31 protein-coding genes are annotated in these 55,292 nt (G+C 45.0%); 9 read left to right on the forward strand and 22 right to left on the reverse strand.

All coding sequences use genetic code 11. The annotated features are described in order from the left end of the window. Positions 1 to 253 precede the first annotated feature (253 nt). From GXO74_09785 to GXO74_09800, 4 genes are all read right to left on the reverse strand, one after another. The gene (locus tag GXO74_09785) at positions 254 to 994 is read right to left on the reverse strand and encodes an MBL fold metallo-hydrolase (GenBank protein NOZ61957.1); all 741 of its coding nucleotides are present in this window, start codon (positions 992 to 994) and stop codon (positions 254 to 256) included. A 139-nt stretch (positions 995 to 1,133) separates the two neighbouring features. Continuing rightward, positions 1,134 to 2,645 carry a capsule assembly Wzi family protein gene (locus tag GXO74_09790; GenBank protein NOZ61958.1) on the reverse strand — a complete coding sequence of 504 codons (1,512 nt, stop codon included), beginning with the start codon at positions 2,643 to 2,645 and terminating at the stop codon, positions 1,134 to 1,136. A 24-nt stretch (positions 2,646 to 2,669) separates the two neighbouring features. After that, on the reverse strand, positions 2,670 to 4,793 hold the full coding sequence (locus GXO74_09795) for a hypothetical protein (protein NOZ61959.1): 2,124 nt from the start codon (positions 4,791 to 4,793) through the stop codon (positions 2,670 to 2,672). A gap of 682 nt (positions 4,794 to 5,475) precedes the next feature. Then, a complete protein-coding gene (locus GXO74_09800; GenBank protein ID NOZ61960.1) occupies positions 5,476 to 5,703 on the reverse strand; it encodes a hypothetical protein in 228 nt (75 codons plus the stop codon). A gap of 155 nt (positions 5,704 to 5,858) precedes the next feature. Here GXO74_09800 and GXO74_09805 point away from each other — a divergent pair, with 155 nt between their 5' ends. Continuing rightward, complete coding sequence (locus GXO74_09805; protein ID NOZ61961.1) at positions 5,859 to 8,675, forward strand: T9SS type A sorting domain-containing protein; 2,817 nt, start codon at positions 5,859 to 5,861, stop codon at positions 8,673 to 8,675. Positions 8,676 to 8,731: 56 nt separating this feature from the next. Here the strand turns inward: GXO74_09805 and GXO74_09810 are convergent, their stop codons facing one another. Then, positions 8,732 to 10,576 (reverse strand): thioredoxin fold domain-containing protein, encoded by a 1,845-nt coding sequence (locus tag GXO74_09810; protein NOZ61962.1) that lies wholly within the window; start codon positions 10,574 to 10,576, stop codon positions 8,732 to 8,734. A gap of 161 nt (positions 10,577 to 10,737) precedes the next feature. Here GXO74_09810 and GXO74_09815 point away from each other — a divergent pair, with 161 nt between their 5' ends. Continuing rightward, positions 10,738 to 11,733, forward strand: a complete 996-nt coding sequence (locus GXO74_09815) for an asparaginase (GenBank protein NOZ61963.1) — start codon at positions 10,738 to 10,740, stop codon at positions 11,731 to 11,733. 66 nt (positions 11,734 to 11,799) lie between these two features. Here the strand turns inward: GXO74_09815 and GXO74_09820 are convergent, their stop codons facing one another. Then, positions 11,800 to 12,000, reverse strand: a complete 201-nt coding sequence (locus tag GXO74_09820) for a cold-shock protein (GenBank protein ID NOZ61964.1) — start codon at positions 11,998 to 12,000, stop codon at positions 11,800 to 11,802. 391 nt (positions 12,001 to 12,391) lie between these two features. On the opposite strand from GXO74_09820, the gene GXO74_09825 reads away from it, so the two are divergent. Genes GXO74_09825 through lpxK form a run of 4 tightly spaced genes read left to right on the forward strand, consistent with a single transcriptional unit; the run spans position 12,392 to position 16,277 of the window. Then, positions 12,392 to 13,396: a Gfo/Idh/MocA family oxidoreductase gene (locus GXO74_09825; protein ID NOZ61965.1), complete on the forward strand. Its 1,005-nt coding sequence runs from the start codon at positions 12,392 to 12,394 to the stop codon at positions 13,394 to 13,396. Between the two features lie 17 nt (positions 13,397 to 13,413). Continuing rightward, entirely contained in the window at positions 13,414 to 14,577 is a 1,164-nt protein-coding gene (lpxB, locus tag GXO74_09830; protein ID NOZ61966.1) for a lipid-A-disaccharide synthase, read from the forward strand. Continuing rightward, entirely contained in the window at positions 14,567 to 15,232 is a 666-nt protein-coding gene (locus GXO74_09835; protein NOZ61967.1) for a lysophospholipid acyltransferase family protein, read from the forward strand. The genes lpxB and GXO74_09835 overlap by 11 nt, the downstream gene beginning before the upstream one ends. Then, positions 15,213 to 16,277, forward strand: coding sequence for a tetraacyldisaccharide 4'-kinase (gene lpxK / locus GXO74_09840; protein NOZ61968.1), 1,065 nt, complete (start codon positions 15,213 to 15,215; stop codon positions 16,275 to 16,277). Before GXO74_09835 ends, lpxK begins: the two co-directional genes overlap by 20 nt. 32 nt (positions 16,278 to 16,309) lie before the next feature. Here the strand turns inward: lpxK and GXO74_09845 are convergent, their stop codons facing one another. The 7 genes from GXO74_09845 to GXO74_09875 form a co-directional block, all read right to left on the reverse strand. Further along, entirely contained in the window at positions 16,310 to 16,654 is a 345-nt protein-coding gene (locus tag GXO74_09845; protein NOZ61969.1) for a hypothetical protein, read from the reverse strand. A 246-nt stretch (positions 16,655 to 16,900) separates the two neighbouring features. Then, positions 16,901 to 18,964, reverse strand: coding sequence for a T9SS type A sorting domain-containing protein (locus GXO74_09850; protein ID NOZ61970.1), 2,064 nt, complete (start codon positions 18,962 to 18,964; stop codon positions 16,901 to 16,903). Between the two features lie 114 nt (positions 18,965 to 19,078). Continuing rightward, complete coding sequence (locus tag GXO74_09855; protein ID NOZ61971.1) at positions 19,079 to 20,737, reverse strand: T9SS type A sorting domain-containing protein; 1,659 nt, start codon at positions 20,735 to 20,737, stop codon at positions 19,079 to 19,081. 31 nt (positions 20,738 to 20,768) lie between these two features. Then, positions 20,769 to 23,876, reverse strand: a complete 3,108-nt coding sequence (locus tag GXO74_09860) for a S8 family serine peptidase (GenBank protein NOZ61972.1) — start codon at positions 23,874 to 23,876, stop codon at positions 20,769 to 20,771. Between the two features lie 152 nt (positions 23,877 to 24,028). Then, positions 24,029 to 26,956, reverse strand: a complete 2,928-nt coding sequence (locus GXO74_09865) for a T9SS type A sorting domain-containing protein (protein ID NOZ61973.1) — start codon at positions 26,954 to 26,956, stop codon at positions 24,029 to 24,031. 564 nt (positions 26,957 to 27,520) lie between these two features. Further along, a complete protein-coding gene (locus GXO74_09870; protein NOZ61974.1) occupies positions 27,521 to 31,804 on the reverse strand; it encodes a T9SS type A sorting domain-containing protein in 4,284 nt (1,427 codons plus the stop codon). Positions 31,805 to 31,952: 148 nt separating this feature from the next. After that, positions 31,953 to 36,629 carry a T9SS type A sorting domain-containing protein gene (locus GXO74_09875; protein ID NOZ61975.1) on the reverse strand — a complete coding sequence of 1,559 codons (4,677 nt, stop codon included), beginning with the start codon at positions 36,627 to 36,629 and terminating at the stop codon, positions 31,953 to 31,955. A 740-nt stretch (positions 36,630 to 37,369) separates the two neighbouring features. On the opposite strand from GXO74_09875, the gene GXO74_09880 reads away from it, so the two are divergent. The 3 genes from GXO74_09880 to GXO74_09890 all read left to right on the forward strand — a co-directional run bounded on the left by GXO74_09880 (position 37,370) and on the right by GXO74_09890 (position 40,690). Then, on the forward strand, positions 37,370 to 38,587 hold the full coding sequence (locus GXO74_09880; GenBank protein NOZ61976.1) for an HpcH/HpaI aldolase/citrate lyase family protein: 1,218 nt from the start codon (positions 37,370 to 37,372) through the stop codon (positions 38,585 to 38,587). A gap of 1 nt (position 38,588) precedes the next feature. Continuing rightward, positions 38,589 to 40,148, forward strand: coding sequence for a citrate lyase subunit alpha (gene citF / locus GXO74_09885; protein NOZ61977.1), 1,560 nt, complete (start codon positions 38,589 to 38,591; stop codon positions 40,146 to 40,148). Positions 40,149 to 40,420: 272 nt separating this feature from the next. After that, positions 40,421 to 40,690, forward strand: a complete 270-nt coding sequence (locus GXO74_09890) for a hypothetical protein (GenBank protein NOZ61978.1) — start codon at positions 40,421 to 40,423, stop codon at positions 40,688 to 40,690. A gap of 105 nt (positions 40,691 to 40,795) precedes the next feature. On the opposite strand, the gene GXO74_09895 is transcribed toward GXO74_09890, so the two are convergent. The 9 genes from GXO74_09895 to GXO74_09935 form a co-directional block, all read right to left on the reverse strand. Continuing rightward, positions 40,796 to 41,488 carry a PrsW family intramembrane metalloprotease gene (locus GXO74_09895; GenBank protein ID NOZ61979.1) on the reverse strand — a complete coding sequence of 231 codons (693 nt, stop codon included), beginning with the start codon at positions 41,486 to 41,488 and terminating at the stop codon, positions 40,796 to 40,798. An 83-nt stretch (positions 41,489 to 41,571) separates the two neighbouring features. After that, positions 41,572 to 42,135 carry a dTDP-4-dehydrorhamnose 3,5-epimerase gene (gene rfbC, locus GXO74_09900; protein NOZ61980.1) on the reverse strand — a complete coding sequence of 188 codons (564 nt, stop codon included), beginning with the start codon at positions 42,133 to 42,135 and terminating at the stop codon, positions 41,572 to 41,574. 311 nt (positions 42,136 to 42,446) lie between these two features. Then, a complete protein-coding gene (locus tag GXO74_09905) occupies positions 42,447 to 42,668 on the reverse strand; it encodes a DUF2905 domain-containing protein (protein NOZ61981.1) in 222 nt (73 codons plus the stop codon). 10 nt (positions 42,669 to 42,678) lie between these two features. After that, a complete protein-coding gene (locus GXO74_09910) occupies positions 42,679 to 43,422 on the reverse strand; it encodes a glutamine amidotransferase (protein ID NOZ61982.1) in 744 nt (247 codons plus the stop codon). Positions 43,423 to 43,694: 272 nt separating this feature from the next. After that, positions 43,695 to 44,147 (reverse strand): large conductance mechanosensitive channel protein MscL, encoded by a 453-nt coding sequence (gene mscL, locus GXO74_09915; GenBank protein ID NOZ61983.1) that lies wholly within the window; start codon positions 44,145 to 44,147, stop codon positions 43,695 to 43,697. A 94-nt stretch (positions 44,148 to 44,241) separates the two neighbouring features. Further along, positions 44,242 to 44,565: a hypothetical protein gene (locus GXO74_09920; protein NOZ61984.1), complete on the reverse strand. Its 324-nt coding sequence runs from the start codon at positions 44,563 to 44,565 to the stop codon at positions 44,242 to 44,244. Between the two features lie 324 nt (positions 44,566 to 44,889). Further along, positions 44,890 to 48,435, reverse strand: coding sequence for a T9SS type A sorting domain-containing protein (locus tag GXO74_09925; protein NOZ61985.1), 3,546 nt, complete (start codon positions 48,433 to 48,435; stop codon positions 44,890 to 44,892). Positions 48,436 to 48,650: 215 nt separating this feature from the next. Then, positions 48,651 to 51,098 carry a T9SS type A sorting domain-containing protein gene (locus GXO74_09930; protein NOZ61986.1) on the reverse strand — a complete coding sequence of 816 codons (2,448 nt, stop codon included), beginning with the start codon at positions 51,096 to 51,098 and terminating at the stop codon, positions 48,651 to 48,653. Positions 51,099 to 51,930: 832 nt separating this feature from the next. Then, positions 51,931 to 55,292 (reverse strand): T9SS type A sorting domain-containing protein (locus tag GXO74_09935; GenBank protein ID NOZ61987.1); only part of this gene is annotated, 3,362 nt, incomplete at its 5' end.

The raw sequence follows: 55,292 nt of genomic DNA on the forward strand, positions 1-55,292 counted from the left end.
TTTCTTTCAATACAAGTTCTGTGGTAAGTTTCTGTCTTTTTTTATTTATTTTTTGTTTCCTTATGTGTTTTTCAAATTACAATGTTCCTGGTGACGAGTTTTGCGTTTGCTGTTTTTGAAAATTGACTCAAGAATGAACTAAATTTCTAAAATGGACTATTTCAAAACTGCTGATGCGAGTGCTATTTAGTAGCTTTGTCATATCCGCACCCGAATGAATTCAGATGCTAATACAATTGCACTAAATAAAAAACTACCGCAAATCTCTAATTCTCACTTCGATCTCTTTCTCATTTTTGAGCAGATCGACTAATTTCTGCGGATCGGTGTCGCCGTAATGATAGGGATACAAAATTTTCGGGCGAAAAGCTTTTGCCGCATCGGCAACCATTTCCGGCGTCATCGTGTACGGCAAATTCATCGGCAGAAACGCGATGTCGATATTTTTCAAGTTCTTCATCTCTGGCGTGTTCTCTGTATCTCCGGCGATGTAAACACGTTTGTCGCCAAAAGTGATGATGTAACCGTTGCCGCGACCTCTGGGATGAAACGGCTTGCCATCGCGGCGTTTGTGTTTGATATTGTACGCCGGCACAGCCTCGATTTTCCAGCCCAGAACAGTCTTCACGTCGCCGTTCTTCATGAAGATGGCTTTGCGTTTGCACTTTTCCGCGCAGGGACGCGTCATGACGATGACGGTGTTTTTCTTCCAAATATTTTTTATTGCCACCGGATCGAGATGGTCGTAATGTTCGTGAGTGAGCAAAATCAAATCTGCCGCCGGCATTTTTGAGTAATCCGCTTCTTTCATCACCGGATCCACGTGAATCACTTTCCCCTGAAACTGAAACATCAGACTCGCATGACCAACGGCAGTGATTAACAGCGGGCCTTGCGAGGTAGCAATGGTGTCCGTGCGAAAAGTTTTCTGCGCAAAAGCGGAGTTGAAAGAAAGAAAAAATACGCCGACAAAAAACAGAGTTATTTTTCTCATAACAACACCCCTTCTTTTATTGTAAATCAAAAATTTGACCGCTATAATGTAATACTGCGAACCCGAAATGTCAAGTATTTTGTAAAAAAGATTTGTTCAAATCAAAAATTGGAATTTGAACTGAACGAAAATTTGGGATTTAATCGAACGGAAGCGGCTGAATAAACAAATAGGAAAAACCAAATTTGAAAATTAGATTTGATTTGTCAGACGTTCGGTTGGAGTAATGGTTGGGGTCTTTGCGGTAAATCAAGTCAGCGGAAAAAATTAGCGATGGATTGAAAAAATAATCAATTGTGAATTGTTCAATAAAATTATTTTTAACCGGCGTAATGGGAAATTTTTCCTTGATCATTAAAAATACATCTTGCAGAGAAACATCTCCGTACCTGCCCCAAATTATTTTATTGTGCAAGTAAAGCGGGAATTTTCCCCAATAGCCGAATTCAAATTTAAGCTCCTCGCAGCCGGCGCAGGGATAGCCCAAGCCCAGACCGCGGTAATGATAATTCTCCCAAGTCGTTTTCGATTGATAAGTTCGATTCCAGACGCGATTGTAGGTCAGATTGAAATTTGTCCCTCTGAAAATCAGATCTCCTGCCCGCAGAGAAATCAGACCAGCAAATCTGTCCGGGTACTGTGCGCGATCATTTATGCCAGGCTCGTTATTGACAATGATGTCGTCAATTAAAAATTGACCGTAAACCGTCCATTTTTTCGCAGGTTTGTAAAATAGATCCACAGCCCAGAAGCCGTCCATTTGTCGGCGGTCGTTACGTTGCACCGGGTAGTAGAAATTTGCCGGATTCATGAAAGAAAACTCAAAATCTCTGCCCGGACCGCCGTAAGTTGCCATTTCAGTGAATCCGATTTGGAAATTCGGTCTGATCATTAAATCCAGTCGATGCCCGACTAAAAACTTGCGGCAATTTGGGATCAAACTGTCCGGTTTTTCGAAACTGGCGCCGGTCAAATCTTCGAGTTGGGCGAAAATCATGGAAAAGCGAAATGTTTTCGCCGTGTACTGAAAAAGGGCGTGATCGTAGCTGTAGGGATTGTCGGAAAGAATGAGACTGTAATCATTCACCGGCCCCCAGTTGCGCTTGGTTCTGCCGATGAAAAAATTGAAGCGATTGAAATTTAAATTCAGGTAGGCTTCGTTGATTCTACCGTAGAGCCAGTTTTCGGATTCCGACAGATCTCCGGCGAAATGGGGATCGCGTTTGTAATTTTGATCGAATGTAGTGAGATTCCCGATGGTAAAATTTTTGGAATGATAAAAAAATCCGCCCTCGGCACGAGTGCGATTGAGGAAAACTTCATCGCGTTTCAGATGATCACTGGCGCGAAGGATGAATTTGCTGCCCGAATTTCCCAGCCATCTCTTCCAGCGAACGTGAAAATAGTCTGCCCCAGTTTCCTGAACTTTTTCCGAAAAAATTTGAGAAAAAGTGTACGGCTGCTGCAGAACAAAATCCGGCGTAAAACTCCCGCGGTTGATTTCATAATCCAAAAAGTGATAGATGAAATCATCCAGCGGGAAATAACTGCCATTGGACTGAGCAAAAGCGGGAATGGCAAGCCATAAAAAAAGCATCTGCAAAAGCAGCAGACACTTTTTTGCTTTTTTCAAAAGAGTCAGATTTTTCAAAAAATTTATCGCCATAAATTCAACTTACAAACTACGCGCTTTTTTGAACAAAATATTAAACACCGCTTTGGTAAAATATTTAACGTCTGTGACGAACGGCTGTTTCATTTTTTGTGCCAGATATTCGCGCTCCGAGGCAACAATTTCATCAAAATTTTTCGGCAAATCCGCGTAATACGGGGGAAACAGACCGGGTTTGAATTTCACCCGCAGATTTTTCAAATCATCGGGATAAAGGTTAAAGTACTGCTCGCTCAAAGCACGCACGCCAACCAACGCCAAATCGCCCCGAATAAAATTTACCAATTGCGGCAATTCATCCAGCCAAAAGCGACGCAAGACTTTTCCCCATTCAGTCACGCGAAAGTCTTGCTTAAATTTACCGTTTTCCTGAAGATTATTTTTCTGAAAAACATATTCCTGTAAAAATTCAGAGTACGGGTGCATGGTGCGAAATTTTCGAATGTACACCGGTTCGCCATTGAGTCCCACGCGGTTCAGCTTAATCACTGGCCCATACGACGGATCCCGAACCAAAGAAGGATTTTTGTTGCATTGAACGATAAAGTAAAGTCTGGTGTTAATTTCTCTCGTCGCAATAATTTTGAATCCGCAAAAACTCAGTCGGCCCAGGGTCTCCGCTTTTGACAAAACCCTATTTTTACCTTTAGTCAGGAAAAAGTACAACTTTTTGAAAACAGGTAATTTAGGAATGATGCGCCGCACGATAAAATCAATCGGATAAATCACCCGAGCGAACAAAATCGGAAATTTTTTAAAAATACTTTTCCGATGCGTCTCAATTGTGTCCACAACGCCGACGAAAAAACCGCCGTTGTAAATTTTCCGGTGCACCGCGAGAAAATATTTATTGAGATAACGGAAATCATTCACCCGATGCAAATTAATAATCAAGTCCAGCGTTTGATTCTCCAATACCTCAATGTTATAAGCAGTGTGAGTGTTCAAGACTTTTAACGAATTGGCGTCAATATTCTCCAACGGGACGTGAGCCTCGATGAATCTAAATAGCTGTCGATGCTCTTTCAAATAGTAACGGCGCAATTTCTCTGTTGCCGGAAGACCTATGCGATTTTTGGATTTGGTCGTTTCGCTCAAAGACAGAGCCGGCGGTTCCTGCCCGGCGAAGATCACCTCTTTCACCTCGCTGATCGTATGCACATCATTGACGCGCTGAAGTTCCGACCAATCAAGATAATAGAGAAAATAAAATGCCAGCTCCGCGCCAAACCAGAAGACAAATGTTCCAAAAATCTGTATCCTTGACAAATAAAAAAGATGAAACGCGTAAACAGTAATCGCGGTCAGAGAAAAAATCATGAAGAACGACTTGATGTACGGCGCAATCGCATAATAAATGTTCTGATGATTTCGGACTTCAAATTTGCCAGTAAAAATGCCCGTCAAAAACCACAGACCATAGCTCAACCAGAGAAGATTTTGATACTCAGGTAAAAGTCCTAAAACCCCTCGTTTGTAATAATGAAACGCAAAAAAAGAAATGGTCAACATTATAAAATCAGCAAGAAACAGGAAGTAAGAAAAATGGTGCTGCTTGACAAGATTCGTCGGGAAGTGCAAACGCGGTTCCGGCATACGTCTTTTTGTCACAACTGAATAAATAGTAAATGCGAACGTTTCAGACAGAAAAAGAACAGATACCGTCCCAAATGTCTGAACTCGCGACAAATCATGAAGACCGCCGAGCACCATCAAACTGGCGAGCAGAAACAACACCGCCACATTGGATTTTAACAATGACGAAATTCCCGTATGATAGGAACGATAGGTCTCTCTCTCGAATTTCTGAAATAAAAGGGAGACAACAAACCACACGCCGGAGAGAAGCAAAAAAAACGACACATACCGATCGGACACCATAAAGGAATTTTGTCTAAAAAAATTCAACAGTAAAACGGAAAAAATAACTAATCCGAAGTTAAGAAAAAAAGCAGCTATCCGAAATAGTTTGCGTTTCGATTCATAATTCTGTCTCAGGTCATATTCTTCATAAAATTTTTTCTTGCTCTCATTATAGCTACCGGGAGCCTGATAAACCGCGCTTTCCGTTGCAACGTTCGGATAGATGCGTTTCCGGGTTACTTGGGATGTCTGGTGTGGGTCCACGGCCAAATTCCTTTCTTGAAGTTTTTCTCAACTAGAGACAGACCAATTCAATTTTTTGAATATGGACATTTGATGTATGACCCCCCAGGTGAAAATATTTTGTTAAATTGGTAAATTTTCCTTGGTGCCGAAGCTGAGCAAAAAGTTGTTAAAAAAATCACTACCATCTCTTAATGTCAGACATTAATGAAGTCGTCTTTATTTACAAGCATTGCATATCTGTGACATTTTAAAAATCAATAATTTAAATCGGTCAATGATTAGCAAATTTTATACCAAAATCAAAATCGCTTTTTTGATTTTCTCCCGATGAATATAATTCATTGTAATTATTTACTTTGAAAGGTTAACTTATTGTTATTTTAGAGGTTAAGTTTTACGCCGGAAATTTAGTGTTCAGTTTTGAGGTACATATTTAAAAATCAGTGGCTAAAAACAGATCACCTTGTGGCAGAAATGATACACTACCGTCTCAAAAGTGTAACATTATGCGTCACTTTGATAAGTTTTCTCGAATTTCCTACATATTGTCGTTTTGAAAAAAATAGATTTGCCCGATAAATTTGAGCAGGATTTCAGATGGCAGTGATGGGTGAGCGGTTAGTGGAATCCAGGATTAATGATTGACGATTTTCGATTGCGGATTGACGATTACGACTTGCCACATTAAAAGTCACAGATATTACATAAAATTTGCCTTTCTCCTCAATTTTTGAAAAAATCTCTTGACAAATATCCATTTTTTTGGTAATTTTGACATAGAATCTACTACTACATCGGTAAAATTAGCGCACTCTGCTTTCTGATTTTTTTTCAACTTTTGCCGTTTTTCTTTTGGCAAATCAAATGAAATATGACAATCCGAATAAGGTCTCCATTTTATTGCAAAACATTTCAGTTCTTTTTCCATTTTTGCCCAACAACAGCATTCTCAACAATCTATCCGGAGCAAGCATGAGACGTGCGAATCGGAAATCTCTCAAGATCGTTTTTACCAAAGCAGAGATTTTTAGATAATAATCAATCAAAAAATTCTTTGTTAAAAAAAAGAGGGAGGGTATTGCCATGAAAAAAATTTCTCTGTTCGTACTGACGGCGTCCGTCATTATTTTTCTGTTTATTCCTTTGCGCGCGAAAGCTCAACAAGACAAAGGAAGTTCGCTTTTTAAAAAAATTCGCGAAAAACAGAGCGTCAGCAAAACCTTCATCCCGATGGGCAAAAAACGGCTTTCGGAAAACGTGAAACAGAGAATCTTCAACAAAATGGCTGAACAAAGGATGGCAATCAGAAGAATGCAACCGGCGGAAAAACACTATTCCAAAATCAAAAAAAATTTTAACCCAAATCAAAAAGCCTTGGGCAGCGGCGTCATTTCCGGCTTTGTTTTTGAACAGGACGGAGTAACGCCTATTCAGCATCAGGTTACGATCGAAGTTTTTGACGATGCGGTGAGTTATGCCGGGATTGATTTTGTCGACGATTACGACAACTACTACGAAATAACGGATTTGGAAACTGGCGATTATTACGTTTGGGCGGTTTCTGGCAATTACATCGATGAATTTTATGACAACGCAGCCAACTTTTCGGATGCTTCGCTGGTTCACGTTCAGAACGGTCAGGTGACGGCAAACATTAATTTCAGCCTTCAGCCCAATACCGTAGGGGTTGGCGCGATTTCAGGTAATGTGACAGCTCCCAACGGCTTACCGGAATCCAACTGCATTATCGAAATTTATGGCGAAAATCAGAATTATCAAGGGTCCGAATCTGTAAACGCTAACGGAGACTACCTTCTTTCAAGTTTGGCTGCCGGAAATTATAAATTACTTTTGCGATACTACGGAGACCAAAATTACGCCAGCGAATGGTACGAGAATGCCTCCAACTTTTCTGACGCCACTTTCATTTCAGTGACAGAGGGTGATACGATAAAACATGTTGACTTCGTACTTGACTGGGGCGGCTGCATCGCCGGGAAGATTGTTAGGCCGGATGGGTCTCCTTTGGAACAATACGATTATGTAAATTTAACTGTATATGATCTGGATTACAATTGGGTAAACTCTTTTCCCGTAGATGAATCAGGTAATTTCAATATTTCACAACTTCAAACAGGCTCATACAAGTTGCAATTTGAGTACGACGGAATGAATAATTTCTTTGGCGGCTGGTACCTGGAGGCAAATAATTTTGAATCAGCGACTCCGATAAATGTTACTGCTGGCGATACGGTCAAAAATATTATTTTTACATTAAGAGAAGCCGGAGCAATCTCCGGCAGAGTGACCGGGCCTAACGGCGCGCCAATTGAGTGGGAAGTTGAAATTACCGCTTATGACCAAACAAACGAGGAAGTGGGTTTTTCGCAGAGCGAAGAAAATGGTTTTTATTCCATTAGCAGCCTTCCCAGCGGCAAATATAAATTATTTGCAGAATATACATCCATGTACGCCGCTAACATCATTCAAACGCCCGCCAGCGAATGGTTCGATGGCGTTTATGATGAAACTTTAGCCGCCTGGGTGGACGTCACTGCCGGCGATACCACTAAAAATATCGATTTCACTCTTGAAGCCGGCGGTGTGATCAAAGGAAATGTTTACTCGCCGGAAAATGCTTTGCTTGATTATAGCGGCACAGTAACTGCTTACGACTCAACCGGCAAATTGATCAGGCAAGGAATTAACGCCAATCTGGGAATGTATATGGTCGCCGGATTACCGACCGGATCATATAAACTATATTTCATCTATAATGGCGAGCAAAATTATCTGAACGAATGGTACGATGGAAAATCAAATTTTCTCGCCGGCGATGACGTTAATGTTATTGCCGGACATTGGACCTCGGGAATTGACTTCACTCTGGACTATGTCAGTGGCTTTAAGGGGATGATCAAGGATGCCTCGGGCAATGCACTCACTGGAGAGACGCACTATGTGCTCGTTTATCTGATAGATCCACAGACCGAAGAGTTTGCGGAAGGAGATGTCGCCAATGAATTAGGCGGATACAATTTTAAATTACACGGAGTCAGCTACAAAATTGCCGCTTGTTCAGGATACGGAAACTGGATGAGTGAAGACGATTCTCTTTCGCTCACTTTTTATGGGCAAGGTCATAGCTTGAATGACCCGAATACCGAAACAGTCGCCATCATCCCTGATTCCATAATTGGACTCGACGACATTACGATGCAAAAAGCAACCGGTTCAATTTCCGGAAAGGTTTTTGTCCCAATAACCGATGAACTGATGACTGAAGGCATCTACTACATCTTTGCCTTTGACGAAGACGGATGTCTGGCAAAATTTTCTGCTTTTGAAGATGAATCAGGACCTATCAATGGCTCCTACGCAGTAAAAGGTTTACGGCCCGGTAACTACTATTTATTAGCGCTGGCGCAATCACAGAATTTCGGCGTAACCATTTGGGCGACGGCGCAATGGTATGGTGATATTTTCTGGAATGGTTCGATCGAATTTCTTTCACCCAAAATGGAGATTCCGCAGGGCGCTGTGCCCATTACTGTCGGAACTGGCGATACGCCTAATATTGATTTTCATTTATCCATGCCAACAGATGTTCCCTCAAAGTCACAGCCACAAGTGGCAAAGCAATATCGTCTGAGACAAAACTACCCCAATCCATTCAATCCGGAAACTACAATTCAATATGAGATTCCCAAAGCGACTCACGTTGAATTGTCCATTTACAACTTATTGGGGCAAATGATTCAGACATTGGTTGACAAAAAACAATCGGCCGGAAGCTACAAATTGCGCTGGAATGCCAGCAATTTGCCGTCGGGAATTTATTTCTATCACTTGAAAACAAAGGATTTCGTCAAAACGCGCAAGTGCTTATTTTTGAAATAAAGGCCCAAAGTGTACTCCATCTTTAAGGTGGAGTACACTTTATAAACTACGCTTGTTTACTTCGTTCCTTTTTCCATCATTTTCAAAAATTTATCTGCCCCCACAAAACCGATTGCGCGCAAATCCTTCACTTCATTTCCGTTTTTGTCAATGAAAATAAACGTCGGCATGCCGGTGACGCCCCAGTGAGCCTTGAATTTCTTCACTGTTTCATTCGGTTTGGTGCAGTCGATTTTTATCATGGTAAATTCTTTAGCTTTTTCAATGACTTTTTTATCGGAAAAAGTCTTTCTATCCATTTCTTTGCAGGGTGCACACCAGTCAGCGTAAAAGTCAAGAAAAACCGGTTTCCCGGGAGCAGCCAGTTGCTCCACAGTTCCCTGCTCGTAATGAATCCAGTTTATACCAGCTTTTTTCTCTGTCAGACTGCTATTGACCAGAAAAATACCAAGAAGAATCACTAAAATCCCGAAAATTCCTCTGCCAATCTTAAAATTCTTCGTGTAGCCAGGCGCATGATCCAGAAATCCTAACAGCAAACCGCCAAAAATTGCCAGCAAACCGAAAAAGAAGTTGCTCATGTTCGGCACATGTTTCGCCTGCGGCAAAAAGAAATACAGCGCCACGCCTACAAGCAACACGCCGAATAGCTTCCTGATCCAGACCATCCACATGCCGGATTGTGGGAGTTTATTCAACAAACCGGAAAATGTCGCCAAGAACAAATACGGCACACCAAGACCAAGTCCCATCACAAAAAATAGCAATGTGCCTTTGGCGACAATGCCCAATTTTGCCACGAGACCAACGAGTCCGATAATAATTCCGGCAGCGCACGGCGCAATCACTACACCAACGGTCAGACCCATCACGAGCGCTCCGATATTTCCCTCGCGCGATTTTCCCAGCGACGACGACAGCCAGGCAGGAATGGTAATTTCAAACGCGCCAAACATGCTCGCCGCCATCGCTAAAATGATCACTGTTACCGCAATGACAAACCAGGAACTTTGAAACAAAAATCCCCATTGCTTGCCGGCAAGCCCGGAAATCAGACCCAAAGCGGCAAAAACAAGGGCAATTCCCACCACGTAAAACAGCGCCATCACAAACGCGGAACCTTTTGAGCGGCCGCTTTGGCCGCCGAAATAGCCGACAGTCAAAGGAATGACCGGGTAAACGCACGGCGTCAGATTAATCGCCAGCCCGAAAATGAAAAAAGCGAGTATCGCATACGGCAGACCTTTTTCCAGCACACGTTTTGCGCGCAACTCATCTGAAGTGAATTCGACCGCTTGTTCCGGCTGCTCTTGTTTCACAATTTCACCGGCGACGATCGACGCGTTTGATGCTTGCTCCCCGGGTGTTGCTGCCACTGCTTTTACTTCAGCGGCTGCCCCTTTTTTTTCTGCAACGAAAATCGGAACCGCAAAATTCAATGTTTGGGGAGCGAAACAATTCACGTCATTGCACGCTTGAAAACTGAAACTTCCCTTGATAATTTGTTTCCCGATAGTGACTGCCTGCGTGATTTCAGCCGATGTTTTTACGGTAATTTTTCCCTCGTAAACTGAAAGCGGTTCTTCTGAAAAAGAAAACTTTGCTTCTTTCGCCTTCGGATATTTGGTCTCCCCGAAATTCACTCCTGCGATTGGCTCAAACTTAACCACGGTAGGAATGAGGTACTCTTCGGTAGGCTTGTTGGAATTGATGTGAAATTCCGGCTCAATAGTCGCGACAACCTCGATGGCAGTCGCACTTGCCGGGAAAACGGTGTCCGGCACTGCCTTCGCAGTAACAGTAACAATTTTTACGTCAAAAGGATTTTGAGCAATTAAATTATTCTCTCCGACGAATAACAACAACAGAATCAGTCCAGTTACAAAAAATTTACTTTTCATGAGCCTCTCCGTCCTATTTACTACTTGATTTTGATGATTATTTTACTCATATTTATTCTTGCAGTTCCTTGCGGTGGATTTAGATGCTGACTATTTTAGCGAGATTCGCTGCTCAAGCGATTTCTGTTTTGTCAACAAAACAATTGAAATGGGAATAAGCCATGCCTCGAAAAAAATTACTATTGATCACAACTGGCGGCACCATCGCCATGAAAAGAGACACTCATTCGCAAATCATCGCTCCGGCAGCCAGCGGAGAAGAACTGTTAGCGTCAGTGCCGGGGATCAAAAAATACGCGGACATCGAACTGATCGAATTTTCCAACATTGACAGCTCAGAAATGACGCCACAGATGATGTTTGAGCTGTCTCAGCTCATTCGAAAACAGGTCGCACGGCGAAAGATTGACGGCATCGTGATTACTCACGGCACGGATACGCTGGAAGAAACCGCCTACATGATCGATTTGCTCACTGACTCGCCGCGACCTGTCGTGCTAACCGCTGCCATGCGCAGTTTTGACGATCCAGGAACCGACGTCCCGACAAATTTGTACGCCGCCGTAAAAGTTGCCTGCGCTGATGTTTGTCACGGAGTCGGAACTGTCGTCGTGATGAACGATGAAATTCACGCCGCCCGGGAAGTGCGAAAAACTTACACCAGCAATGTTGCAACGTTAGAATCTCCCGGTTATGGGCCTTTGGGGATCGTTGACGAGGACAATGTGATTATTTACCGCAAATCCCTGACAAAGGAATTTTTGCCTGCCGCTAAAATCGAGTTGCAGGTTCTTTTGCTGAAAATGTCCGCTGGCGACGATGGTTCACTGATTAAATTTGCCGTAGAAAACGGCGCGAAAGGTCTTGTCATCGAAGGCCTGGGTAGAGGAAATTTGCCCACGCTGGCGGCGGAAGAAACAATCCGCGCCATCAGATCGAATATTCCGGTAGTTTTGACGTCGCGCTGTTTCAAGGGACGCGTGCTTGGTATTTACGGCGGCAGCGGCGGCGGGAAAAAATTGCACGCTGCCGGGATTATTTACGGCGGCGATCTTTCCGGGCAAAAGGCGCGGATTAAATTGATGGTCGCGCTTGGCTTTGCTTCCGAGCGCGGCGAAATTAAAAAAATTTTTGAACAACGAATGTACAGAGAATAAGGCTAAATCAAATATAAAAAAGCCCCGATGAAAAAAATCACCGGGGCGACAATTCATCACCGAGCATTAGAGTTTGCGTACATTTATCGCTTGTAAACCTTTTGCGGTCTGTTCCGTTTCAAACTCAACCTTATCGCCTTCTTCCAAAGATCGAAATCCTTCCCCGACGATGCCTTTATAGTGCACAAACACATCATCACCCTGTTCGCGAGTGATAAATCCGTAGCCCTTAGAGCCATTGAACCATTTGACAGTTCCAGTTTCCATCGAAAAATCCTTTCTAAAAAAGCTAAAACTTACCCTGTTACCGACTCTGCGCTATTATTCAGCCTTCCCTCCAAAAAAAAATCGCATTGAACGGCAGATACACTGAGCCATTCGCAGCGAAGTCATTTTTTTTTGAGGCATTTGATAATTAAAATTCATAATAGCAAAACAGAGATACAGCAATCAGAAACAATTAATTAACATTGAAATATATGATAATTCAAAATAAAATGCAACAACTTTTTTGATTTTTTTCAATATTTTTGATTTTGGGGAATTGTCGCAGTGATCTCGGGTGATCTTAAAAAGCGACAGAGTTTCAGGCAAAAAAGGCGTTGATTCTCAATTTAATTTTTCGTACATTTAGCTCGCAAAAATTTGGAGGATAAGAGTGGATAAAATAAAAATTGGAATTTTGGGCGTCGGTCATCTGGGACGGTTTCACACACAAAATTATCTCTCGATCCCGGAAGCTGAAATTGTCGGAATTTATGATGCTGATTTCGCGCGCAGTCAGGCTGTCGCTTCCGAATTGAATGTACCTGTTTACAAAAATTTAGTCGATTTATTGGATAAAATCGAAGCTGCCAGCGTTGTCGTGACAACGTCAGCTCATCACCAAATAGCAACAGCCTGTCTGGAAAACGGAATTCACTGTCTGGTGGAAAAACCAATTACCAGCACGCTGGTTGAAGCGGATGAACTCATCGAATTGGCAGGGGAGAAAAATTTAATTTTGCAAGTGGGTCACATTGAGCGATTTAATCCGGCGCTTATGGCGTTGAACGGATTTGAATTATCCCCTATGTTCATCGAAAGCCACCGCTTAGCGTCGTTCAATCCACGCGGTACCGACGTGGCGGTTGTGCTGGATTTGATGATCCATGACATTGATATTATTTTGCATTTGGTGAAAAGTCCGGTCACGGAAATCGACGCTAGCGGTGTCGCGGTGATTACGCGCGCGGTTGACATTGCCAATGCCAGAATAAAATTTGCTAACGGCTGTGTCGCCAATGTGACCGCCAGCCGCATTTCACAAAAAGCCATGCGCAAAATGCGGCTATTTCAAAAGAATTGCTACATTGGCGTTGATTTTTTACAAAAATATTCCGAACTGTACCAGTTAGTGGACGCGAACGATTTTCAACCGCAAACCAATCAAATTCCTATCGAGTTCGGGCAAGTGAATCAATTTCAAACGCCGAAAAAAATTGTTTATGAGCGACGGCAGGTTGAAGAAGCCAATGCGTTAAAAATGGAATTGGAATCTTTTTTGCACGCCGTTCGCAGTGGAGAAAAACCGGCGGTGAGCGGAGAAGACGGCAGAGAAGCCCTGCGCGTGGCGATCGAAATCACCGGACTGATCGAAAAACAAGTTAAAAAGCTAATCTAAAAAGCTACGGTTAGACAATGGCGCCAAAAATAATGATTATTGCCGGCGAGGCATCCGGCGACTTGCATGGCTCGGGCCTGGTCAGAGAAATAAAATCAGCGATTGCGGAAGTTGACATTTTCGGAATTGGCGGCAATGGCATGAAATCCTTCGGCATGGAGTTGATTCACCATATCAATGAAATGAGCGTGCTGGGATTCTGGGACGTGATCAAACGATTTCGTTTTTTCAAAAAAGTCCATGATGAATTAGTTGAATTGATGGACTCGAACCGGCCTGACTTGTTGGTGCTGATTGATTACCCAGGACTCAATTTGAAACTTGCCCGGGCGGCGCACCAGCGGAAAATTCCCGTTTTGTATTACATCGCGCCGCAAGTCTGGGCCTGGGGCGCCGGACGCATGAAAAAGATGGCGGAAACCGTGACTAAAATGGCGGTCATTATCCCTTTTGAAGAAAAAATGTACCGCGCCGCCGGCATTGACGCTAAATTTGTCGGACATCCGCTATTGGAAGTGATTTCTGCTCAAATGAGCAAAAATGAGTTTTTTAAACAAAACCATCTTAATCCCCAAAAGAAGACAGTCGGTCTTCTGCCAGGTAGCCGCCCCCTTGAAGTGAAGCGATTGCTCTCGACAATGGCAGAAAGCACGTCTTCGTTGCGGGAAAAACATCCCGAAATTCAGATTTTAGTGAGTCAAACAACTTCAGTGGATAGCGCCATTTACGACGAGATTCTGCGCAGCCACCCGGATTTTAGACGAATTAAAAATCAGACCTACGAGATCATGAGCCACAGCGATTTACTCGTTGTTGCCTCCGGAACTGCGACACTGGAGTCTGCACTGTTCGAGAAGCCGCTCATCGTCGTTTATAAGGTCGATCCGCTTTCTTATTTTTTGGGAAAGACTTTAGTAAAAATAGATTCCATCGGCCTGGTCAACGTCATCGCTGAGAAAAAAATAGCTCCGGAATTCATTCAATATAATTTTTCAAAGGAGAAATTGATTCCCGAAATGGAAGATTTATTATTTAATGAAGTTAGGCGCGAAAAAATGATCAAAGAATTGAAAATTATCAGAGAAAAATTAGGCTCTCAAGGCGCATCAAAAATAACAGCGGAAATGGTTTTGAGCTTAATTGATCGCCATTCCAATCATGAGATAGCCCATGCTCGATAAAAAAACCAAAAAAAAGATCACTTTATTTCTTGCGATAAAGTTTGGCTGGCTGCTGGTGTTTGCGCTTGGCAAGTCGCTTTTCATCAAAGAAAAAGGCAGGCATTATCTGAAAAAATTGCAGCGGGAAAAGGCAAAATATATTTTCGTTCTCTGGCATGGTAGAATCATTGTTCCCATTTTTGTTCATCGCGGCGCGGGAATCACGCCGATGGTCAGTCAGCATAGCGACGGGGAGATGATCGCGCAAACAATGGAGAGATTGGGCTACCACACGGTGCGCGGCTCCAGTACACGCGGCGGTAAAGAAGCGTTTCACGAAATGGTCGCTCGCATCAATCGCGGATCTGTCGGCGCCATGATTCCAGACGGGCCTCGCGGACCAAGTCAGCAATTTAAACCAGGTACGATTTACATTGCCCAACAGGCTGACGCCTACCTGGTTCCTGTTTGTTTTTCCGCCAATCGCAAAATTGAATTCAGAAGCTGGGACAAATTCACCATGCCGTTGCCCTTTTCGAAAAACATTCTACTCTACGGCAAGCCCTTAAAAATTCCCCGAGAGGCGTCCCCCCGCCAATTGGCAAAATTGCGCAATGTTATTGAAAAGCGAATGATTGACCTGGAAAAAGAAGCCGATGACTATTTTCGAAAATAAAATTGTGCGAACATTCCTGTTCCCTTTGTCCCCTCTGTATGGCACTGTCATGCGCCTGCGCAATTTTTGTTACGACGCCGGCGTTTTTACGATCCATCGACTTCCGCGAACGAAAGTCATCAGTGTGGGCAATGTATCAGTTGGCGGAACCGGCAAGACGCCTTTTTGCATTTTCCTCGCCAAAGAATTGCAAAAAATGAAGTTGCGCGTCGCGATTCTCAGCCGCGGCTATCAGCGAAAATCGCGGGGCACGGTTGTCGTGTCCGACGGGGAAAAATTATTGGCTCACGTCGCCGCCGCCGGAGACGAACCATATTTGCTAGCGTATAATTTACCGGGCGTCCCGGTCGTCTGTGAATCAAATCGCTACCAGGGCGGCTTGTTCATTGAAAAAAATTTTCACCCTGACGTAATCATCCTGGATGATGGGTTTCAACACCGACGTTTGCATCGAGACCTTGACATCCTTCTCATTGACGCAACGCGTTTCCGCAAAGGACAAACAACTCTTCCCACCGGATATCTGCGTGAGCCGCTTTCCGGCCTTAAGCGGGCAAATTTGATTTGCCTGAGTCGCGTCGATCAAGGAAATGACCTTGAGCAGATATTTAAGGCAATAAAAGATTTTTCATCAGAACCAATCGTGACGGGCAGTCACAAACCTCGAAAGCTAATTCGCGCCGGCTCAGGTCCGGGGGAAGAGGTTTCTTTTTCTCTAATGAAAAACAAGCGCGTCTTTCTTTTTTCCGGCATTGCCAATCCCCGCTCGTTTGAGAAAACCATTCGTTCCGTAGGCATGATTGTCGGCGAGCATCTCGTTTTTCCTGATCATCACAACTACAGCGCCCATGAAATCGAACGAATCAAATTTCTTGCGACACAAGCCGATTGCGAAACAATCATAACGACTGAAAAAGATTTCACTCGATTGCGTCCATTTTCAGAAAATCTGCCGAAAGATTTACATTATCTGCAAATTGAATTTGAAATTTTACAAGGGAAGGATATACTGGCGAAACTGATTGACAGTTTTAAACAAGCCTGAAACATTCCTTACAAATCTTGAGCGGACAAGCATTAGTGAACAAATTTGAATAAAATAGTCAGCAAAATAATAATTCCAAACCCGATATTCATAAAGGTAAACATCATATTAAAACGTTTATTCATGTCTTCAAAACGTTTATCCATGTAACGCTGCATATCTTCAAAACGCTTATCAATAGCCTTAAATCCTTCTTTCATTGTCTCGGCGAGAAGGCGGATGTCACTCTTTTGTTCGATCATATTCTGATCGTAAGAGCCTTTGTCGACAATATTTGCCGTCAGCAGTTTAACGTAGCGATGGAGCGATTTTTTGTCCTTGACTTCAAATGCTCCCTCGAGCTCACGTTCCAAAAGTTCCGCTAAATCTTTCATCATTGACACACACTCTCTTTTGTGAAAATCTTTCTTTTAACATGAATGACAATAAAAAGATAACATTTTTTTGCTGAAATGTCAATAAATTTTTTGACCTGACTGTTTTGTCCTCTTTTGAGCTGCGACGACCACTGATTTTATTGACAACAAAACTTTCGTAAAAATCAGAAGTTGTTGATGAAAGAGTCTCACTCCCTTCTAACAGAAATGAGACTCTTTTCCTTAAAAATGATTAATCAAAAAATGCTATTTCAACAACAACATTTTTCGAGATGCAATGAATTCCCCGGCTTTTAACTGACAGATATAAACTCCAGTCACCACTTCATTGCCAAGCGCATCGCGGCCTTTCCATTTCAGGCGATAACTTCCGGCAGGCTGCTGCCCGGAAAATAGCGTTTTGATTTTTTGACCCTGCAAGTTAAAAATCGTCACTTCAACAGCGGCATTTTCCGGAAGTTGGTAGGAGATTTCGGTTTCGGGATTGAAAGGGTTGGGGTAATTTTGATCCAGATGAAACGTGGTCGGTGCAACAGCATTGTTTTGCTCTGATGTAACTTCTGCATTCACCACGCGATCGTCGAGGATCAATTGCTGAAATTGTACGCCGAGATTTGCCTTGCTAACATCATTTTTCTTTTTGAAAATTAGATTCAATTCAAGCGTTCTGCCAGATAAAGTTTTTGTGTTAGCAAAAGCAACGCTCAAATCGTCGTTTCGATTTTTTGCAGCAAAAATGACATTTTCTTCTGCTAATCCTACCGAAACAAACTCAAATCCACCGGAATTGAATTGCAAGTCTATTTTCCCGGAAATCGCATTTCCGGAAATTTCGACCGTCAGTGGTACAACTAATCGATTCTCGTCTTTCGTTTCCACTGATTGAATCGCAATCCTGGCGTTCAACGGCGCGCTGCCGGGTCGGAAAAGCTGCCAGTTTCCGGTCACGTCGCCGTAAACGATTCCAGTGAAATCCTGATCTGCCATGTCCGAATTCAGCGGATCAAAAACAAGCGAATCGGGTGCTGAATTCCAGTTCGTCTCTGTGACAGTAAAATTGTCCGGTACAAATGCCCAATCCTTTCCTATCGAAAATTGAGTAATGATGCCCACAGAATATTGTAGCACTTGGGAGGCATCGAACGGAGAGACGGAACCATTACCTGTCACATCCGCTGCAATTAGCTGCATCGGTGTCAATGTAATCAGCCCGACTGAATACTGCAATATTTTCGCCGCATCGAAAGGACTGATGCTCTGCGCCGCATCTCCTGCTTTCGTCGGTTGCAGCACATAAGAACCAGGCAACACATTCGCGAATTCGTAGTCCCCATTATTCGCCGACACCGTTTGCAATCCATCCAGATGAATATCGGCATTATCAATCGGTTTATTGCCGTTATAATAATGAAGACTGCCACTTACTGTAAATCCGGCGCTAACGGTAAAACTGCCGTCTTGAAGAATAGCCACCGGGTCTCCTTCGTTGAAAGTTACGCTCACCAGATCAAGAGCGCTCGTCTGTCCGGCGGTAGCTGACGGATTTACTTCGTATTCTATGTAAATCAAAATACCCTGTCCGCTGAGCGGCGAGACGTCAAATCCCCCAATTGTAATTTCACCGTCGGAAGTGGAAAAAGCAATATTCGACCAGGAAGAAGTCATTGTTCCGTTTATCTGAACATCCATCGGGGCGATGATATTGGTGTCCGTTTCAACTTTTACCTCAAAAGCCAGAACTCCCTTTCCCGTGAGATCATCTTCGACCATCACCGGAATAAGCAGGGTCTGCCCGGAAGCTCCGGAAGTGTCATGAATCGCAACGTGAATCCCTTCTTCCTGTCCCGCGCGAAATGTTGCCGGCGTTGTCGTGGAACCGGACAAATCATCAGTGAAACCATTAATTGTGAACTGACCTTCCCCGGAGGCGCCGGATTTCACCGTAAAACTCAACTTCACCAGCGTACCCGTGGTCCCGGAATTGATTTGCCCGCTGGTGGTAAAGCCCGCTACGCGCAAATTGCCCGCGCTGGTCTGATTCACCTGTTTGTACATCCAGGCGTCCAACAAAGTGCCGGAAAAATCTGCGCTATTGTACTGCAACAGATTGCTGGGATAGTGAAAATCAAATCCTAACGCGTCGATGGTGTTTCCGGCCCCTGAAAGGGCAATTTCAACAGTAAAAGTTTCGCCCGGAGAATGTTCATACAAAGTCTGCGACGGGCTAACATCCCATGCCGCCAGCAAACTAGGAGAGAGAAAAAACAGAAGTGGTGCCATTAAGACCAGCACCAACATTAACCGTTTCATGAATTGCCTCCAATTTTAAATAATATTTTTCACTAGTACAAATTAAACGATGAAATAAGTAGCCACAATAGTATTCGTTCTCGAATCTATTAAGTGATATTTTTTCCCAAAAATTCAGCGAATGAACAGCATCTTTTTCACAGCCCGAAAATCACCAGCATTTAGTTGGTAAAAATAAACGCCGCTGGCAACAGTCTGCCCTTTTTCATCAAGTCCGTCCCAAACAACATGATGCTCGCCCGTTCCCATTTTTCCGGAAATTAATGTCCGAATTCGCTGCCCCTTCGTGTTGAAAACTTGCAGCAAAACCTTCTCCTGTCCTGCCAGAAAAAATTGAATTGTCGTTTCCGGATTGAACGGATTGGGGTAATTTTGTTCGAGACGAAAAGAAGACGGAACGGGCTGCGCATTTTCGTTTGCGCCGATTAATTGAGCGCGAGACTCATTAATAATTGCAGTTGAAATTTCGATTTGAGGGTATCCTCCGGCGTGAGAACTTTTTTTCTCAAAAATTAGCATTACTTTCACGGGCTGATTTTTGAGCGAATAAGCTGAAGCAAACGCCACATCAATATTGCCAGATTTCGCGCCCGCTTTGAATAATAGATTACCACGATTTCCGCCAATAACTGCTTCTGAAAATTTGAAATCAGTCGCAGTGTAATGCATTTCAATCTGCCCGGCAAATGTCTCATCGCTGAAATTTAAAATAAGCGGAATGCCAATTTTGCTTTCTGAAATCATTCCCGGAGATTCCAACTGATAGCGTACCTGGACGGGCGCTTGTTTTTTCAATCCTCCGCTCCAGTTCCCGGTCACGTCGCCAAGAACAATAGCCTTGAAATCCACTCCAGTTGTGTCTCGATCTAACGGCTTGAGTTCGATCGAATCCGGCGCAGAATTCCAATTTGTTTCATTTAACGAATACAAAAACGGCAAGAAAAACCAATCTCGGCCGACAGGAAACGATTCAATGAGCCCGACACTGTACTGCAAGATATAGGAAGCATCAAAAGGAGATACGGATCCATTCCCCGAAACGTCGCCGGCGATCAATTGATAGGGATTCAACTCGATGAGTCCTACCGCATATTGCAAAATTTTAGCTGCATCAAACGGAGAAATGCTTCCGCCGGTATTGTCAATTTTTGCCGGCTTGATGACATAATTTCCGGCCGGTATTTGTGAAAAAGAAAATTCCCCGCTGGAATTCGTGCTGCTGATAAAATTCGCCAGAACGGCGCTCACCCCTGGGACAGGAAAGAGATTGTTGTAATAACGAACATAGCCGGTGACAGAAAATCCGGCTGATGGAACGCGGAAAAGCGCCGAGTCTCCCACTGCGTCAACGAGATCGTCAGTGAAGCTATTGGGGAAAATATACCCTTCTCCCGAAACCGATGGTTCCACTTCAAAAACCACATTCACCAATTTGCCGGTCGTTCCGGAATTAATCTGCCCCGTCGTCGTAAATCCGGCGATTCGCAGGACGCCATCAGAAAGCAACTGCGCCTGCTTGAACATCCACGGTTCCAAAACAGTCCCTTCGAAATAAGCCCTGCGGAAATTGAGCAATGTCCCCGGATAAGTCAAATCAAATCCCATGGCATCAATGGTATTTCCGTCGCCGCCAATCGTCAGCGCCACGACAAAGCTGTCTCCTGGACTATATTCGTAAGTGTCAGCGGACGGCGCCACCTGCCAATTTCCCAATGATACCGAAAATAGCAGTAGGCAAAAACTGAAAATGAAGTAAAAAGTTTTCCTTCGCATGGTGCTCTCCTTAATTTGTTAAATTAAATTTCTATTTGATCAACGTCATCTTACGCATTTTTTTGAAGCTTGTTGTTTCAATGCTGAAAAAATACAGACCGGATACCACATCGCGATTGCGCGCGTCTTTTCCGTCCCAGACAATTTCATACGAACCCGGCTGCTGGAGTTTGTTGACCAAAGTTTCTATGACTTGGCCATTTACATTGTAAATTTTTATCGCTACCTGTGTGGCTTCGGGAATTTCGTACGAAATCACCGTTTCCATGTTAAACGGATTTGGGTAATTTTGCCCCAGACGATACGTTCGGAGATTGTTACTTTCACTAACCTTCTCCCGCTGATTGGCCTTTTCAAAAGTAAAAGTTTCCACCTCGGCGCCGACAATATCGCCTGTCAGATTGTAGAGCCAGCAAGCGAATTTTTCCTGTTGCGGATTTCTAACGCGAAAAGTCAATTCGACCAGATTTTCTTCTCCGCTGATTTCAGTAATCTCATCGTGAAAACCGCCGATGCGCAGCACGCCTGAAAGAATTTTATGGCTACCGAATGCCTGCCACCCTTTTGTCGCATTCCCTGAAGTCGCTGAAACGAATTCCAGTCCGTTTTCTGAAAATCCCAAATCCATGCCAAAAACTTGCAATGCCGCAGATTCATCAAGCCTGACGCCGATTTTCAATTCATCATCTTTTTCCGCGGGCAAAGAAACTAACTTTACTGTTCGAGTTGATTTATTCTTTGCCAAACTTCCTTCCGGCGGACAAGCCAGCGGAGGAGTCAAGCCGTCCAGATAGGCTGTAAAAATAACCAATGCATCTCCCGGCGTAATATCATTGTCGCAATTGGCGTCTCCGGCGAGAACGGCGCATTCGGTATTGCATTCGCCTTCCGGAGGTGTACCGCCTTGGAGATAAGTTTGAAACACACAAAGCGCATCCCCAGGCGTAATGTCGCCGTCCATGTTTGGATCGCCTAATTCGCAAGCAGGTTGACAGGTAAAAGTTCCGGAGCAATTGTTCAATCCAACGATATCGTCGGTCAGAAACGTCAAATTCAAGACGCAAGTTTCTCCTTCGCCGCATTGATTGACGAGTAATTTGACAAAAACAAGCGTCCCGCTGCTGTTGGTGTCAATTGGAACCGGATCAAATCCACCAATATTCACGACGCCGGGTGCGTTTTCCTTTCCGTCTAAATAATCAAAATCTGTGGTTAAATTACCGGCTTGCACACCTAAATAACTCAATTTTTCGCTGCAATAATGAAATTTAAATCCAAAGGCATCAATGGAATCCGGATTTTGCTCGATGAGAATCGGCACCAACAAAGTATCGCCCGCGACTCCTGAGACATCACCGACCTTGATGTAAGGCGGCACACATTCATGCGAAAAAGTTGCGCCGGTGATAATTATTGAAAAATTCTGAGAGCCACCTTGCAGTTGACCGGCGTGACGCACAACAATACGATAATTCCCGCTTTCAGGACTTTCGACAAAAACCTGCTCTTCTGTATCAACGTTGTTATTGCCGGAAACCGCCGCTTGTGAGGGATTGTCAGGAGAAAGTTTCCAGGGATAATAAACCGTTCCGCTATTCAAAGCAGTTACGCGAAGATTCAAATCGTTTACCAGAACCGGAGTTCGCAAATTCAATTGCGCGGCTGGCGCGGTACCCGGTGGGTCGGTCCAGGCAATCGTTACACGCAACGGATCCACACCATCGGACTGCACAAAAATCACTGTTGAATCACCCTGATTGAGAGTCAGTTCCTGAATTGTACTCGTGTCTTGAACATCGACAGAAATGAGCTCTGCTGCTTTTTTGGTATTCAACAATCCCCATCCGTAAGAATAATCGGGTCCGGGATGACCGCCGGCTTCGTCTGCCGAATGGATCACTATCGCTTTGAGCGTCGCCGCACGCATTAAAATGCCGTCGTGTGTGTTTTGATAATGCTGTTGCAACAAAATCAGCGAACCGGCAGTATTAGGCGCTGCCATGGAAGTTCCACTGTAACGAGTATAATCTGAATCAAAATCATCGTCGCAAGAGTAGAGCGAAATCCCGTTTGCCACAATATCAGGCTTGATTCTCCCGTCATCAGTTGGGCCCCAGGAACTAAAATCTGACATGATTACGTCTGCTGGCTGACTGTAGCCCGCAGGAATATCCCGTACTGCGCCGATAGTCATAATATTTTTTGCCGTGGCACCGCCGCCGGGCAGACAATCAAATCCCTCCGCTCCGCCGTCAGGCTGCCGCGTCACCGTGCTCAAAACCCACCCGTTATTGTTGTCGTAAACCCAGTGTTCTTCGCCCGGCACGGGTCCCTCATCATTGCGGTCATTTCCCGCGGATTTAATAATCAAATAGTAAGGCGCATTGTAAGCTATTTCGTCCCATGTTTGAGATTGGTCGCTATAAAAACCGAAATTGTAATCCTCGGTCTCGCTTATTGAAGGGTCTCCAAACCATGCCCAGCGATTATCTCCCCGATAGCCGTAAATCCAACCTGTGATGTAACTATAAGAATGGTTAGAAACTAATAATCCGTTTGCAGCGGCATTGGCCATTTCGGAGTCGTCGTCGTTCCACTCATACGCATGCAAATTAGCCTGTCCAGCCATGCCTTTTGCGTCAGAATCCACGCCGCTGGCGATCATAGTTCCGGCGACGTGTGTGGAATGTGACGAAGTTGAGGACGAATAATCCATTTGCGTCACCCGGCCTCCAAATTCCTGATGTGAAAGCAAAACGCCCCCGCCGTCCCACTCTCCGAGATAAAGCCCATTCCCGGTAAGAGACAAACCGGCAGAGCCGCCCGGCCAGACGTCATCCGTGGATACTGTTTTTGCGGCATCCAAATTATCAGTGACGTAATATCGCGGACGTCCATTCAGGAGATTTTGAATTTCAATGATTTCTCCGTTGTCAAATTCAGAACGTACAGGGTAACCTTTGGACTGCGCCCAATTCACCGCGGCGTGTTTTTTTTGAGAGAATTCTTGCTGGTATTTCTGTTTTAAGTTGAGTAATTGCGCCCTGTTGGTTTGCGGATGTTGCGGACTTTGCGCCCCGCCGACAAAAACAGCGAGGGCAACAATTATCAGCAATGCAAATAGCAACTTTATAGACATGACTACCCCTCCTTGCAAGAAATTTTATGTAATTAAATTACAACATGCTGCGTTAAGGTTTTGCTAAATTTACAAAAGCACTGACAGCCGAACAGAATCAACTGTCAGCGAGTAGTCGTTTCAGATAAAAAAAATGTTTTTCCAAAATACTTTTATTTCATCAACAAAATTTTCCTTGATAGTCTAAAATGATTTACGAACATTTTAATCAAATAAACGCCGGAACTGAGAACATGTCCGGCATCGTTCTTCCCGTCCCAGACGAGTTCATGCACGCCGACAGTTTGATCCGCGGAAACAAGAGTTCGCACTTTTTGGCCCATAGTATTAAAAATGGAAATCTCAACACGCCCGGGCGCGGCTAATTGATAATTAATGCGAGTCTCCATATTGAACGGATTGGGGTAATTTTGCTCGAGAAAGTAACCATCGATTTTTTGCGCCTCTTCGGGAGCATTGATGGAAGTCGGCGTCAGATCAAAATGAAGCGGCGCGGATTCAGCTTTCTCTACATCATCCTTAAAATTCATCGCCCAGATTTCGCCGCCGCCGTAAGCCTGATCCCGCGGCTGAAACTGTAATTTAGCCAAAAGATGTTTGTCGTGACCGCTGACGTTATCCCCGGTGAATCCGCCCAATCGAATTACCCCCGCAAAAGGTTCGGCCGCGTCAAATTCTTGCCAGGTCTCCGTAACTTCGCCTGCTTGCGCTGCGACAAATTTCAACAAATGGTCGGGAAAACCAATGTCAATTCCAAAAGCGTCCATTTGCACAGCGCTGTCCACAAAAACGCCAAAAGTCATCGTCAATGAATCCGACGATGCAATTTTCTCAAACCAGATATTTCTTTTGACGGTATTGGAATCTCCGGAAAATCCATTTGTTGGCAGACAATCAAGCGGTGGATTTTTCCCGTTAAGATAGGCGCGAAAAATATAAAGCGCATCCCCGGGGGTAACTCCGTTAGGAGAACAGTTAATATCCGCGGCGAATTCCGCGCAGGGATTTGAGCAAGAAGAATCCGCGGGAAATGAACCCGACAGATATCGAAAAAACGCGCAAAACGCATCGCCGGGAGTGATGTCACCATCCATGTTGACGTCTCCCAACTGACAATCTGACGGAGCGCCGGTCACTACAATATCTTCCAATTGGCTCCAACCGCCCCATTGGTCGTCCGCGTCCTTGGCACGAACGCGGTAGTAATATGTCCCGGGAAGTTTGCCGGAAATAGAAAAACTGGCAGTCGTCAAATTATCCGATAACGTCGTGTCGTTGCTAAAAAATGGCACCGGATAAATATCGTCAAAATAAATACCCTCTCCGGTAACGTAGGCGTCCGTCACATAATGCAGCCGAACAATAATACTTTGTCCGGCGAATCCGCTCAAATCGAAAACCGCTTGCGCCCAGCCATTGGAATCGCCGGTAATGCCGTTGCCCATGTTATTTCCGTTGGGATTTGTCGTCGTAGTAATATTTCCGGGAATACTCTGATAATTGGCGCCGCCATCAGAGGAGACTTCGACGTAGGCATAGTCCCAATCTTTCTCAATGTCGTACCAGGCGTTAAATGTCAACGCCATGCCGGCGCTCACAATCAGCGGGAATTTGAGTGTCGCCGTATGGTTCAAATTGTCGCCCATTTGCGAGTACAAACTCTTGGGCGCGCTGTTTGCCCGTACAGAGCTAATTTCAAAACCGTGCATGTTCCAGCGCGCGTCGGCGTCATCACCCAAATCCGTCACCAGCGTATCTCCGCTCAATTCATCTAATTGATAAGCGACGGCGGGATTCACCGGATCGTCCTGAATTGTCCAACTCACGGTGTAATTTCCGTCATCGTCGCTGCCTAATTCGTTTATCGCGGGCACAGCCGGCGGATTAATGCGGTACGGATTTTCAGCAATGAGGCCGGCGATCCTGGCGACATAAAGATTCGGGCCAAGATTTTCCTGCACGATCTGCGGAAGATCACTCTCCGGCGGCCAAAAATCAGCGCCAATTTCCGGCGTAAAACCAAAAATCATGTTCTTCTCCGTCTGCTCACCATAAAAATAGTCGTCCGAATCTCCATTAGTTCCATAAATAACTCCCATAGCGAAATTTCCGGGCAGATACCCATTGTACGCCACGCAATTGCGCGCAATTTGCATGAAGACATCGTGATGCGGCGTATTTTGCGGGACGTATCCCCACGGGAAAAGCCACATTTTGCCGTAGCTGTGGTACATGAGCGAAATCACAAAATGATGCGACATGCACAATTGTCGCAAAGCCTGAGTCTCCGGCTCGGAAAAAGCGCTCGTCCCGCGGTAAATATTGGACGACGGATCCGGACTGGAGCCGCTGTTGTCGTAGCCCCATTTGTAGCCAAAATTCCGATTCAAATCAACGCCGTAGCTACCGTCACCGTTGTTGCGGCGATTTTTGCGCCACATGGGATCAGTGGTTTCCACGTAAACATGGCCATCCGGATTGGTTGTCGGAATCAGCCACAGTTCCCGGTTGTCCACCAAAAAAGTGACTTCCGCATCGGTCCCGTAATTCGTCACCAGATAATTCAAAAAATAAAGAATCACTTCCGGCGTTGCTACCTCCCGGGCGTGGATGTTGGCGACGTAAAGCACATCCGGCTCATCCGCTTCTTCCTGAGTCGGATTGTCAGAGACTTTGACCGCCCAAATATCGCGCCCTTCGATGCTCTGACCGATGCTGGTTATCGTCGTAATATTGGGATAAGCCGCGTGTACTTGATTGATTTCAGCGACCATTTCCTGATAGGTGTGATAGTCGCCCATGTCGCCGTCCAGCCCCACATTTTCCTGATAAGTTTTCCGTAAATTTTTATCCAAAATTTCAAACTCAAAACCGCGCTCGCGAAGAAATTGCATGTCTTCATTTGTCGCCACAATATCAGCAAAACGCTTGAAATTGCGCGTGGCAAAATCGAGATCGTACGAATGCAGTAATTTGGCATCTTCCACACTGAAGAGTTTCACTCGAATCAATTGCTTCTCTTGACCAAAACTGACGGAAATGAATCCCGCCAATAGCGCACACAACAGAAATCGTTTCATGTTACTTTCTCCGGTAAATTTACTTTCTCACTGTAATTTATTAGATGCTTCACTTTAGAGGTATTGAATAATTTTTTTGACAATTCAGCCACCGAGTCACGGAACGCGCAGACAGAAAAAACTCATTGTTGTTTGTGTTCTCTGCTGGTGCTTATTAAAATGTTAGCAAATTCAAAATTGATTTTTCGCTAAAACAATATCGGTTCACTGCACCACTGTTGTAATTTATTTTGACTGAACAATTCTGATTAGTCAGATTTGGTTCAAGCATCCCCCTTGGGGAATTCCAAGAAGTCCCCCTTATGAAGGGGGATTTAGGGGGATGTCAAGCAGTTTGAAAAACAAAATATTGTTAAAAAAACTAATCTGACCAAGTAGTGATAATTGCCTATTTTCTAATGTAAGCCCAATTAATTGAAAAAACAACAACTTTTTGCAAATTCTATTTTTGAGTCATTGTTTCATGGACATTAGAAAATTCTGATTTACCAATCAATAAAAAGAGGCCTTACTGATATTGGTAATTATTTTGTAATCAAGTAAGACCTCAACTAACGCTATCAATTATTTAACAAGAATTAATTTGTTCATCGCTGAAAACCTGGGAGTTTTCAGTCGGTAAAGATAAACGCCCGAGCTCACTACATTGCCGGCTTCGTCTTTTCCATCCCACTGCACAGAAAATCGTCCCGCCGGATGTCGCTGTGAAATAAGAGTACGAATTTTTTGTCCGGTAGTATTGAACAACTCGAGAGTAACCTGCGTCGGTTCCGGCAATTCGTAAACAATTTCCGTGTTAAGATTGAACGGATTGGGATAATTTTGATGCAACTGGTATTCATCGGGAATCTCGCCGTTGGCGATCACCTTAATTCCGGAGTGCAGCGTGGCAAAGTTAAATTTTTCCGCTTCTGCATTAACTAAATCGTCGGACAGATTGTAAATCCACAATTCGCCGCTGCCTTCCGCTCCGGGGCGCGCTTTAAATTTTAGATAAGCAATTGCGTTCTTCCCTTCGATACTTTGCGCCTGGTCCTGAAATCCCCCAAGGTAAATCACGCCGGCAACGCTTTCTTTCCCTTCAATTGCTTGCCAGGCTTCAGTGACGGGACCCGGTGTCGCTTCACGAAATTGCAATAAATTATCCGGGTAACCAATCGCCATGCCGAACGCCTGAATTTTGTCGCAATTCTCCAGATGCAAAGCAAAAGTTATTTCACCATTTTCGTTTCCCTCAATGCGCTCAAATCTCAGCCGCGCACGGTCAGTCGCCTGATTGGAAGCGACCTGAAAATTGGGATCGCACGGCAGCGGCAACTCTGCTCCGTTCAAGTAGCCGAGAAAAATGTAAAGGGCGTCTCCGGGCGTCACGCCGTTGGGAGAACAATTCGTGTCGGCCGCCTTGAGCGCGCACGGGTTGTCGCATTCGCTGGGCGGAACGCCGTCGCTGAGAAAAATATTAAAAGCGCACAGCGCGTCTCCCGGCGTGAGGTCTCCGTCCCAGTTCACGTCGCCTAACTGGCAATTCGGCTCACATTTAAAAATACCGTTACAGATATTCAATCCGACAAAATCATCGACGAGATCGCTCAGTTGCAGCACGCTTCGCTCGCCTTCGTTGCAAGGCGAAGGATTGACATCGAGGACAATTTTTGCCACAGAACCAGAGCTATTCGCCGGAATCGCCACATTATCAAATCCGCCCACTGTAATTAATCCGCCGGAATTTTCGTAGGACTGAAAATAGGAAAAATTTTGCGTGAGCGATCCCTTTTCCAAACGATTGAAGGATAATTTTGTTGAATCAAAAGAAAATTGGAAACCGAACGCATCCACCGGCTGAGGATTTTGTTCAAGATAAATCGCCACAGAAATTTCTCCCTCAAGAGCAGAAACGTCCGCTGCTTTCAAATACGGCGGCTGACATTGGCCGCGAACCTCGAGAGAAACGGGAATTTGGACGAGAGGTTCATCAGGGTCATTGCTGGAAATAACAAGTCGGGCCTGATAATTTCCCGCGTTCAAATCGGCGGCATTCACTTTAACGCGAACGTCTTCGCTTTGTTGCGCGGGCACAGATCCTGATAATGGCGAAATATCCAGCCATTGAACACCTTTGCTAATTTTCACTGCTAATAAATCGTGGACATAACTCGCATTAAAAACTACTTCCAAACCGTCGCTGCCATTGCTATTCTCAATGCCAATTGTAGCACTTGTTACATTTCCTGTCAAATGCAAATACTGAAACTTAATGTCTCCTGATTGAAATAAAATAATCTGAAAAGTATAGCTTCCTGATCCACTGAATTTTTGAACATTCGAGTACTGGACAATGAAGCGCTCTGCGTCCGATTGATAATAAATGGCCCCATTCCCATGATTTGGATAGAGATCATCCCAAAAAGGGCAAATGATATCATTCGGCTCAAAACTATCTGGTATGGGGTCATTGCTAAAATCTGTGCCGTCTGAGCCAAAAGTAAGGTAGCCGTTGGAAGAGATTTTCAGGCTTGTCTTATTTTCGCCGTAAAATGAAAATGTGAAGGGCAAAGTCACTGAGTAGAAATCATCATCGGATAAATATATCTCTGTGCCTGTACCAGAAATGTCAATCCAATTAAATGTCGGGCCTCCCGGTTCATCGCTGTCAATCCAGGTGTAACCGAAATTATCCGGGCCGCCTTTGCTTTCGACAATCGGTTCTCCGTTTCGGGGATCCGGGTCTCCTTTCCCCAGTTCCAAATGCGGCAAATTTCTTTTGTGTGAAATCCCCGCGCCCTTTAATTTATTGTTTTTGGATTTATCAGTTTGATTTTTTGCCCTGCCTATTTGGGGAGTGATTGTGGAAATTGACCAATTCAGATTTGCATTATTGGCAGGCGCGACATTGGCAATAGTCAAAATCGAGCTGTCGGATTCTCCGACATCAAGCAGAAATGAAAATGAAGATGGATTTACGTCGATATCAGGGGGACTCTGCGGGGGGGCGAGAAACCAATCTAGGGCGGCATCGGCAATGCTGTGAACATTGGCTTCTGTCCAGTGATAGCCATCGGTCACCGTATAGGTCGGAAGCGCGCCTGTATCGAGACAGAGCTGATCGAAACCGAGAAAGACTGTTTTGCTTCCGCTATTCTCAGTGTGAATTCCCATAGCTCTGCTCTGAGCCGAATCGGTGAAGCAAACAACCGCATTGTTGTTCGGCGTAATAGCATCAGACCAGTTGGTCCAGCCCAATTCAAAACTTGTGTTGATGTACAGAGCCAAACTGTCGCCAAGAAAAGTATGCAACGGCCCGGAAATAAGGTCATTCTGAACCGGGTTAATTCTGAATGGATCAGTTGCAATGTCATGGCCAGTCCCGCCGGCATATTGAATACCTAAAAATTGGTTGTGCCAATCATCGTCGGCAAAAGTTGTATCATCGAAGGCGCCCCAGCCACCGATCAATAGTCCTGCCCATTCCTGCGATGACCAAAAAAGATTTTTGGCTCCGCTGGCCATCCAATTCCCGACGACATCGTCGTTCATCGTCGCCGGCGAATAGGCATCAATTTGTACTATAGTTTGATACTGATCTATTAATTCATGGGATAGAGGGCCATCTGTTAGCCCTACCCAAACATCATATTGGTAAGGATCTCCTTGGCCATCCCGCCAGAGATTATCATAATAGGGAGACAAAATCCATGAAGGATACGATGTTCCGTCATCATTATAAAAAGCCAAAATATCATTGTATTTTTGAAAATAACCGAATGAATTTTCATGAGAAACACTGGTAGCGCCGGCAAAATCCACGGCGCGAAAATAATAGGTCAGTAGATCTCCCGGGTTCATGTAGCCGGACGGCAAAGTCGCTTGCCAGGTACCATCGGTGTTTGTCCCATTCACCAGGCTACAGGGCGTCGTATGCCAGACGCCATCATTGACTCGGTAGTACAAAGTGACGGTCTGGGCGCCGGCTTTTGAGGCATCGTGCGCATCCACATCGGTGACATGACAGCGCAAATCTTTGGCATTCGCGTTCAAAACAGTTGAGTAAGTCTCGGGTTCCAAAGAAGGCGGTGTATTTTCATAATATTCGACAACAACCAACCACGTCAGGGAATAGTGCCTGACAGTAAACTGCGGATCGTGCCCGCTTCGTCCCGCTTGATAAAATTTTGCCAAACGATAAATATCGCTTGTGTCAGCAGGATTATCATTGGCGCAAGTTGTGCCCATATATGAATCCGGACTGCCATAAGGAACTATGCTGACAACAAATCCATCACCGTGGGTATCGGGCTCTGGTCCCAGCCAGATCATTTCAGTCCATACGCGTTGGCCATCGACAATTGGAGCCGGGTACTCTCCCCACAAATGTTCGCCTAACAATGTAGGCAGGCCGTGATCTTTTGTGTAAATCGCGTCTCCATTCCACCAATCATCGGGAAAATTCCAGCCATAAGCGGCTTTGTTAATCTGTAAAAGAAAACCATCTGCGAGTTCGTTTGTGCTCCAACTCTGTCCGATAATGCCGATAGCTCTAATCACGCAAGCCGCTAATGGTTCGTAATAGGAAGATTGTGTATCTCCGGAGGCAATGCCCCAATTCACAGTTGTCGGAAAAGGATGTAGAAGCGTATCCAGTATGCCGGCATGAGTCGCCTTCAGACTTAGCCCGGGCAATTTCGAAGGAGTCTGTCGCACTAATTTTCTGTACTGTTTTTTAGTAATGGGTATTGCTTCGCTCTTTTGGCCTTTTTTAGCAGGTTTTAAAATTACCAATTGTTGCGAAAAGGAAGAAATCGCCTGCGTCAAGACCATAACCAAAATCAGTGAAAAAATTTTCCTTTTCATAAGCTCCACCCCTTAATTTTGCCCATGAGAATTTTTGGTCTCTTTGATTGCAAGCCGATTACTGATGTCAACACTGAAAACAAGTCATGCGTCAAGCTTTTAAATAAAGGACAGCCCCCTATTTTCAAAGGAGGCTATCCTATTCAAATTACTTGACGAGTATCAGCTTTTTGGCATCAAAAAATTTCGCCGTCTGAAGTTTGTAAACGTAAATCCCTGAAGGCAAATCGTTGCCTACGGCGTCTTTTCCGTCCCAATGCGCCACATAACGGCCAGCGTCTTGCTTTTGTGATACAAGAGTTCTCACTTTCTGACCCATGGCGTTATAAACTGTCAGCGTCGCCTGAATTGCCTCAGGCAACTCGTACTCGATATCAGTTTCCATGTTGAACGGATTGGGATAATTTTGGCTGAGTGAGAATTTCTGCGGGACGCCATTTGCGTCAACTCGGTGCACGTCCGTTGTCGTCAATGGCACATGAATTGTTTCCGCAGCCAAACTCGCATCTTTCAAATCATCCGTCAGATCATAAAGCCACAATTCGGCAGCGTCCGCTTCTTTCAGCACGCGGAAAGTTAATTCTGCTAACACAGCGGGATTTTTTCGCTGAACCGCTTCACTGTGGAAACCGCCAACCGTGACAACGCCGGAAATGCTCTCTTTCCCGCCAAAAGACTCCCACAACTGCGTCAATGGGGAACTGTTAACTGCGACCAGTTGCAAAATATCATCCGAGAATCCGACATTGAGACCAAACGCCTGTAATCCCTGCACTTGACTAAGTCTCACCGCCAGTTTGATCTCGCCCGGTTGATCCGCAGAAAGCTGAATCAGGCTGATTTCTCTGGGCTGCGAAGTCTCTTTTTGCAAGGCAAAAGAAGGATCACAATCGAGAGGCGCGCTATCACCGTTCAAATAGCCCTGGAAAATATACAGCGCGTCGCCTGGCGTGATTCCGTTTGGCGTACAATTGATGTCGGCGGCATAAAGCGCACACTCATTATTGCAATCGCCTGACGGCAAATTTCCGCCATTCAAATAAATCTGAAATGCGCACAAGGCATCTCCCGGGCTGATTGTGCCGTCGTTATTCACATCGCCCAGCAAACAGGACTGACAGGTAAACGTGCCGTCGCAAGGATTCATCCCGGACAAATCATCAGTCAAATTCTGAATACCGAGAGTGACGGACTCGCCCTCTGAACACTGATTCACATGTAGCGTGACTCGGGCAATGGTTCCGGAACTGTTTGCAGGAATGGGGGTCGTGTCGAATCCGCCGATCGTTACCGTGCCCGTCGGACTTTCCTGCCCGTTAAAGAAATCGAATCCGCTGGTCAAATTGCCTTTCTCCACAGATACAAAAGAAAGCTTACTGGCATTAAATGTAAATTTAAAACCGAAAGCATCGATTGCGCTGGGATTTTGTGCAATTGTCACATCAACCACCACATTGCTGCCCTGCGCGCCGCTGGCATCTTCCGCCTTAACGTACGGTGGATTACAAGGCCCGCCGCCGCCGTAATTAAAGGTGACGTTCACCGTTTTCGGGCTGCCTCCGGCGCCGGATGCAGTGACGGTTATGGCGCCGGTGTAAGTCTGACCTGGGGTCAAACCAGAGGAATTTACGGAAACGGTAACATTATCCGTCTCCGACGTCGTGCTTCCGCTGGTCGGATTGCAACTCATCCAACTCTTATTGTCCGAGACCGTCCAGCTAAATGATCCGCCGCCGCCATTGCTAATAGCAAAAGTCTGCGAAGGTGGGTTGGATCCTTGATTCGAGCTGAAAGTCATACTTGTCGGGTTGACAACCAGAATCGGATTATTATTACATTGCGGATGCGCAGTCACTGCTACCTGTACAGTTGCATGTTGCGGATCATTGGAATGAATGGAGATTGTCCCGGTTTCGGTCGGACAATTTACCGCGCTCCAGTTTGTAATTGTCACGGTCACTGTCTGGCTCGCGCCAGGGCTGAGTGTAGGAATTGTTGTCGGCGAAAAGGTCAGCCATGATTTGTTGTCCGTAATCGAGCTGACAATCAAATTGGCGGTTCCTGTATTCTGAATGACAAAAGTATTCCCGCTATTTCCGCCTTCCTGATAGACGCCAGACGCTGTGCAGGCGTACATGCCAAAATGGACGTCGTCTGTCACATCATCATAGGCGATGCGGAAATATCCGTTTTCACCCCAGCTTGGGCCCCAACTATTTTTCGCCTTAAAATATTGTCCGTTGTCATTATATCCGACTATTAGCACCGCATGCCCATTGTCCCATGACAAAGATCCGCCATTGTAATTGTAAACTCCCCCGCTGTAACTATCAAATGTGCCATCGTCAGGAACGAGCATGGCGACTGCTAATGGTCCGTTTTGTAGTTGCGCCTTGATATCGCTCACATTTGCCGGTTCGCCCCAGAGACCTTGCGCTGGCGTATAATTAGTAACCTTAACGAGGTAATCGGGACTATTGCACTTGTCGTTACAATTACCGTTAGTGCCGCCGTATGGATGACAAGGTTCCGGTGAAACACCCTGATTGTGAATGTATTCCAGAGCATCCCAATACCAGCCTCCATTACAATCACCTGGCGCACAGGAGACAAGTTCTTGTTCGGACAAATCGTCCCAGATGCCCAAATTTTCGACCAGAGCAATCGCTGCGAACGCCCAGCACGAGCCGCATTGAAGCTGATTTTTTATCGGGCTATCATTTGCGCTCCAATCCACGGAAGAAAGTAATTGGTTGGGGTCATAATCAAAATTTGGACTGTGACTTTTCCAATAATTCTTTACCGGATCCGGAATTTTCAATCCGCGCGGATATCTTCCGTCCGGCGGAATATAATCATCTGGGGGAGCGTTCTCATTATCAGGAGCACGACGGAGAGTTTGGTAGATGTCCAGCGATGTGGGAACCACGCTGATAGTGGGCTCCTGTTGCTGCTGTTGGATGATCATAAAATCATCTCTGCTCTTCCAGGTACCTTCGAGATGTACTCTTGCAATCCACTGGCCTGGATCATTCGCGGGATCATGGCCGGCAATATAGATACCAACCCAGTGAGAATAATTTGAATTACCTTGTGGCAAATTGAAATCAAGCCCCGCATAAAAATCATCGTTGGTATCATAAAAGCTGATATTTGCGGTCCAATCACGGGTACAAGAGTTAGTATTCCATTTCGTGTACAGCGTTGCGAGATTATCCGTCGTATAAAAAGTATCAGCCCGTGTATTATAAGGGTCATCGCCATCACTACACATGAAATGGGCATTTAGCTGCGGCTCTCCGCCTTGTTGCTGAATAGTGAAATTATCATGAGCGACCTGGCTGCCGTCAACAAATATGCGCGCTTTCCATTGACCTGGGTCATTTGCCGGATCATGACCCGAAATATAGATTCCTGCCCACCAGGTCCATGAGGAATTTCCAGCCGGGATATTTGTCGATCCGCCCCAATAATAAGAGTCGCTCGTATCGTAAAATTTTACATCTAAAGAATGAGTTGAAGTACAGGAGCTTGAATTCCATTTGGTGAACTCCACGACCATATTGTCAGTCACATCAAAAACCGAAGTTTGTGTATTATAGGGATCGTTTCCATCCCGGCAGGTAAAATGGTCTGTCAATGTCGGCGTTTCTGAACCAACGTTCTTTTTAATATAAACATCGTCCAGGTAAGCGCCGTCATCAATAATCGAGGCGTCGCTGGTAAACACAAAAGCGATCCAGACCTGGCTTTGTCCGGTTAAATCGCCAATTTGGTAAACATTCGTCAAATCGAATGTCTGACTCAGCCAGCCATTAACATTACCTGCGTCATCGGTCATGTTGCCAGTGAGGTAGTAGCCGTAAAAATTCGTGCCGTTAGTGGACGCCACATAGTGGAATTTATCGAAATTGGTTTCTGTTTTTGTCCAATGCCAAAAATTCACTTTAGCGTCAGTCGCATCGGCAAGACTAAAAGGACCGTAAACCATCCAAGCCTGCATATTGTTTACGTACTGACCGCCATAACCCGTGCCCTCTGAACCCAAATCGGCGCAAAATCCGCTCCAACTCCCGCCATGATGTTTATAGCTCGTATCGTCCCAATAGGCGTCGGCATATCCATTTGCGGCGTACACATTCCAACTATTGGGAAATGAGCCTTCAAAAGTTTCCGATTTGATGGTCTGCCATCCGGTTGGCGCTTGTGGCGGATTTTCCGGAATCAATTCTTTTTTGTTGGGATCATTTGCCGGGATGACTTTTTTGAATTTAGTCGGATCAAATATGAGTGATACAGGTCCCTTAAGTGGTTTGTGCGAACCTTTGGGAACTGTCTCACCGGGCCGCAGTTGATATTTCTTTTCGTGTTGTCGAATTGCCTGTTTGAGCTTTGCAGATTGATTTTCGCCTGATGATGCACCCAGTTCGTCGCTAATCACTTTCTTAATTGTAGGAGCTTCCTGGTATTTGGACTTTATTTTCCCTTCGCTGTTTCCGGATCCAGCGAACCAGATGGGGATATTGCCATCTGGCAAACTTTGGCCTTTGGCATAGAAAAAACCCATGTGTTTGCCATAATTCGTCACTTCGACGCGCCAATTCATTTCGCCGGACTTCAGGTCTTTGAATTGACTCGGCTCTCCGATGAGCGCTCCTTGCAGAAATTTCATTTTCGTCTGGTTCGTTTGAATGAACTTATGAACCATTGTGACGACTTGACTTTTGGTAACCACTTCCTGTGCCGACAATAATCCCGGCAATATCATGCATCCAATTGCAATCATCAGAAAAATGGCTACCGCCTTCCTTTTTGATGCTTCCATCGCGATCCTCTTTCGTTTGGTGATCAACTAATGTGATTTAGACAGACCTCAAACAGAATTTTAATCGAGAACCACCTCCTTTTAATGATAGTTATCTTCCGATTTTGTTTCATCGATGCAATTGTCGCTAACTTCAAAATGGGTTCATTTTTTTCAAAATTCTTTGGCTCCTTAAATTATTATTGTATTACCAAGTAAATCTTCGTTTTTTTGCAAAGGAATTTAAACCGCGAAGTGCACGAAAATTTTTTTATATTCTTTATCTTTGTGCTTCGCGTACTTCGTGCTTAATTATTATTAATGCGGTTTGCTGTGCATGGGTATTCTTGATTTTTTCTCAATCAGGAAACTGAATTTCATCAAAAGTTTTTCTTCTCGATATTACACAACCTAAAAGCCCAATGAATGAAATTGTTTTGCAGATACCAGGGGTTGAATAAAACACATGGGCGGAAAATAAATAATGATCAGAAAATTGAGGTTGTGTTTCCTTAACAATAATAATGTAATTGTTTTTCTCTTGATTGTCAAGTGTTTTTTTGTTATTTTTTCGCATAATTTTAATTGTTACAACACAAATTGCAAAATGCTTTTTACATAATTTGTACGCTCTCATTTTTCTAAACCAATGTTCAGTATTTTGAAGCAATAACCTGAAAAATGTATTGAGTTGAAAGGGAAAATTTTGTATATTCAGCAATGGCAAACATTTGACCCAATAGAGTTAATGGAGGAATTTTATGACCCGCACTGCTGAAGCAGGGAGAAAAGGACCCGTCGTCCGCTCTGATTGCTGGATTCAGTTAAATCTCAAAAATTCCGGCGGCGTTCAAATAAACACACAAAGCAAAGTTAAATCGCTGTACGGTCAAAAAATTGACTCGCTGATTCGCAAAGGAACAGATTTTTTTGATATTCAACACGCTGAAATTAATATCGAAGACGCCGGCGCAATTCCGTTTGTGATGATGGCAAGATTTGAGTGCGCGGTGCGAAGATTGGGCATTGATAATGACAAAGAGTGGCTGCCTGACTTTCGCGAAGGATGCAAATACCAAACTTCACGCGAGCGTTTTCGTCGTTCGCGGCTTTACCTGCCCGGCAATGAAGCGAAATTCATGATAAACGCCGGGCTCCACAAACCCGACGGCATCATTTTGGATTTGGAAGACAGCGTGGCGCCAGCGGAAAAAGATGCGGCGCAAATTTTAGTGCGAAATGCGCTCCGGCAGATCGATTTTCAGGACAGCGAACGCATGGTGCGCATCAATCAAATTCCTCGCGGCATCGAAGATTTGAAATTTGTCGTTCCGCACAACGTACACGTAATTCTCATCCCTAAATGTGAAAGCGCGAAACAGGTGAAATTAGTCGATGATGAAATTGAGAAAATAAAAAAGGAATGCGGCATCAGCAATCAGATTTTTCTCATGCCCATCGTGGAAAGTGCTCTCGGCGCAATCAAATCCTACGAGATCGCCACGGCGTCCCCCAATGTGATTGCACTGACAATTGGACTGGAAGATTACACCGCGGACATCGGGACGCAGCGGACTCTGGAAGGCAGGGAGAGTTTCTGGGCGCGGAGTCAGGTCGTGAACGCGGCGCGCGCCGCCGGGATTCAGCCCATCGATACTGTTTTTTCTGACGTGACCGACATGGATGGCTTGCGAAAAAGCGTGCTGGAAGCAAAATCGCTGGGATTTGACGGGAAAGGCTGCATCCACCCGCGGCAAATTCGGGTGATTCATGAGGCATTTGCTCCGTCGGACGAAGAAATTGAAAAGGCAAAAAAAATAGTACTTGCATTTGAGATGGCTGAAAAAAAAGGTCTGGGAGTCGTTTCCCTTGGCAGCAAAATGATCGACCCGCCGGTTGTAAAAAGAGCGCAGCGAACAATAAAATTAGCCATCGAAACCAGGAAGTTGAGTGCAAATTGGCTGCAAGGAGGCGAGTGAGATGAGCGAAAAATTGGTTAAAAATGCGATCGGCAGATTGGTTCCCACTGAAGTCAACGGCAAAAAGGCAATTCCCTTTCAAGGCGTGGCTAAATTTCATCCCACCGGGCGCAAAGCAGCGCCTCCGATTGCCACTTGCGCCGACTACCCGGATGATGGCAATAAAATTGTCCCCGATCTGAAAACTGCTCTGCAAAAAGCCGGTTTGCAAGACGGCATGACTATTTCCACGCACCATCATTTTCGCAACGGCGATCTTGTCGCCAATCAGATTTTCGACATTGCAGCCGAATTAGGTGTAAAAGACCTGATGTGGTTTCCCAGCGCATCTTTTCCGTGCCACGCGCCCATCATCGATCATCTCGAAAGCGGCGTGGTTCATCACATCGAAGGTTCCATGAACGGGCCTCTCGGCGATTACTGTTCTCACGGAAAAATGCGCGGACTGGGCGTGTTGCGCTCCCACGGCGGCAGATACCAGGCGGTGCAGGACGGCGAAGTTCACATCGACATTGCCGTAATCGCCGCGCCGACGGCCGATCCTTTCGGAAACGCCAACGGGCTCACCGGCCAGTCGGCGTGCGGATTGCTCGGTTTTGCTCTTGCGGATTCGCAGTATGCGGACAAAGTCATTGTCGTGACCGACAATCTCGTTCCTTTTCCCTGTGTGCCGTGGCAAATTCAAGGAAATTACGTCGATTACGTGGTCGTGATGGACAAAATTGGCGAGCCGGAAAAAATCATCTCCGGAACGACCCAGATCACGAAAAGCCCGGACAGACTCATGATCGCTGAAATGACGGCGCAGTTTGTCCGCGACACCGGGATTTTGAAAGACGGATTTTCTTTTCAGGCTGGCGCCGGCGGAACCTCGTTAGCTTTTGCCATTTTTCTCAAAGAAATGATGAAAGAGATGGGCATCAAAGCTCGATTTGTGCGCGGCGGAAGCACGCAATATCTGGTGCAAATGCTGGAAGAGGGATTGACTGATTACATTCTGGACGGACAAACTTTTGATCTCGAAGGCGTTCGCTCCATGCGCGAAAATTCCAATCACGTCAACACCAGTCCTTTCACGAGCTACAATTATCATGGCAAAGGTAATTTCGCCTCTATTATCGACGTCGTTGTGCTCGGCGCGACCGAGGTTGACGTCAACTTTAACGCCAACGTCGTCACCCATTCCGACGGGCGCCTGCTTCACGGTATTGGCGGCTGGCAAAATTGTCTTTTTTCCAAATGTACTATTTTGCCCATTCCGTCTTTTCGCGACAGGATTCCGGTGATCGTGGACGAAGTGACTACCGTTTGCGGGCCCGGCGAATTGATCGACGTGATCGTTACGGAGCGCGGCATTGCCATTAATCCGAAACGGCAAGATTTGATCGAAGCCACAAAAAATTCGTCTCTGCCCATCAGATCGATTGAAGAAATCAAAGCGGAAGTGGAAGAAATCATCGGGGGCAAACCGCAAAAACCGAAGTTGGGCGACAAAGTCGTAGCTGTGGTCAAATGGGTCGACGGCACAATTCTGGACAGCATTTATCAGGCGTTGGAATAATTTTCCCGAAAATTTCAAATGTGTAACTGCCCGATTTTTGGAATAAAAATCGGGCTTTGTTTTTTACAGACCCAATTATTTGTTTTTATTTAAATTAAAAGCAGAGCTGATTATCCTCAAAAATTTATTTTTAAAAATCAAAAATTGCACACAAATACCCTCGAAATTTACTTTCAAATTATTGTCTTGAAAACCTGATCTTTTTTTATTATTTTATACGAAAATAAAAAGGAGTGTTTGGGGGAAACTGGCGACAAACAAGGGGCTGCATCATGGAGAGATTTTTGAGATTTAAAAATGAAGTTGACTTGTCCACTCTGCAACAAGCAGTACAAAATCCGGGTATCGTTGTTCTGAGAAAATCGCAAATCACCGACACCATCCAGGTGCGCGTGCCCGAAGGCATGTCCAATAAAGAGTTGAAAAAACTTTTCGGGCCTTTTGAAATTACCAAAGTTTACAATGAATTTCCCTATCCGATTCAGGAATCCGGGTTCAGCAGATTTCTTCCCTGGCCTATTTCTCGATTATTGGTGCGCTAAAAATACATCGACCTGCAAAAATTTGCTCTCACCCGAATAATCGGAGTAGCGATTAATTCCCGCGCTGGTTTTTTCTATTGTCTTAGTGCGAACAAAAAATCTGCGTCAAAAGCTCGCGCTCGCTTCCGTCGCCAAGCGGTATTTTGCCTGAAAAATCAGCAGAGAAACAGCGAAAATCGACAGTACACCGAAAACCGTCATCGATTTTGCCCCGGCCGTTGAAACGAGAATAAAATCGTAAAATCCGTGAATAGCAATGGCATAAACGAGTCCGGTGAGAATGTGTTTTGTCTCAGCCATTGCGGAAGAAGATAATTTTGCCAAACCGATGTAATAGCCCATGATTCCTGCGGTCAGAAAGTGCATGGGCAATGCCGTGAAATAGCGCCAGACCGCCACGCCGACACCGCCGATGATCCCGTACAAAAAATTTTCCATCGCGGCGAAACCGAGCGCCGCCAAAATCGCGTAGGCGACGCCGTCGATGAGTTGATTGAATTGCATTTGATTGTAAACGAAAAAAATGACGACAGCCAGCTTGAAAAATTCTTCGCTGAATGCCACCACGGCAAATGATTTAACAAAAAAACCGGCAAACTGTGACAAATCCAACATCCCCTGTCCGCGGGAAAGAATTAATTCCAAAGACAGGGCAGGCAGTGTCACCACCAATCCCACGAAAAAAGTACGCGCAATCATCCGTTTTGGTGCTTTTCGTTTTCTGTCGCGATAGAAAAAATACCCTGTGATGAGAAAAGATGGTGCCGCTGCCACCAATAGCAGCAGTAAATAATGCATGAAATAGCTCCGTCCCTTTTGTGTTCCTCAATTGGTGCGAAAAATAAAAAGCAGAGCGAAAACCACCCCTTTCTTTTTCGTTGCTACTTCCCTTCGTAAAAAAAATTATTATCCGCCTGACTCAACGGCAGTAGATTCGCATCTTTTTCCGAGACGATCGGATTTGCCAGTTGCCAATCAATGCCAATGACCGGATCGTTCCACAAAATTCCCCGATCGTGGTCGGGCGCGTATTCGTCGCTGGCTTTGTAAAGCACATCTGCCTCGCCGCTCAACACACAAAATCCGTGCGCAAATCCCGGCGGGATGTAAAGCATGTACTTATTTTCCGCAGTGAGCCGCTGTCCCACCCATTTGCCGAAAGTCGGAGAGCCGCGCCGAATATCAACCGCGACATCGAAAATCTCGCCGCCGATAACCCTGACTAACTTCGCCTGAGCGCGGGGATTTTTTTGGTAGTGCAAACCGCGCACAACGCCGTGCACTGAGTGGGAAAAATTGTCCTGAATAAATTCAATGTCAATGCCGTTTTCGCTAAATTCGGATTTTTTGTAAGCCTCTAAAAAATATCCTCTCACATCTTTCCGGATAATCGGTTTAATCAAAATAATATCAGAAATTTCCAGCCGTTCAAAAGTAAATGGCATTTGCATCTCCTCAAATTCGATTCAGGATTTTCACCAATCGGGTCCGCCCAATTTAATGCGGTAGATAATCAAAATCTCGCGTCAGTTCTGCTTGCAAAAATGGTTTTCTAATTGTTTTTATTAAAATTAATATTTTTTCCCATGCAATTTCCTTTGAATCATTGAAGTTAAGACATTAAAATAGAAAATTTCCAGGGGTAATGCAAGCAAAAAATTACTTTTCAAAAAAAATTCCTTTTGATGAGTTTAATAGAAGCTGTTTTTGAAAATAATCTGACTTACGCGTTTCAAAGAGTAAAATAATGTAAAATTTAGCGCTTGAAAAATCGAAAAATCAACGACAAAATAATGCTGAGCAAAATCATCGTTGTCAACGGGAAATAAATTTTCACATTTGGTTTGTCGATCACGATATCGCCGGGGAGACGTCCGAAAGGTATTTTGCTCAGATAAGGCCAGAACAGTCCCAAAACCAAAAGCGCCAATCCCGCGTAAATGAGAATTTTTTGCACGAGTTTTCCCTCCGAACACATTTAAATTATCTCACGAAGCAGAATTGCTCTGAGTTCCGACTTTTTTTAAACAGAGCTGACAAAACCGCTGCAAAACACCAGTCGCTGCCGGCGTCTCCTGAATTTGAGAAAAAATTTGTTTCGGATTTTGTCCTTCCCGACGCAATTTTTCCTGTGCCCGCTCCACGTAGCGACGCACGATGTGCGCGTCAAACTCGGGGTGAAACTGAATTCCCCAGGCGAACGGCGGAAGCAAAAACGCGCCAATCTGACAACGATCTGTGTGAGCCAGTGAGACTGCACCGTCCGGAAGCCGGGTTACGGACTGCGAATGACTCATGTGCACGAAAAAGGGAAATTCCAGCGTTCCAAACAACTCATCGCTTGCTGCCCCGGGAAATGAATGCAGCGCAACTGTGCCAATTTCCGTCCCATCGGGATTGTAATCCACAGCGCCGCCCAGCGCCTGCGCCAACAACTGGTGGCCGTAACAAATTCCGAGAACAGGGATTTTTCCGACAACAGAATCAGCGAGCCAGACAGCAGTCCTTTGACTCCAATCATGCTTGTCCGTCACCATGTTGTGCGAGCCGGTGAGAATAACACCGGCGAATTGACGGACATCCGGGAAAAAAGATTTTTCCGCGGGATTGAAAATTAGGAACCGCTCGCTCGCCACTTTGGATTTTTCCCTGACCCAATTTTCGAAATCGCCGCGTTCGCGAGCCAGTGACGAAAAAGTGAAGCCCAATTTCACGATCAGAATTTTAGCCATAGCAAAACCCTTTTCTCCAATTACAAAGAACCGGAATCACTCTTCACGAGCAACTCCGGTCTGCGCAATTATCTTGATTAAACTCATCAAAAAATTACTCACACAAAGACACCAGGACACGGAGAAAAAATTTTTGTAACTTTGTATCTCCGTGTGAGGGAAAATACAAAAAATCTACCCACACAAAGACGCCAAACCACAGAGCAAAAATATCTTTGGGACTCCGTGTCCTCCTGTGAGGATTCGGCACAAAAATTACTCCGGGAAAAAATCTATGCCGATAATTCCGACGTACAATGCGGGCAACGCGTCGCTTTGATGGGAATGGTGCTCAGGCAAAACGGGCACTCTTTTGTCGTCGGCGCTGGCGCCGGAGCCTCTTCTTGTCGCTGTATACGATTGATCGCCCGAATAATCATAAAAACGGCAAACGCCACAATGATGAAACTAATCACGGTATTAACAAAAACGCCGTAATTCAAAGTTACCGCACCGGCGTCCTGCGCCGCTGCCAAAGAAAGATAGGGACCTGCCTGCGCTCCGGATTTGAGAACGATGAACAAATTGGAGAAATCAACATTCCCCAGCAACAAGCCGATAGGCGGCATGATGACGTCCGCCACCAGAGATTTCACGATGGTACCGAACGCCGCGCCAATAATGATACCTACTGCCATATCCACGACATTTCCGCGCATGGCAAATTCTTTGAATTCTTTGAGCATAGAGTCCCTCCCGTAAGTGAATGATTAATTTTCGCCAGTTACGCTGCCATTGATAGCGCCAAATAACTACGTTCTTCAAAAAACATTTCCGGAATCAGACCATTGCCCGGCGCAGTTTATTTTTCAATTTTTTGATTTCCAGCCTCACTTTTTTCAATTCTGCGTAATTTTTCGCCGTAATGGCTTCATCCCGCTGTTGTTTGAGCGCTTTGATTTGCGATTTGATCTTCGTCTTTTCGATTCCCACAGCGCGATGGTGCTCGTGCATGTCAATGTTTAACGCTTTGCACAACGCCTCAATCAAATGCTCCTTATTCAATTGCGTGTACCCTTGAACAGCTTCGTGCTCGATTCCGGAAGCAATCTCTCGCAACTCTGCCACGGTCTTGTGTTTCAAATCTTTGTACGTGTACTCCATTGCTCAACTCCCATTTTAATTATTCCGCAAATTTTTTATTTCTGAAAAATGGAAATTAATTTTCTCCTACTACAATTTGTGCTTTGCAGATTTACACTTGCGATAAATCTCTAATTAAGATGGCAATATTTCCTAAAAATGTCAAGTGAAAAATGAATGATTTTGAACGTCCCTGAAAAATTTAAGAAATTTTCAATAAACTAATTTTCATTATCCCCAAAAATAATTTTGCAAAACGATGCCTATAATTTTTTTCATAATTAAACGAAAACCGTTCAAACCCGTCGGGGTTGCCCTTCAGAGAAATCGGGCTTGCGATAAATTTTACTTCAAAATTGCCATTTTCCGAATTTGAATTTCATTGCTTGCCTCCAAACGATAAAAATAAACGCCTGAGGTCACGCGGAAACCGGAATCATCTTTGCCGTCCCAGACGACCATTTTTCTGCCAGCAGATTGAACGCCTCGCACGAGCGCGCGCACTTCCTGTCCCAGAGAATTGTAAATTTTTAAATTGACAATGGTAGTCGCCGGCAAATCGTATCTGATCGTCGTCGTCGGATTGAACGGATTCGGATAATTCTGATAAAGCGCAATTGTGGACGGAAGCTCTGGTTTGTTTTCGCTGATCCCAGTGGTGAGCGTTTGAATGACAAAGCAGCTATCTGGACCGGGCCAATCCGTCAGCGGGCTCAAATTTGTCACAATTTCGCTCGCCGATTCGATGCCGTTGCCGGCAATGTCATAAAAGTGAAAACTCCCGCCGATGTGATCCTTGAAACCAATCATGGCGCCCAAGTCCTGACCGCTAAAAGTGCCCGCCTGCACTTGTCCGTAGTGATATTCGATGACATTGGAAGTCTCGTACAGACGAACCTGAAAATTTACCCTTGTGGTAGTTGAGGGATCCCAATAGGCGCGCATATTTTTCCATTGAATTACCAAAACGCGATTCGGAGCAGAACCCAGCGTTCTGTAGCTCACTTTACCGCCGCCGTCAGGGTTCAAATCTTCCCACCAGGGGCCTAACGCTTTCGAAGGCCTCGAAGTAGAAGCTAACCGTCCGTTTTCGTTGGCGCCGACTGAACCGAGTTGGTTGGATGTGGAAACTCCGCGCTCTGATCCGGCTGCACCCGTTCCGAATTCACACCAGCCGTTGGCGCAAATCTGGATTTTGTCGTATTGGTAAAGATCGTAAGTGAACGGAAAGGGTAAATTAACTGTGGCATAGTCGTCATCGCCGAAAGAAAATTGGCTTCCGCCGATAATTTCCTCATACGCTCGATATTCTTTTCGAACTGTTGCACTGGCCAATGTCGGAGCACTGGTCACGTTCATGCTTTGTCGCGTCGTGTCATTTTTCGGTTGCGAGGCTGTGCCGAAATCAATGAATTGAATCTCATATTCGCCGATTTCGTGCGGGATAAGTTCACCGGCAAAAGTTACTGTCTTTGTTTCTTTCGCCTGAAGATCGCTGAATTGTTGTGAATTCGAGTAAACTTCCGCTTTTGCCGGATCAATGACCCTGAGCATCACCGTCGCTGTTTCGCTCAACGGTTCCGAGCCCTGATTGGTCGCATTCACTGAAAACTGAAGCGGCGTTTCCGCCAGGACCGCTGTGGGAATTTGACTCAATGCATAGACCAGATAAATTGTCGGCTTGAAAAGCAGCGGTCTTTGATAGACGCCGTTTCCGTGCGTCGCCACACGGATGTTGCGGTTGGCGGGAGAAATGCTTAAATCCATTGCCATGACTGCCTCGGGCAAGCCTTCATTGAAATTTTGCCAGCTATTGCCGCCGTCAGTGGAAGCGTAAACGCCAACATCATTTCCCACATAAACGTGATTCGAATTCAAGGGATCAATGGCGATCGCCAGAGTTGGCACGTCAGGCAGCGAACCGGTGATGTCTGTCCAGCTAATTCCCGCATCTGTTGTTTTGAAAACGTGCCCGGCACCAAAGCCAGCAAATACAACGTAAACTGTATTCGCATCGTCGGGATCAATGGCAATGTCCATGGGGTAGCGATCCGGCAAATTGTTAGTGACTTTCATCCAGTTGTCGCCGCCGTTGGTTGTTTTGAAAATATTGGCGCGCGTGTACAAAGGCGCTGTACCCACGTAGACGATGTCGGGATTCCTGGCGGCAACTGCCATGGAAAGAGCGAAATTGCCATCAAGCAGTGCGCTGTTGTTCGTCGCGAACCAGTTTTGTGCCCCGTCTATCGTTTTGAAAATTACTTGTCTGCCGGAATACAAAACAGATGGATTAGAAGGAGAAATTACATAGGGCGCGACAAAAGCAGCTGCGCCTCTCATGCCGTTTGTCGCTGATGAGAACGATTGCCCCCGGGTTAGCGATTTTTGAATGCTGTTGTACTGATACTCTCCGTACAAAATATTATCGTCAAGCTGGTTGATCGCAGTCCAGCAGCCGTCTCCGCCAATGACCAAATTCCAATCTTTGCTGCCCAGGTAAATAGCGGTATTGTTATCTTGCAAACCGCCCATTGCCAAATTCGAATCGCTGGCAGAATTTGAAAATCCATTGTAAAATTGCGCCGTTTGCAGACCATAGCCGATATTTTGGTAGCTGTCGCCGAAATCTGTGCTGCGATAGACGCCTCCGTCGCAGGCAATATAAATGATGTCCGGATTTTGCGGATCATGAGCATAGTTGTGATGATCCACATGAGGGCCGTAAACCGAATTGAGCGTGTAACCACCATCGTGCGATTTGTAAATATTCACCCCGGCATGGATAACCTGATTCAAATCATTCGGATGAACTGCAACCCAGTGCGCGAAAAATCCTTGATAGCGAGGGACATCTTCATCATTCACGAGAGTCCAGGTGTCGCCGAAATTGTCGGTTCGATACAGACCAATGCCGCTCAGGCTATCTGCTACACTGGCGAAAACAATGTCCGGATTTGCGGCATAGGCTTCGATGAGCGTTTTCCCGCTGAAATTGGGAACACCATTTAATTTTTTCCAGGTCATGCCTGCATCTGTGGAACGATAAATTCCGGAATTGGCGCTCCCCAAATTTCCGCAAGAAACCATAATTTTTGTCGTGTCTGTGGGATGAATAACGATATCCTCCCCCATGAAAGCGTCCAATACTAATTGCCAGCTTTTTCCTCCGTCAACGGATTTGTAAATTCCCTCTGACGTAGCTGCAAGTACAGAGTTCTCATTCAACGGGTTGATTTCGATGCACTGGACACCTCGTTCCTGGTGCTGCGTCCAATCCAGACTTTTCTCCCAGGTGGCGCCGCCATCGCTTGTTTTCAAAATGCCGATGCCGTAGCTGCCGCGCGTGGTTCGGATCACGGTGCCGCCGATGGAGCGTTTGTAGCCGTAAACTTCGCCGGTACCAATATAAATTTTATTTGTGTCCACAGGGTCGATAGCGATTGCCATGACCCCCAGGGTAGGAAATCCGGTGTGCACACGATGCCAGTTTTCACCAGTCGATGCTTTGTAGGTTCTCCACAAACCACCGCTCGCGCCACCAGCGTAGAGCGTTTCCTGATTTTTAGGATTCACCGCCAGACTGATCATTCTGCCCGGCACATTGTGCGGACCCATGGATTGCCAGGGTGACAAATCGGTCGGAAGCTGATTGGTCTTGCGCAAATTCAATTGAGTTTTTTGAAAAGCTTTGAAATATTTATCTGCTGGGATGTCCTTGTACGGATAAGCGCGCAAACGCGTCCAGAAATTCAATGCTTCCATCGCCCCAGACATTCGATGTTGTTCACGATTTAGTTTTTGAAAATGAAAATCAAAAAAAATCGCCAAAAGAGGCAACAAGATGAGCAGCGCTGATACGATGAGCAATCTAATAGATTTTTGGGGAATCATTTTGGAATCCTCTAATTTGATTTTGATAGCGGATGCACGCAAAAGATGAGGAACACCAGTTATTTGGAAGAAATTATTGCAATAAAATTTAACATTTAAATTGAAAAAGTCAAGGGAAAATTTACTTGCAGATTCAAACAGGCGTTTGCTGGGATAGCCTAATCAAAAGATGTACTCCACCTTTTAGGTGAAGTACATCTTTTTAAGTAAAAAAATTATTTCATCAAAATCATCTTATTCGTCTGACTGAAACTTTGCTTTGCGCCAGCGGCTTTGAAATGATAAAAATAAATCCCGCTGACAACTTTGACGCCGCTGTTATCTCTGCCGTCCCAGGTTACCGTATGAAGTCCGGCGGATTTTTGACCGGAGACGAGAGTGCGCGCCAGGTGACCGTTGATGTCGTAAATATTGAGCGTGACGGTCGCCGGTTCCGGAAGCGCATAATTGATTTGCGTCTCCGGATTGAACGGATTGGGATAATTCTGTGACAGATTGTAATCATCCGGCACAGTGTATTTCTTGTTATCTACGGCAGTCAAAATAACTGAAACCGGGCCGTAAAAACTGGTGTCGCCGGTCAGAGAAACGGACTGTAATTTGTAATAATAACTTCCCATCTGCGTTGAGTTGTCCGGATACGAATAGTTGGCGCCGGTAGTGGCATTCCCCTGCGCCGGAATCAGATTTTCATTGATTTTTGCGTACTCTCCGTTTTCAGACTGACTGCGAAAAATATTGAAACCGGCGTTGTTTGGTTCGGTTTCCGTCGTCCATTGCAGCAAAATGCCATCCTGACTGATGTTAGCGTAGAAAGATGACAGCACGATATTGGTCGGCTGGGTGCCGTTGCCGGTTACCTGAATGTCATAAGGATTTTCGTCATCATCGTTGTTGGCAATATCCATATCAAAACTAAAAGCACCGGCAGCGTCCACATCAAACGAAATTTGCAGCGTGCCAGTCCCACCCGCAGCGACATGCAGCGGCAGACCGGTTACAACGGTGAAATTACTGCAATTCGTCAGATTGGTAGCGCTTACTGCGGTCACATTAAGTTGAGCCGTGCCGGCAGTGTTGTCTATGGTGTAGGTCAGATTTACGGTGCCGATATTTTGATTGCCCACATCGTCAGTGCCGCCGTCGGCTATGGACGTTCCAGCCGGACGCTGGACATCGATTTCTGCTGCTGATTGTTGCTGACCATACTTGGCGACAAAGATATCATGACCACCGGCGCTGGTCAGGGTCGTCTCATTGGCCTCGCCGGCGCCAAAGATGGCTGAGCCCTCAAAATACCCGGTCACCAGGCTGTTGCTAGCGCCATCGCTGGCGATGCCACGTCCTTGATCATAGTCTGTTCCGCCGGCGCTTTTTGCCCACAGCAAGGTGCCGTTACCATCGTATTTGGCGATAAAGATATCATCGAGACCGGCGCTGGTCAGGGTCGTCTCATTGGCCTCGCCGGCGCCAAAGGTGGCTGAACCCTCAAAATATCCTGTCACCAGACTGTTGCCCGAGCCGTCAGTGGCGATGCCGTTTCCATCATCATAATCTGTTCCGCCGGCGCGTTTGGCCCACACTAAGGTGCCGTTACCATCGTATTTAGCGACAAAGATATCATCACTCCCTGCGCTGGTCAGGGTTGTCTCATTGGACTCGCCGGCGCCAAATGTGGCTGTGCCATTGAACATCCCAGTCACCAGACTGTTGCCTGATCCATCAGTGGCGATGCCAAGTCCATCGTCATAATCTGTCCCGCCGGCGCGTTTGGCCCACAGCAAGGCGCCGTTACCATCGTATTTGGCGACAAAGATATCATCACTTCCTGCGCTGGTCAGGGTCGTCTCATTGGACTCGCCGGCACCAAAGGTGGCTGTATTTTTGAAATATCCTGTAATCAGACTATTGCCTGCGCCGTCGCAGGAGATGCCATATCCATAAGCACCAGAGGTTCCGCCGGCGCGCATTGCCCATAGCAACGTGCCGCTGCCGTCGTATTTGGCAACAAAGATATCATAACCACCCGCGCTGGTCAGGGTCGTCTCATTGGCCTCGCCGGCGCCAAAGGTGGCTGTACCCTGGAAATATCCTGTCACAAAGCTGTTGCCCGCGCCATCGCTGGCGATGCTATGTCCATCATCATTAGATGTTCCGCCGGCGCTTTTTGCCCACAACAAAGTGCCGCTGCCGTCGTATTTGGCGACAAAGATATCATGATTGCCCGAGCTGATAAGGGTCGTCTCATTGGCCTCGCCGGCGCCAAAGGTGGCTGTACCTTGAAAGTATCCTGTCACCAGGCTGTTGCCCGCGCCATCGCTGATGATGCCATATCCACCTTCATTAGATGTCCCGCCCGCGCGTTTTGCCCAGAGCAAAGCGCCACTGCCATCGTATTTGGCGACAAAGATATCCTCGCTTCCTGCGCTGGTCAGGGTCGTCTCGTTGGACTCTCCTGCGCCAAAGGTGGCTGTACCTTGAAAATATCCTGTCACCAAACTGTTGCCCGCGCCATCGCTGGCGATGCTATGTCCTTGATCCCAACTTGTCCCGCCCGCGCGTTTTGCCCACTGCAATGCATCGGCCTGGGCAAATGATGCCACCGAGGTTAAGAGCAAAAATGAGAATAAAACGAGCGTAGTAGTTAAATAACTTTTTTTCATTTTTCCGTCTCCCTATTAGATGTTCTATTTTTAAGTGTTAAGGGAATTACTAAATTAAGTCGATTCAAGTAAAAGAATATTTTGCTGTTGCTCCCGTTTAATATAATTCATGTCTTTTTAATATAAAATTTTGTTCAGTTCGGAGAAACGAGCAAAGTCATTTTTAATTCCTCCTGTTTTCGTGATGTATGAGCTATGCTGCAAACTAAATATTATTTTGAATTCCCGTAATGCCTAATCTGAAAACTGGTCTGACACAATATGATTGGCAAATGCAAGAAAGAGGCCACAACGCTAAAATTGAATTAGTAACCAGTCTAATGTTTTACCATATCTAAAGCGTGTATATCAGATTGACAGAGCAAGAATTTTTCTTACTTTATGAGTGGAGATAATTAGGGTATGAAACAAAATATTTTTGGGAATTCGTCTTCGGCGTAGGTAGTATCAGCTTCTGCTGAAATGAATGAGGCATAAGGAATTTTCAGAAAATATATTCTGTTTCCATATTAACAAATTTTTTTCTAAGGGCCAGAGTGCTGAACAATTAATAAATGACATTTAAATAAATTTGCTACCCCCAATTTAATTTTTATGAATGATCCGATTTCAGTTATTATAAAGGAAATTAACAGACTTAACCAGTCTAAAAGAAATCAGATAGAACTAATAATTAAATGTTTATCGCTAATAGTATTATTAATATACAAAAATTAGCAAAAAAGTCAAGGAATTTTTTTGTGAATTTAAAATAATTTTTGCGTGAAATTTGATAGCTATCAATATGAAAGATGTACTCCATTTTTGAAGTGGAGCACATCTTCTCAAAAATTTATTTCATCAAAATCATCTTGTTCGTTTTGCTAAAAATCTGATTTTTGCTTACAGCTTTAAAATGATAAAAATAAATTCCACTGACAACTTTTGCGCCGGCATTATCTCTGCCGTCCCATATTGCGAGATGCACACCAGCCGCTTGTTTACCTGAAACCAATTTTCGAACCAGATGGCCATTGATGTCGTAAATTGATAGTGTCACCTGCGCCGGTTCGGGTAATGCGTACTCGATACTTGTCTCCGGATTGAACGGATTGGGATAGTTTTGCGAGAGTGCATAATTGTCAGGGATGGTGTTTTTGTTTATATTTGCTGAAGTTAAAATTATAGAAATTGGTCCATAAAAGGTGTTTTGACCTGTTAAGGCTGTGGATTGTAATTTGTAAAAATAATTTCCTGATTGCTCCGGTGAATCAAGATATGTGTAATTGGTGCCTGTGGTGGCATTCCCTTGCGCAGGAATTAAGTTGTCATTGACTTTTGAATATTCCCCATTTTCTTGCTGGCTGCGGAAAATATTGAAGCCTGCATTATCAGGTTCGGTTTCTGTGCCCCATTGGATCAGGATACCATTTTGATCTAATTCGGCTGTAAAATAAGAAAGTGTTATATTCGTCGGTTGCGGATGTAACGGGATGTTATTATTAATAATGACTGGATCACCAACTTCTAAATGAAAGTCCCAATAATAGGGATTATCCCCGCAATTCCAGTTAGTCATTTTATTACTTGTGCCGTCCTTGCTGCCCGCACCCACAACATAAGGATTGGGATCGGTCGCCGGATCAGGATCAAGTTTGCCGGATTGTTCGCTACAGGTTGAACTTAAATTAAAACCTGATGGGGGATTGTAAGATAAGGTGTAATCTCCATTTTGAGAAATAGTAAACTGATAATAACCACTTGAGCCATCCTGAATAATATTTACCCCTGCTGACGGTGACACCGAAATCGTACCTCCGGAAATAATGTCACCGTTATCTTCATTGTAAATCCAGCCGCTGGGGTCGTAGTCCTGATGGTCAGGAATACCGTCGCCGTCGCGATCTGCGTCTCCTTCTTCAGCATTTTTTACGCCATCATCATCAAAATCATCATCGACCTCTGTGCACGTTGAATCTTCGTAAGGTGCAGTGTCAGGATCGTCGGTGATTTCGTCGTCAAAATTGCTTCCTGAAACAAGTCCTTGATTGCAAAGATGAGTGATATTGGCAGGAATAGAGCTGTTTACGGTCACGTCAAAAGTAATTGTATCAACTCCGGTCGTATTAAGTAACGTGCCAATATTGACTTCAACTTTTGTGTCGCCAGCTCCATTTCCTGAAGTCACAGTGCCTTGCGTTGAGGAGACAGAACCGGTTACCAACGTCGTATTTGCATCAGGCGTGTCGCTAAACACAGCATTTTTGCCGTCTCCGTCGCCAGTATTTGTGACAACGGTTGTATAGCGAATTTGATCGCCAGGGTCGGCAAGACCATCTCCATCGTTGTCCGTTATTAAAGTATCGTCCTTTGTTACATCAACATCCGGGGGCAGAGTTATCGTTACCTGATAATCTTCCACTTCGCCATTCATTGAAAATCCGCCGGGACCAGTTAAGGAGCTAGCGTCTGTGCTGACGCGAAAACGAGCAAATGTAGCTGAAGCAGCACCGGTGGGAACTTGCGGGAAAGTCAACGATACAACTCCCGAAGCGGAAGTCGTGGAAGTCGCTGATTCGCCTGCATCAAAATCCCCGTCACCGTCGTAGTCGATCCACCCTTTGACAGTGGCGGTATTCCCTGTGTTATTAACTACATTAACATCAATAACCGGAATCATGCCTTCGCTTATTTCCAATTGCGCAGGGTCTATTCCGTCTTCGTCGTCTCCGTCTGCGTCTGTATCATCACCGTCGGCATTTGCTGTTCTTTGTCCGTCACTTTCAGAATCTATCAGGGAGCCGAGATATAAATCTGATGAAATTTCATGACGGGGACCGTTATTTGCCAATAAAGTGGGATATTCTTCTGGCTTTGGAGTTACTTGTGGAGCATCTCCATAATCAAGACAGTAATTCGGATACTTAACAATTTTATCACGGTTAATACTAACGAGTAAATCCGCATCTCCATCTCCGTCAATATCAGTGGCATCAATGGCATTTATTGTTTTACCAAATGATGAAATAGCATTTTCACTCCATGAATTTCCATTCTCATACCAGCGAATATTATCGCTTGAATATGAGACAATGTCTAAATCCCCATCTCCGTCAACATCGGTTGCTAAAATATCCTTTTCGTATTTTGCACTATTTGAAACGATTGTCTCATTCCATGAATTACCATTTTCATACCAAAATAGTTTATTATCCGTACCAGAATTCGAAATAACATCAATGTCTCCATCGTTATCAATATCAGCAGCAAAAATTCCAAGTGCAGAAGGATTATTTGTTGTAATTATTGTTTCATTCCAGGAATTGCCATTTTCATACCAGGCAACTTTATTATCAAGGGAAGAAGCGCAAAGGACATCTAAATCCCCATCATTATCAATGTCAGCAGCAAAAAGGGCGGAAGCACCTTGTGCAGTTGTAGTAATTATTGTTTCATTCCACGAGTTCCCATTTTCATACCAGGCAACAGTATTTTCCTCACCGAAAGCAGCAATAATATCCTGATCTCCATCTCCATCGATATCAGCCGCAAAGATATCATATAGACGCGTCAAACTACTTGTAATTGTTGTTTCATTCCACGAGTTTCCATTCTCAAACCAACGGATAGTCACTGGCATATTATTAGCACTCACAACATCAAGGTCACCATCATTATCTATATCAACTGCTAATATTTCTACTACACGGGGAATGTAATTTAAAATGACAGTTTCATTCCATGAATTGCCATTTTCACACCATGATATTTTTGAAGAACCAATACCACCCGAAAAAGCGCAGATTACATCAATATCACTATCTCCATCGATGTCCCCACCTTTAACTCTGAATGGAGAAATAGGAAATTTGGGATTAATAGTTATAACGATGTCATCAGTTCCTGGAATGTATTGATAATTTCCACATCCATTTTCTGTTTCGATGATGAACTGCCAAGAAAAGGGATTTAGTAAGCTTTTTCCATTTATATCCTTAATGCCTGAAGTGAGAGTAATAGTGATTATTTCTCCATTTTTAAAATCGTTATCCGGATCAAAGGTAACGTTTTCGTTACTAATGGCATAAATCCCAGAAATTTGTCCAGTTACAGAACCATCCACGTTAAAAGTATTCTCATCAATTGTCCCGGCGTCAATATTTTCGCTAAATTGTATCTGGATATTTGAAGTAACCGCTACATTTAATTCATTCT

The organism is Calditrichota bacterium, assembly GCA_013152715.1.
Taxonomy (GTDB): domain Bacteria; phylum Zhuqueibacterota; class Zhuqueibacteria; order Thermofontimicrobiales; family Thermofontimicrobiaceae; genus 4484-87.

What these genes read in the sequence shown, in the direction of transcription:
- GXO74_09815 (NOZ61963.1), top strand. Translation starts at nt 10,738, where the DNA reads ATGCCTCGAAAAAAATTACTATTGATCACAACTGGCGGCACCATCGCC.
- GXO74_09850 (NOZ61970.1), bottom strand. Translation starts at nt 18,964, where the DNA reads ATGAAACGGTTAATGTTGGTGCTGGTCTTAATGGCACCACTTCTGTTT.
- GXO74_09925 (NOZ61985.1), bottom strand. Translation starts at nt 48,435, where the DNA reads ATGATTCCCCAAAAATCTATTAGATTGCTCATCGTATCAGCGCTGCTC.
- GXO74_09800 (NOZ61960.1), bottom strand. Translation starts at nt 5,703, where the DNA reads ATGGAAAAAGAACTGAAATGTTTTGCAATAAAATGGAGACCTTATTCG.
- GXO74_09895 (NOZ61979.1), bottom strand. Translation starts at nt 41,488, where the DNA reads ATGCATTATTTACTGCTGCTATTGGTGGCAGCGGCACCATCTTTTCTC.
- mscL (NOZ61983.1), bottom strand. Translation starts at nt 44,147, where the DNA reads ATGCTCAAAGAATTCAAAGAATTTGCCATGCGCGGAAATGTCGTGGAT.
- GXO74_09835 (NOZ61967.1), top strand. Translation starts at nt 14,567, where the DNA reads ATGCTCGATAAAAAAACCAAAAAAAAGATCACTTTATTTCTTGCGATA.
- citF (NOZ61977.1), top strand. Translation starts at nt 38,589, where the DNA reads ATGAGCGAAAAATTGGTTAAAAATGCGATCGGCAGATTGGTTCCCACT.
- GXO74_09865 (NOZ61973.1), bottom strand. Translation starts at nt 26,956, where the DNA reads ATGAAACGATTTCTGTTGTGTGCGCTATTGGCGGGATTCATTTCCGTC.
- lpxB (NOZ61966.1), top strand. Translation starts at nt 13,414, where the DNA reads ATGGCGCCAAAAATAATGATTATTGCCGGCGAGGCATCCGGCGACTTG.
- GXO74_09860 (NOZ61972.1), bottom strand. Translation starts at nt 23,876, where the DNA reads ATGTCTATAAAGTTGCTATTTGCATTGCTGATAATTGTTGCCCTCGCT.
- GXO74_09845 (NOZ61969.1), bottom strand. Translation starts at nt 16,654, where the DNA reads ATGATGAAAGATTTAGCGGAACTTTTGGAACGTGAGCTCGAGGGAGCA.
- GXO74_09810 (NOZ61962.1), bottom strand. Translation starts at nt 10,576, where the DNA reads ATGAAAAGTAAATTTTTTGTAACTGGACTGATTCTGTTGTTGTTATTC.
- GXO74_09855 (NOZ61971.1), bottom strand. Translation starts at nt 20,737, where the DNA reads ATGCGAAGGAAAACTTTTTACTTCATTTTCAGTTTTTGCCTACTGCTA.
- GXO74_09890 (NOZ61978.1), top strand. Translation starts at nt 40,421, where the DNA reads ATGGAGAGATTTTTGAGATTTAAAAATGAAGTTGACTTGTCCACTCTG.
- GXO74_09905 (NOZ61981.1), bottom strand. Translation starts at nt 42,668, where the DNA reads ATGTGTTCGGAGGGAAAACTCGTGCAAAAAATTCTCATTTACGCGGGA.
- rfbC (NOZ61980.1), bottom strand. Translation starts at nt 42,135, where the DNA reads ATGCCATTTACTTTTGAACGGCTGGAAATTTCTGATATTATTTTGATT.
- GXO74_09875 (NOZ61975.1), bottom strand. Translation starts at nt 36,629, where the DNA reads ATGGAAGCATCAAAAAGGAAGGCGGTAGCCATTTTTCTGATGATTGCA.
- GXO74_09785 (NOZ61957.1), bottom strand. Translation starts at nt 994, where the DNA reads ATGAGAAAAATAACTCTGTTTTTTGTCGGCGTATTTTTTCTTTCTTTC.
- lpxK (NOZ61968.1), top strand. Translation starts at nt 15,213, where the DNA reads ATGACTATTTTCGAAAATAAAATTGTGCGAACATTCCTGTTCCCTTTG.
- GXO74_09930 (NOZ61986.1), bottom strand. Translation starts at nt 51,098, where the DNA reads ATGAAAAAAAGTTATTTAACTACTACGCTCGTTTTATTCTCATTTTTG.
- GXO74_09880 (NOZ61976.1), top strand. Translation starts at nt 37,370, where the DNA reads ATGACCCGCACTGCTGAAGCAGGGAGAAAAGGACCCGTCGTCCGCTCT.
- GXO74_09820 (NOZ61964.1), bottom strand. Translation starts at nt 12,000, where the DNA reads ATGGAAACTGGAACTGTCAAATGGTTCAATGGCTCTAAGGGCTACGGA.
- GXO74_09910 (NOZ61982.1), bottom strand. Translation starts at nt 43,422, where the DNA reads ATGGCTAAAATTCTGATCGTGAAATTGGGCTTCACTTTTTCGTCACTG.
- GXO74_09920 (NOZ61984.1), bottom strand. Translation starts at nt 44,565, where the DNA reads ATGGAGTACACGTACAAAGATTTGAAACACAAGACCGTGGCAGAGTTG.
- GXO74_09805 (NOZ61961.1), top strand. Translation starts at nt 5,859, where the DNA reads ATGAAAAAAATTTCTCTGTTCGTACTGACGGCGTCCGTCATTATTTTT.
- GXO74_09870 (NOZ61974.1), bottom strand. Translation starts at nt 31,804, where the DNA reads ATGAAAAGGAAAATTTTTTCACTGATTTTGGTTATGGTCTTGACGCAG.